The organism is Metapseudomonas otitidis (genome assembly GCF_900111835.1).
In the GTDB taxonomy this organism is placed as follows: Bacteria; Pseudomonadota; Gammaproteobacteria; order Pseudomonadales; family Pseudomonadaceae; genus Metapseudomonas; species Metapseudomonas otitidis.
Genome location: NZ_FOJP01000031.1, coordinates 1 through 42,405, shown reverse-complemented (window position 1 = coordinate 42,405; position 42,405 = coordinate 1). Strand labels below are relative to the sequence as shown.

At 66.1% G+C, this 42,405-nt stretch carries 40 protein-coding genes and 1 pseudogene; 19 read left to right on the top strand and 22 right to left on the bottom strand.

Annotated features, from left to right (window positions below):
* The 4 genes from BM198_RS28055 to BM198_RS28040 all read right to left on the bottom strand — a co-directional run.
* The coding region (locus BM198_RS28055) for a thiolase family protein (RefSeq protein ID WP_279626066.1) at positions 1–624 on the bottom strand (624 nt) is incomplete at its 3' end.
* 88 nt (positions 625–712) lie between these two features.
* Positions 713–1,588 (bottom strand): oxygenase MpaB family protein, encoded by an 876-nt coding sequence (locus BM198_RS28050; protein WP_074974092.1) that lies wholly within the window; start codon positions 1,586–1,588, stop codon positions 713–715.
* Between the two features lie 117 nt (positions 1,589–1,705).
* Positions 1,706–3,643, bottom strand: coding sequence for an acetate--CoA ligase (gene acs, locus BM198_RS28045; protein WP_074974090.1), 1,938 nt, complete (start codon positions 3,641–3,643; stop codon positions 1,706–1,708).
* A gap of 63 nt (positions 3,644–3,706) precedes the next feature.
* Positions 3,707–4,771 carry a DJ-1/PfpI family protein gene (locus tag BM198_RS28040; RefSeq protein WP_074974088.1) on the bottom strand — a complete coding sequence of 355 codons (1,065 nt, stop codon included), beginning with the start codon at positions 4,769–4,771 and terminating at the stop codon, positions 3,707–3,709.
* A gap of 108 nt (positions 4,772–4,879) precedes the next feature.
* On the opposite strand from BM198_RS28040, the gene BM198_RS28035 reads away from it, so the two are divergent.
* Positions 4,880–5,845 (top strand): GlxA family transcriptional regulator, encoded by a 966-nt coding sequence (locus BM198_RS28035; RefSeq protein ID WP_074974086.1) that lies wholly within the window; start codon positions 4,880–4,882, stop codon positions 5,843–5,845.
* A gap of 33 nt (positions 5,846–5,878) precedes the next feature.
* On the opposite strand, the gene pgi is transcribed toward BM198_RS28035, so the two are convergent.
* The 11 genes from pgi to dksA all read right to left on the bottom strand — a co-directional run bounded on the left by pgi (position 5,879) and on the right by dksA (position 18,420).
* Entirely contained in the window at positions 5,879–7,543 is a 1,665-nt protein-coding gene (gene pgi / locus BM198_RS28030; RefSeq protein WP_074974084.1) for a glucose-6-phosphate isomerase, read from the bottom strand.
* Positions 7,544–7,625: 82 nt separating this feature from the next.
* Positions 7,626–8,006: an aspartate 1-decarboxylase gene (panD, locus tag BM198_RS28025; protein ID WP_003457244.1), complete on the bottom strand. Its 381-nt coding sequence runs from the start codon at positions 8,004–8,006 to the stop codon at positions 7,626–7,628.
* A gap of 50 nt (positions 8,007–8,056) precedes the next feature.
* Positions 8,057–8,917, bottom strand: coding sequence for a pantoate--beta-alanine ligase (gene panC / locus BM198_RS28020; RefSeq protein WP_074974082.1), 861 nt, complete (start codon positions 8,915–8,917; stop codon positions 8,057–8,059).
* Positions 8,914–9,714 (bottom strand): 3-methyl-2-oxobutanoate hydroxymethyltransferase, encoded by an 801-nt coding sequence (gene panB, locus BM198_RS28015; RefSeq protein ID WP_074974080.1) that lies wholly within the window; start codon positions 9,712–9,714, stop codon positions 8,914–8,916. The genes panC and panB overlap by 4 nt, the downstream gene beginning before the upstream one ends.
* 103 nt (positions 9,715–9,817) lie before the next feature.
* The gene (gene folK, locus BM198_RS28010; RefSeq protein WP_074974078.1) at positions 9,818–10,327 is read right to left on the bottom strand and encodes a 2-amino-4-hydroxy-6-hydroxymethyldihydropteridine diphosphokinase; all 510 of its coding nucleotides are present in this window, start codon (positions 10,325–10,327) and stop codon (positions 9,818–9,820) included.
* Between the two features lies 1 nt (position 10,328).
* Positions 10,329–11,729, bottom strand: a complete 1,401-nt coding sequence (locus BM198_RS28005; protein WP_044403335.1) for a polynucleotide adenylyltransferase PcnB — start codon at positions 11,727–11,729, stop codon at positions 10,329–10,331.
* A gap of 686 nt (positions 11,730–12,415) precedes the next feature.
* Positions 12,416–13,834 (bottom strand): sigma-54-dependent transcriptional regulator, encoded by a 1,419-nt coding sequence (locus BM198_RS28000; protein ID WP_074974076.1) that lies wholly within the window; start codon positions 13,832–13,834, stop codon positions 12,416–12,418.
* A gap of 23 nt (positions 13,835–13,857) precedes the next feature.
* Entirely contained in the window at positions 13,858–16,812 is a 2,955-nt protein-coding gene (locus BM198_RS27995) for a sensor histidine kinase (protein ID WP_074974074.1), read from the bottom strand.
* Positions 16,796–16,972 carry a hypothetical protein gene (locus tag BM198_RS29965; protein WP_003095129.1) on the bottom strand — a complete coding sequence of 59 codons (177 nt, stop codon included), beginning with the start codon at positions 16,970–16,972 and terminating at the stop codon, positions 16,796–16,798. The genes BM198_RS27995 and BM198_RS29965 overlap by 17 nt, the downstream gene beginning before the upstream one ends.
* A gap of 62 nt (positions 16,973–17,034) precedes the next feature.
* On the bottom strand, positions 17,035–17,922 hold the full coding sequence (gene gluQRS, locus BM198_RS27990) for a tRNA glutamyl-Q(34) synthetase GluQRS (protein WP_074974072.1): 888 nt from the start codon (positions 17,920–17,922) through the stop codon (positions 17,035–17,037).
* A gap of 54 nt (positions 17,923–17,976) precedes the next feature.
* Positions 17,977–18,420, bottom strand: a complete 444-nt coding sequence (gene dksA / locus BM198_RS27985; protein WP_044403327.1) for an RNA polymerase-binding protein DksA — start codon at positions 18,418–18,420, stop codon at positions 17,977–17,979.
* 194 nt (positions 18,421–18,614) lie between these two features.
* Between dksA and BM198_RS27980 the strand changes: the two genes are divergently transcribed.
* Complete coding sequence (locus BM198_RS27980; protein WP_074974070.1) at positions 18,615–19,793, top strand: pyridoxal phosphate-dependent aminotransferase; 1,179 nt, start codon at positions 18,615–18,617, stop codon at positions 19,791–19,793.
* Positions 19,790–20,497 carry a DNA/RNA nuclease SfsA gene (gene sfsA, locus BM198_RS27975; RefSeq protein ID WP_044403323.1) on the top strand — a complete coding sequence of 236 codons (708 nt, stop codon included), beginning with the start codon at positions 19,790–19,792 and terminating at the stop codon, positions 20,495–20,497. The genes BM198_RS27980 and sfsA overlap by 4 nt, the downstream gene beginning before the upstream one ends.
* On the opposite strand, the gene BM198_RS27970 is transcribed toward sfsA, so the two are convergent.
* Positions 20,481–20,816, bottom strand: a complete 336-nt coding sequence (locus BM198_RS27970; RefSeq protein ID WP_074974068.1) for a Rieske (2Fe-2S) protein — start codon at positions 20,814–20,816, stop codon at positions 20,481–20,483. The genes sfsA and BM198_RS27970 overlap by 17 nt on opposite strands.
* A 264-nt stretch (positions 20,817–21,080) precedes the next feature.
* Here BM198_RS27970 and BM198_RS27965 point away from each other — a divergent pair, with 264 nt between their 5' ends.
* The 7 genes from BM198_RS27965 to deoD are packed head-to-tail and all read left to right on the top strand — an operon-like array spanning position 21,081 to position 27,358.
* Positions 21,081–22,139 (top strand): hemin-degrading factor, encoded by a 1,059-nt coding sequence (locus tag BM198_RS27965; protein ID WP_394328363.1) that lies wholly within the window; start codon positions 21,081–21,083, stop codon positions 22,137–22,139.
* Between the two features lie 60 nt (positions 22,140–22,199).
* Positions 22,200–23,096 (top strand): heme/hemin ABC transporter substrate-binding protein, encoded by an 897-nt coding sequence (locus BM198_RS27960; RefSeq protein WP_074974066.1) that lies wholly within the window; start codon positions 22,200–22,202, stop codon positions 23,094–23,096.
* On the top strand, positions 23,093–24,130 hold the full coding sequence (locus tag BM198_RS27955) for a FecCD family ABC transporter permease (protein ID WP_074974064.1): 1,038 nt from the start codon (positions 23,093–23,095) through the stop codon (positions 24,128–24,130). The genes BM198_RS27960 and BM198_RS27955 overlap by 4 nt, the downstream gene beginning before the upstream one ends.
* Complete coding sequence (locus BM198_RS27950) at positions 24,130–24,897, top strand: heme ABC transporter ATP-binding protein (RefSeq protein WP_074974062.1); 768 nt, start codon at positions 24,130–24,132, stop codon at positions 24,895–24,897. The genes BM198_RS27955 and BM198_RS27950 overlap by 1 nt, the downstream gene beginning before the upstream one ends.
* A gap of 19 nt (positions 24,898–24,916) precedes the next feature.
* Positions 24,917–25,801, top strand: a complete 885-nt coding sequence (locus tag BM198_RS27945; protein WP_074974060.1) for a ChaN family lipoprotein — start codon at positions 24,917–24,919, stop codon at positions 25,799–25,801.
* Positions 25,802–25,831: 30 nt separating this feature from the next.
* Positions 25,832–26,611 (top strand): deoxyribose-phosphate aldolase, encoded by a 780-nt coding sequence (gene deoC / locus BM198_RS27940; protein ID WP_074974058.1) that lies wholly within the window; start codon positions 25,832–25,834, stop codon positions 26,609–26,611.
* A 39-nt stretch (positions 26,612–26,650) separates the two neighbouring features.
* Positions 26,651–27,358 carry a purine-nucleoside phosphorylase gene (gene deoD, locus BM198_RS27935; protein ID WP_074974056.1) on the top strand — a complete coding sequence of 236 codons (708 nt, stop codon included), beginning with the start codon at positions 26,651–26,653 and terminating at the stop codon, positions 27,356–27,358.
* Positions 27,359–27,650: 292 nt separating this feature from the next.
* On the opposite strand, the gene BM198_RS27930 is transcribed toward deoD, so the two are convergent.
* From BM198_RS27930 to BM198_RS27915, 4 genes and pseudogenes are all read right to left on the bottom strand, one after another.
* The gene (locus BM198_RS27930) at positions 27,651–28,451 is read right to left on the bottom strand and encodes a Crp/Fnr family transcriptional regulator (RefSeq protein WP_074974054.1); all 801 of its coding nucleotides are present in this window, start codon (positions 28,449–28,451) and stop codon (positions 27,651–27,653) included.
* Positions 28,452–28,554: 103 nt separating this feature from the next.
* On the bottom strand, positions 28,555–28,827 hold the full coding sequence (locus tag BM198_RS27925) for a TfoX/Sxy family protein (protein WP_044403307.1): 273 nt from the start codon (positions 28,825–28,827) through the stop codon (positions 28,555–28,557).
* Between the two features lie 119 nt (positions 28,828–28,946).
* Positions 28,947–29,288, bottom strand: a pseudogene (locus BM198_RS27920) (pentapeptide repeat-containing protein); the annotation flags it as partial.
* 78 nt (positions 29,289–29,366) lie between these two features.
* Positions 29,367–30,926, bottom strand: a complete 1,560-nt coding sequence (locus BM198_RS27915; RefSeq protein ID WP_074974052.1) for a bifunctional aminoglycoside phosphotransferase/ATP-binding protein — start codon at positions 30,924–30,926, stop codon at positions 29,367–29,369.
* A gap of 114 nt (positions 30,927–31,040) precedes the next feature.
* Between BM198_RS27915 and mrcB the strand changes: the two genes are divergently transcribed.
* From mrcB to BM198_RS27900, 3 genes are read left to right on the top strand one after another with little or no spacing between them, the layout of a single operon-like run.
* A complete protein-coding gene (gene mrcB, locus BM198_RS27910; protein WP_107330811.1) occupies positions 31,041–33,359 on the top strand; it encodes a penicillin-binding protein 1B in 2,319 nt (772 codons plus the stop codon).
* 16 nt (positions 33,360–33,375) lie between these two features.
* Positions 33,376–34,134, top strand: coding sequence for a tetratricopeptide repeat protein (locus tag BM198_RS27905; protein ID WP_074974050.1), 759 nt, complete (start codon positions 33,376–33,378; stop codon positions 34,132–34,134).
* On the top strand, positions 34,134–34,463 hold the full coding sequence (locus tag BM198_RS27900; protein ID WP_074974048.1) for a YqcC family protein: 330 nt from the start codon (positions 34,134–34,136) through the stop codon (positions 34,461–34,463). The genes BM198_RS27905 and BM198_RS27900 overlap by 1 nt, the downstream gene beginning before the upstream one ends.
* A gap of 16 nt (positions 34,464–34,479) precedes the next feature.
* Here BM198_RS27900 and BM198_RS27895 read toward each other — a convergent pair whose 3' ends face one another.
* Entirely contained in the window at positions 34,480–34,959 is a 480-nt protein-coding gene (locus BM198_RS27895; RefSeq protein ID WP_069561594.1) for a DUF4124 domain-containing protein, read from the bottom strand.
* A 408-nt stretch (positions 34,960–35,367) separates the two neighbouring features.
* On the opposite strand from BM198_RS27895, the gene BM198_RS27890 reads away from it, so the two are divergent.
* Positions 35,368–37,092 (top strand): acetolactate synthase 3 large subunit, encoded by a 1,725-nt coding sequence (locus BM198_RS27890; protein ID WP_074974046.1) that lies wholly within the window; start codon positions 35,368–35,370, stop codon positions 37,090–37,092.
* 2 nt (positions 37,093–37,094) lie between these two features.
* On the top strand, positions 37,095–37,586 hold the full coding sequence (gene ilvN, locus BM198_RS27885) for an acetolactate synthase small subunit (protein WP_044403291.1): 492 nt from the start codon (positions 37,095–37,097) through the stop codon (positions 37,584–37,586).
* Positions 37,587–37,638: 52 nt separating this feature from the next.
* On the opposite strand, the gene ilvY is transcribed toward ilvN, so the two are convergent.
* Positions 37,639–38,520 (bottom strand): HTH-type transcriptional activator IlvY, encoded by an 882-nt coding sequence (ilvY, locus tag BM198_RS27880; protein ID WP_074974044.1) that lies wholly within the window; start codon positions 38,518–38,520, stop codon positions 37,639–37,641.
* Positions 38,521–38,644: 124 nt separating this feature from the next.
* Between ilvY and ilvC the strand changes: the two genes are divergently transcribed.
* The 4 genes from ilvC to msrQ all read left to right on the top strand — a co-directional run bounded on the left by ilvC (position 38,645) and on the right by msrQ (position 42,317).
* Positions 38,645–39,661, top strand: a complete 1,017-nt coding sequence (ilvC, locus tag BM198_RS27875) for a ketol-acid reductoisomerase (RefSeq protein ID WP_074974042.1) — start codon at positions 38,645–38,647, stop codon at positions 39,659–39,661.
* A gap of 147 nt (positions 39,662–39,808) precedes the next feature.
* Positions 39,809–40,624 carry a CDP-diacylglycerol--serine O-phosphatidyltransferase gene (gene pssA, locus BM198_RS27870; RefSeq protein ID WP_044403286.1) on the top strand — a complete coding sequence of 272 codons (816 nt, stop codon included), beginning with the start codon at positions 39,809–39,811 and terminating at the stop codon, positions 40,622–40,624.
* A 62-nt stretch (positions 40,625–40,686) separates the two neighbouring features.
* Positions 40,687–41,691 carry a protein-methionine-sulfoxide reductase catalytic subunit MsrP gene (gene msrP, locus BM198_RS27865; protein ID WP_074974040.1) on the top strand — a complete coding sequence of 335 codons (1,005 nt, stop codon included), beginning with the start codon at positions 40,687–40,689 and terminating at the stop codon, positions 41,689–41,691.
* Complete coding sequence (gene msrQ, locus BM198_RS27860; RefSeq protein WP_074974038.1) at positions 41,691–42,317, top strand: protein-methionine-sulfoxide reductase heme-binding subunit MsrQ; 627 nt, start codon at positions 41,691–41,693, stop codon at positions 42,315–42,317. Before msrP ends, msrQ begins: the two co-directional genes overlap by 1 nt.
* Positions 42,318–42,405: the final 88 nt, after the last annotated feature.

The window sequence follows — 42,405 nt, the reverse complement described above, 5'->3', positions numbered from 1 at the left end:
CTTCTTCTGCGGGATCAGGATGGGGGTGATCTCGTCCTTGAAGCGCCCACCTTCGATGGCCGCGCAGGCCTTCTGCTGGGAGGCGGCGGCGAAGGCGTCCTGGGCTTCCCGGCTGATGCCGTACTTTTCCACCAGGTTCTCGGCGGTGATGCCCATGTGGTAGTCGTTGAAGGCGTCCCACAGGCCGTCCTGGATCATGGTGTCCACCAGCTTGGCGTGGCCCATGCGCAGGCCGGTACGGGCACCGGGCATCACGTAGGGGGCGAGGCTCATATTCTCCTGGCCGCCAGCGATCACCACCTCGGCATCGCCGCAGCGAATGGCCTGGGCCGCGAGGTGCAAGGCCTTGAGTCCGGAGCCGCAGACCTTGTTCAGGGTCAGGGCCGGCACGGCGTGGGGCAGCTCGGCGAGGATGGCGGCCTGGCGGGCGGGGTTCTGGCCGGAGCCTGCGGTGAGCACCTGGCCGAGGATGACCTCGTCGACCTGGGCCCCATCGAGGCCGGTCTGGGCCAGCAACTGGCGGATCACGGCGGCGCCCAGCTCCGGCGCGGGGATGTTGGCCAGCGAGCCCTGGAAGCTGCCGACGGCGGTACGGGTGGCGGCAACGATGACGACGTCTTGCATGTTTCAAGTCCTCGAATCAGCGGAGCAGATCAGTCTGTGACCGGAAGGGTCGCAATGGTCGCACAGCGAACGTGCGCCAACCAGTCACTCAGTACGTGGGCAGCCCCATGCGCCGTCGAGCTTTGAGCGCGGCGCTGTCGCGCATGGCCCAGCGCACCATGGAGGCGGTGCGTTGCACGCCGCTGTGCACCAGCGGTCGCTGCCAGGCGGGCAGTTCCAGGCCCAGCAGCCTTTGTGCCCAGTCGGGCAGCAGGGCGATCCCGCCCTGCATCATCAGGTGGCCGACCGGCTTGGCCAGGGCGCTGGGGGCCGGGACGTTGCGCAGCAGGCGGACCACCTCGCGGGTGCGGTCGTCGCACAGCAGCTGCGGGCGCATCCGCTCCAGGTAGGCGGCGATGGCCTGGCGCGAGCGCGGCACGCCGCGGGCGCCCAGGCGTTCGGCCACCAGGGCGATCTCGTCGTAGTAGCGGTCCTGGTCGGTCGGGGAGAGGGTCGGGTCGAGGTAGGCCAGGTAGCCCTGGAGGAAGCAGCTGACTTCCGCCACGTGCACCCAGGTCAGCAGGTCGGGATCGCTGGCGGCATAGGGCCGACCATCCGGGGCGGTGCCCGTCACCTGCAGGTGGATGGTCTTCACCTTCTCTATCAGCCGCTCGGCGTCCTCGCGGCCGGCATAGGTGGTACCGGAGATGAACAGGCTGGTGCGGCGCAGGCGGCCGAGCATGTCCTCGCGGAAGTTGGAGTGGTCCCACACGCCGGCCAGCGCCAGAGGGTGCAGCATCTGCAGCAGCAGGGCACTGATGCCGCCGGTCATCATCGAGGTGAAGTCGCCGTGTACCCGCCAGACCACGGAGTCGGGGCCGAACAGGCCGGGGTCGCCCCTGGGGTTCTCCAGGTCGAGCAGGCCGAGGGAGGCGCCGGTGAGGCTGTGGATCTGGCGTTCGATGCGGGTGCGTATGAGGTTCATGGTGGGCAACGCTACAGCGTACTCGCGCTCCGCTACAAGCAGCGGCATGTCGCAGGCTTGGTGCCGGGATGAAAACGCCCGGCCGCCTTGCGACGGCCGGGCGCGGGTGGCGTGGGGTCAGTGGTTGAGGCGGGCGTCGATCAGGTTCTGCACCACTGAAGGGTCGGCCAGGGTCGAGGTGTCGCCCAGGTTCTCCAGTTCGTTGCAGGCGATCTTGCGCAGGATGCGCCGCATGATCTTGCCGGAGCGGGTCTTCGGCAGGCCGGGGGCCCACTGGATCAGTTCGGGCTTGGCGAAGCTGCCGATCTCCTTGCTGACCAGGGCGAGCAGTTCCTTCTTCAACTCCTCGCTGGGCTCCAGCCCCTTCATCGGGGTGACGAAGGCATAGATGCCCTGGCCCTTGAGGTCGTGGGGATAACCCACCACGGCGGCCTCGGCCACGGCGTCGTGCAGCACCAGTGCGCTTTCCACTTCGGCGGTGCCGATGCGGTGGCCGGAGACGTTGATCACGTCGTCGACGCGGCCGGTGATCCAGTAGTAGCCGTCCTCGTCGCGGCGGGCGCCGTCGCCGGTGAAGTAGTAGCCGGGGTAGGCGGAGAAGTAGGTCTCGATCATCCGCTTGTGGTCGCCGTAGACGGTGCGGATCTGGCTCGGCCAGCTGGCCTTGATGGCCAGGACGCCGGAGCCGGGGCCTTTGATCTCGTGGCCCTTCTCATCTAGCAGCACCGGCTGCACGCCGAAGAACGGCCGGGTGGCGGAACCGGGCTTGAGGGCGGTGGCGCCGGGCAGGGGGGTGATGAGGATGCTGCCGGTCTCGGTCTGCCACCAGGTGTCGACGATGGGGCAGCGGCGCTCGCCGACCACGTTGTAGTACCACTCCCAGGCTTCCGGGTTGATCGGCTCGCCGACGCTGCCGAGCAGGCGCAGGCTGCTGCGGTCGGTGCGGCGCACCGGCTCCTCGCCTTCGCGCATGAGGGCGCGCAGGGCGGTGGGGGCGGTGTAGAAGATGTTGACCTTGTGCTTGTCGATCACCTGCCAGAAGCGCGAGGCATCCGGGTAGCTGGGCACGCCCTCGAACACCAGGGTGGTGGCGCCGTTGGCCAGCGGGCCGTAGACGATGTAGCTGTGGCCGGTGACCCAGCCGACGTCGGCGGTGCACCAGTAGATGTCACCCTCGTGGTAGTCGAACACGTACTTGTGGGTCATCGCCGCGCCCAGCAGGTAGCCGCCGGTGGTGTGCAGTACGCCCTTGGGTTTGCCGGTGGAGCCGGAGGTGTAGAGGATGAACAGCGGGTCTTCGGCGTCCATCCATTCCGGTTCGCATGCCTCGGCGGCGCCTTGCAGGGCCTCGTGGTACCAGAGGTCGCGGCCTTCCACCCAGCCCACCTCGCCCTGGGTGCGTTGCACCACGACCACGGTGGACACGTCCGGGCACTCCTTCAGCGCCTTGTCGACGTTCTGCTTCAGCGGCACGTACTTGCCGCCGCGCACGCCTTCGTCGGCGGTGATCACGGCACGGCAGTCGGCATCGAGGATGCGGTCGCGTAGGGAGTCCGGGGAGAAGCCGCCGAACACCACCGAGTGGACGGCACCGATGCGGGCGCAGGCCAGCATGGCGTAGGCGGCCTCGGGCACCATCGGCATGTAGATGCACACCCGGTCACCCTTCTTCACGCCCCGCGCCTTGAGCACGTTGGCCAGGCGGCAGACGTTGCTGTGCAGCTTGCGGTAGGTGATGTGGGCGGATTCGGTGGGGTTGTCGCCTTCCCAGATGATCGCGATCTGCTCGGCGCGGGTGTCCAGGTGGCGGTCGATGCAGTTGTAGGCGACGTTCAGCTTGCCGCCCTTGAACCAGCGCGCTTCGCCCTTGGCGAGGTCGCTGTGGTGCAACTCGTCCCAGGGTTTGAACCAGTGGAGGAAGCGGGTGGCCTGCTCGCTCCAGAAGGCCTGGGGCTCGTCCACGGACTGGCGGTAGAGGCGCTGGTAGGTGTCGTTGTCGATATGGGCGCGTTGGCGCACGTCTTCAGGCACGGGGTGAAGGCTGATCTCGTACATGGCGAATTCCTTGTTGTTGTTTGCCGAGATGGCGACAAGGTTGCCTGCAACGCCGGGCCGCCTTCAAGGGGCGCGAAGGGGCTTGTAGGGATATTCCAGCTGGGCTGCGACCAGGTCTGCAGTGGCGCTGCCGTAGCGTGTGTCGATGGCCTGCAGGGCTTCGTCCAGTACGGCGCCGGGCAGGGCCTGGGGGGCTTGCAGCTCGACGGTGTCCTCGGCTTCGGCAGCATCGGGCAGCAGCTCCAGGCCGTGGAGACTGGTGACGGGCGTGCCGGCGCTGCCCACCACGCGGGTGCGGAAGGTCCGGGCCCAGGCATCCACCTGCAGCGCCAGGGTCGCTTCGTCCATGCCGGGGGCCAGCGTCACGGCCAGGGTCTCCTGGCGCCAGGGCAGCAGCCAGTTGCCGGCGGCGGTCAGGTAGCCCCGGGTGCCGAGGGCGAAGCCGAGGCTGTGGTGCTCGGCGGACCAGCGCTCCACACCGATCTCGCGGCCGACGGCGTAGGCCTTTTCGTCCCCGGCGATGGCCGCCACCAGGGCCAGTGAGGCGGGCAGTGCGGCGCTGACGCCGGAGGTGGTGACGAGGTTGCCGTCGGCCAGGTAGCGGCGGTCCTCCTGCCACTGGGTGCGCGGGTAGTCGGCCTGCCGTTCGTCGCGGGAGTACCAGTGCCCGGTGGCCCGGCGGCCGTCCAGCAGGCCGGCCTGGCCCAGCACCAGTACGCCATCGCAGATGCCGACGACGGTGGCGCCCCGTGCCGCCTGTTCGGCGACGAAGCGGGTGAGGCGCGGGTCGTCGCTGTGGTGCACGGCAGGGACGATGAGGTAGTCCGCCCCGTCCGGGTAGCGCTGTTCGAAGGCATCGACGGTGGCCTGGGCGCGCATCCGCAGTGCCGGCATCAGCTGCACGGGGCCCGGCTGGGTGGACAGGGTGATCACCTCGCCCACCTGGGCGCGGCTGAGTACCGAGAAGGGCACGAGAAGATCCACCAGTTCGGTCATGCCGTTCTCGGCGACCACGGCGATCACCGGCTGCGTCCGCCCGAAGCGGGGGTGGTAGGGCGGCAGGGCGTCGTCCGCCAGGGCCGGGGTGGTTAACAGCAGGCTCGCGAGGATCAGTAGCAGGGTGCGCATGGGCGTTCTCCGTCAATTGGTCACAGTCTGCGGATCGGCGGGCTGTCGTGAATGACGTCGATAGGTGAATATCTGCCAACTTTTTCTGTCTGTTCCGAGGTGTGTGGCATGGCCGGCCATCAGGTGGCGCTCGTGGTGTTTCCGGACTTCCAGCTGCTCGATGCGACCGGGCCGGCGGAGGTGTTCGCGGCGGCCAGCGAGGCACTGCCCAAGGGCGAGGGCTATGCCCTCAGGCTGCTGTCGCCCGAGGGCGGGCTGGTGCGCTCCAGCACGGGCCTGGCGCTGATGACGGAGCCCCTGCCGGCCGCCGATGAGCTGGCCGGGGCAACGCTGCTGGTGGCGGGTGGGCATGGCGTGCAGCGCGCGATGGGTGGGGGCGCGCTGGCGCGTTGGCTGGCCGCTGTGGCGCCTGCCGCCGCGCGTTGCGGTTCGGTGTGCACCGGGGCCTTCCTCTTGGCCCAGACAGGCTTGCTGGACGGGCGGCCGGTGGTGACCCACTGGCGCTATGCCGAGCTGCTGCAGCGCCTGTTCCCTCGGCTGCAGGTGCTGCAGGAGTCCCTCTTCGTGGAGGCGGGCCGCATCTACAGCTCGGCCGGCGTCACGGCGGGCATGGACCTGTGCCTGGCCCTGGTGGAGGCGGATCACGGCCGTGAGCTGTCATTGCAGGTGGCCAAGGGGCTGGTGATGTACCTGCGGCGCCCGGGGGGCCAGCGCCAGTTCAGTGCGGAGCTGCTGGCCCAGCAGGCCCGGCAGGGCAGCCTGGCGGAGCGGCTGGCGGACTGGGTGCGGGGGCACCTGCGGGAGGCGCTGGATGTGGAGACGCTGGCGGCGCAGATGGCGGTGTCGTCCCGCACGCTGCACCGGCATTGCCTGGATGAGCTGGGGATAACGCCGGCGCGGCTGGTGCTGCAGCTGCGGCTGGAAAAGGCCTGTCGGTTGCTGGAGGCGGGGGAGGGGGCGTTGAAGCGGGTGGCGCTGGAAACCGGCTTCGGCAGTGAGTACAACCTGCGCCGCGCCTTCGTCCAGGCCCTGGGGGTGACGCCCAGCGAGTACCGCGAGCGCTTTTGCCGCTGACACCCCGCCGCGCTGGGCGGCGGGGTGCTTCGATCAACCGCGGTGACGGCCGCGGAAGAAGTCGATCAGGCCCTGGGTGGAGCCGTCCTCGGCGGGGTTCTCTTCGCTGCCCACCAGGCGCGAGTAGACCGCCTTGCCCAGCTCCTTGCCCAGTTCCACGCCCCACTGGTCGAAGGCGTTGATGCCCCACAGCACGCTCTGCACGTACACCTTGTGCTCGTACATGGCGATCAGCGCGCCCAGGCGACGGGGGCTGATGCGCTCCATCACCAGGGTGTTGCTGGGGCGGTTGCCGGGGATGACCTTGTGCGGCGCCAGGCGCTGCACTTCGGCTTCGTCCAGGCCCTTGGCGCGCAGTTCGTTCTCGGCCTCCTCGCGGGATTTGCCGAGCATCATCGCCTGGCTCTGGGACAGGCAATTGGCGAACAGCCACTGGTGGTGGTCGGCCACCGGGTTGTAGCTGGACACCGGGACGATGAAGTCCGCCGGGATCAGGTGGGTGCCCTGGTGCAGCAGCTGGTGGTAGGCGTGCTGGCCGTTGCAGCCGACGCCGCCCCAGATCACCGGGCCGGTGCCGGCGGTCACCGGGGTGCCGTCCTGGCGCACGCTCTTGCCGTTGGACTCCATGTCCAGCTGCTGCAGGTGATCGGTGAAGTTGCGCAGGTAGTAGTCGTAGGGCAGGACCGCATGGCTGCGGGCGCCCCAGAAGTCGTTGTACCAGACGCCGAGCAGGCCGAGGATGACCGGGATGTTGCGTTCGAAGGGGGCGGTCTGGAAGTGCTGGTCCATGCTGTAGGCGCCGGACAGCAGCTCCTTGAAGTTGGAGATGCCGATGGACATGGCGATCGGCAGGCCGATGGCCGACCACAGCGAGTAGCGCCCGCCGACCCAGTCCCACATCGGGAAGATGTTCTCTTCGCGGATGCCGAAGGCCAGCGCGGCCTCCTTGTTGCTGGAGACGGCGATGAAGTGGCGGTACAGCTCCTGCTCGCTGCCGCCCTGGGCCAGGTACCAGGCGCGGGCGGCCTGGGCGTTCTTCAGGGTCTCGAGGGTGCCGAAGGACTTGCTGGAGACGATGAACAGGGTGGTCTCGGCGTTGAGCTTGCAGGCCAGCTCGCGGAATTCGCTGCCGTCGACGTTGGCCAGGTAGTGGCAGCGCACGCCCTTCTGGGCGAACGGCAGCAGCGCTTCGGACACCAGCTGCGGGCCGAGGAAGGAGCCACCGATGCCGATGTTCACCACGTCGGTGATGGGCTTCTCGGTGTAGCCGCGCCACAGGCCGTTGTGCACGTAGCCGACCAGCTCGGTCATCTGGTGCAGCACGCGGTGCACCTCGGGCATCACGTCCTTGCCGTCCACCCGCACCTTGTCGCCGATGGGCCGGCGCAGCGCGGTGTGCAGCACCGGGCGTCGCTCGGAGGCGTTGATCATCTCGCCGCGGAACATGGCCTGGATGGCTTCGCCCAGCTGGGCCTCCTCGGCGAGCTTCACCAGCAGGGCGAGGGTGTCGGGGCGCACCAGGTTCTTCGAGTAGTCCAGCAGCAGGCCGCAGGCGCTGAGGCTGAAGCGCTTGAAGCGCTCGGCATCATCCTGGAAGGCCTGGCGCATGCTGAACCCGGCGAGCTCCTCGCGGTGCGCGCGCAGGGCGCTCCAGCTGTCCAGGCGGGTGACGTCGAGCGGTGTCAGGTGGTGGTTCATGAGGTGCCTTTCAAACAGTGATCGAGGGTATGAACACTAAAAAGCCCGGAGTGTTCCGGGCTTGGATTCTAGCGTGTGGGCGTCAGGCCACCTGGACGGGAATCGCATTGCTGGTGTGGCTGAGCTCGTTGCCCGGGGCCATGTACAGCATGCGCGGCTTGAAGTTGGCCAGCTCGGCTTCGCTGTAGTGGGCGTAGGCGCAGATGATCACGCGGTCGCCCACCTTAGCCTTGTGCGCGGCGGCGCCGTTGACCGAGATCATCCGCGAGCCGTTCTCGCCACGGATGGCGTAGGTGGTGAAGCGCTCGCCGTTGTCGACGTTGTAGATCTGGATCTGTTCGTACTCGCGGATGCCGGCGAGGTCGAGCCACTCGCCGTCGATGGCGCAGGAGCCTTCGTAGTCGAGGACGGCATGGGTGACTTCGGCACGGTGCAGCTTGGCCTTGAGCATGATGGCGTGCATGGCGTTTTCCTTGTTTATCCGGTGGGCCCTCGGGCGGGGCCCTGCACGGGTCAGGCGTTGTCGTCGAGGTTGAAGGCGAGGTTGTCGATCAGCCGGGTGTTACCGAGGTAGGCCGCGGCGAGGAGCACCAGGTGACGGTCGCAAGGCTGGGCGGTGCGCAGGGTATGCGATTCGCGCAGCTCCAGGTAGTCGGGACGCAGGCCGGCGCCGGCGAGGGCGCTACGGCCTTCCTCCAGCAGGGCGGCATGGTCGCTGCGACCGGCGCGGACGCCCTCGGCCAGCTGGCGCAGGGTGGCGTAGAGGGTCGGGGCGATGGCGCGCTGGGCGGCGTCCAGGTAGCCGTTGCGGGAGGACAGCGCGAGGCCGTCCTCGGCGCGGACGGTGGGCTCGCCGATGATCTGGATGGGCATGTTCAGGTCGCGCACCAGCTTGCGGATCACCGCCAGCTGCTGGAAGTCCTTCTCGCCGAACACGGCCAGGTCCGGCTGGACCATGTTGAACAGCTTGCTGACCACGGTGGCGACGCCTTCGAAGTGGCCCGGGCGGCTGGCGCCACACAGGCCCTCGGAAACGAGGGGGACGTTGACGCGGGTCTGGCCGTCCATGCCGTCGGGGTACATCTCTTCCACGTCGGGGTGGAACAGCAGGTGGCAACCGGCGGCCACCAGCTTCTCCTGGTCGGCGGCGAGGGTGCGCGGGTATTTGGCGAGGTCTTCGCTGGGGCCGAACTGCAGCGGGTTGACGAAGATGCTGGCGATCACGAAGTCTGCGCGCTGGCTGGCCTTCTCCACCAGGGCGACATGGCCCGAGTGCAGGTTGCCCATGGTGGGCACGAAGCCGATGCGCTTGCCTTCGCTGCGGGCACGGGCGACGGCCGCGCGCAGTTCACGGACGGTCTTGACGGTGATCATGCGGTGAATCCGTGCTCGGCGGCGGGGAAGGTGACGTCCTTGACGGCGCGTACATAGGCGGCGAGGGCGCCCTGGATGCTGGTCTGGCCTTCCATGAAGTTCTTCACGAACTTGGGCGTGCGGCCGGTGAGGGACAGGCCGAGCATGTCGTGCAGGACCAGCACCTGGCCGTCGGTGGCGCTGCCGGCGCCGATGCCGATGACCGGGATCTTCACCGACTGGGTGATTTCAGCGGCCAGTTCGCTGGGCACGCACTCCAGCAGCAGCATGGCGGCGCCGGCCTGTTCCAGGGCCATGGCGTCGGCACGCAGCTGGCGCGCCTGGGCTTCCTGGCGGCCCTGCACCTTGTAGCCACCGAGGATGTTCACCGCCTGGGGGGTGAGGCCGAGGTGGGCGCAGACCGGGATGCCGCGTTCGGCCAGCAGGCGGATGGGCTCGGCGAGCCAGGCGGCGCCTTCGAGCTTGACCATGTGCGCACCGGCCTGCATCAGCGCGGCGCAGTTGGCGAAGGTCTGCTCCAGGGTGGCGTAGGCCATGAACGGCAGGTCGGTGATGATCAGCGAACCCTGGTTGCCACGCTTCACGGCGGCGGTGTGGTAGGCCATGTCGGCGACGCTGACGGGCAGGGTGCTGTCATGGCCCTGCAGGACCATGCCGAGGGAATCGCCCACCAGCAGGACGTCGGCGCCCGCCTGGCTGGCGGCCTGGGCGAAGGTCGCGTCGTAGGCCGTGAGCATGGCGATTTTCTCGCCTTTCTGCTTCAGCTCTTGAAGGGTGGTCAGGGTCACATCAGGCATGAAAACGTCCTCATCGGTACCGATTCTGCACCGGTACGGGGCAACGGGACGCTTATAGTCCCGATGGGGGGGCATGGTGTCAATTGCAGGTGTTACCGAGCTGTTACGGCGTTACCGCCGGCGCGGAAAGGCCCTCGATACGCTCCAGCCCGGTGTAGGGGCAGGCGTCCAGCAGGGCCTGGAGCGGCCGGCCGTCGGGCAGTTGCAGGTCGGGTGCGATCTCGGCCAGGGGATACAGCACGAAGGCGCGGGCGTGCATGTGGTAGTGGGGGACCTGCAGGCGCGGCTCGTCGATCTGCCGCTGGCCGAACAGCAGGATGTCCAGGTCGAGGGTGCGCGGGCCCCAGCGCTCGTCCTTGCGCACGCGCCCCTGGGACAGTTCGATGGCCTGCAGGGCGTCGAGCAGCTCCAGGGGGGCGAGGTCGGTGTCCAGCGCGGCAACGGCATTGCTGTAGCGGGGCTGGTCCGGTGGGCCGAGGGGGTCGCTGCTGTAGAGGGACGACACGGCGCTGAGCTGCGTGCCGGGGAGGGCGGCCAGGGCCGCCAGGGCATTGCGCAGTTGGCTGGCTGGGTCCGACAGGTTGCTGCCCAGGCCGATGTAGACGCGCTCCATCTTATTCGCCAGCCGGGGCGCTGCCTTCGCTGCGGGGGCCGCGTTTGCGACGGCCGCCGCCACGGCGACGCTTGCGCGGTGCGGCACCGCCTTCGTCGCGGCTGCTGAGGTCGCGGATCATGGCGCGGCGTTCGCTGTCGCTGGCGTCCTGGTAATCGGTCCACCAGTCGCCCAGGCCGCCGGTTTCCTCGCCCGCGCTTTCACGCAGCAGGAGGAAGTCATAGCCGGCGCGGAAGCGGGGGTTCTCCAGCAGCAGGTCGGCACGCTTGCCGCTGCGGCGGGGCAGGCGTTCCTGCATGTCCCAGATTTCGCGGATCGGGATGGTGAAACGCTTGGGAATGGCGGTGCGCTGGCACTGTTCGAGGATCAGACCGTGGGCGGCTTCCTGGATCGCCGGGATCGGCGGCATGCCCTTTTCCTGCAGCAGGGCGGCACGGACGGGCAGGGCCGGCCAGAGCAGGGCGGCGAAGAGGAAGGCCGGGGTGACCGGCTTGCCGAGACGGATGCGCTCGTCGGTGTTGGCCAGGGCCTGGCGGATCAGGGCGCCAGCGTACTCGGGGTCGCGCTCCAGGGAGGCGGCGGCCGCCGGGAACAGCGGGGCGAAGAGGTCGTACTCCAGCAGCAGTTCGAAGGTGCGCTCGGCCTTGCCGCCGAGGAACAGCTTGAGGACTTCGTCGAACAGGCGTGCGGAGGGGATGTCCCGCAGCATGGGGGCCAGGCGACGGATCGGTGCGGCGCTGTGCTTCTCGATCTCGAAGCCCAGCTTGGCGGCGAAGCGTACGGCTCGCAGCATGCGCACCGGGTCTTCCAGGTAGCGCTGTTCGGGGTCGCCGATCAGGCGGATCAGGCGGTTGCGGATGTCGTGCACGCCGTGGGCGTAGTCGAGCACGCGCTCGGTGACCGGATCGTAATAGAGGGCATTGATGGTGAAGTCGCGGCGCTGCGCGTCCTCTTCCTGGTTGCCGTAGACGTTGTCACGCAGGATGCGGCCGCTTTCGTTGCGCGAGGACTGGTTGCTGTCTTCGTCATCACCCTGGGGGTGGTTGGCGCGGAAGGTCGCGGTCTCGATGATTTCCCGGCCGAAATGCACATGGACCAGCTTGAAGCGGCGGCCGATTACCCGGGCATTGCGGAACTCGGCACGCACCTGCTCGGGGGTCGCGTTGGTGGCGACGTCGAAGTCTTTCGGGTCCAGGCCCAGCATGAGGTCACGGACGCAGCCGCCGACCAGGTAGGCCTGGTAGCCCGCCTTCTGCAGGCGTTCCACGACGTTCACCGCGTTACGGCTGATGTCCGCGCGGTCCAGCGCGTGCTGGCGGTTGCTCAGGACTTCAGGTGTGCTGCGGGGATGCTGGGTGCGGCGCAGGGGAGAGCGAAAGGACTGGATCAGCTTCTTCAGCATGGGAGGCACTGTGTGTGGGATGGGCGGCCGGAACGAATGAGAGACCGCACGATGGGCGCGGATTCTAGCACTGGGCGGGGGGATGGTGAAGGAAGCGGCGGGAGTGTGTCAAAGCTACTGGGGGAGCCGAAGCTCCCCCCCAAACTGGTGCGTGCTTTGTTTTTATTATTGAGCCGGGCTTGCTGTTCTTGTTGTTTGACCCGTACCAGCAGATTCGTGATCTCTGGATATGCCCTCGAATCGAGGGTCAAGAGCAAACGGATTGCTTTGGATGCTGATGGTGCCGTGATCATTCGATCCAACCAGTTCGGGTGCTGCCTGAGTAAGCAGTTTTATTGTTCTCGGTCTGGTCGTGGGGCGAGCCCCAATGGCAACTCCTCTCCAAAAGAATCAGTTAGCTGCGCCTCCGCGGTTTTGTTCTTGTTGTGCTGGAGTCGGTGCGTATTGTTCTTGTTGTGGGGTTACTACGGTTTTTATTGTTGTTGTGCCAGAGATAAAGCAGTTGCCGTGCCAACTTTTGCAAATCCTTTAAAATCAATGACTTGTGTAAAGCGGGGCATGGCGATGAGGTACAAAAAAGCCGGGTTTCCGTTACCGACTCACCCGGCTTTTGTTACGAGAGGTTTTTGCGGTAACAGCCCGGGGAACTCCTAACCGTTCCCACGGTCACGCGCAACCTCGGGCAGTCAGGAGGTGGCAGCCCCCGATTTGCGCCGGGGGATGCCCAGGCGCTGGCGGCGTTCCCACAGGCATTTGCGGCTGATGCCCAGCTTGCGGGCCAGCTCGGTCTCGGTCATGTGGTCCTGATGCTCGAGGACGAAATGCTGGAAGTAGTCCTCGAGGGACAGGTCTTCCGTGGGTTCGTGGGTGCTGGCGGCCGTGGCCTGGGTGGGGCCGTCGAGGAAGTCGTCGTCCTCCAGGTCGGCCAGCTCGATGTCGATGCCCAGCAGGTCTGCCGAGATATCCGGGCTCTCGCAGAGAATCACCGCACGCTCGATGGCGTTCTCCAGTTCACGCACGTTACCGGGCCAGGAGTAGTGGCGGATGGCTTGTTCCGCATCGTGGGCGAAGCGCAGTTCTTCGCGCCCCATGCGGGTGCACTGGCGCGCCAGGAAGGCGCGGGCGATCTCGATCACGTCGTTACCGCGTTCGCGCAGGGCGGGCAGCTTCAGGGAGATGACGTGGAGGCGGTAATAGAGGTCTTCGCGGAACTGGCCGGTCTTGGCCAGGGTCTTGAGGTCGCGGTGGGTGGCGGCAATCAGGCGCACATCCACCTTCTGCGACTGGACCGAGCCGACACGGCGGATCTCGCCTTCCTGCAACACCCGCAGCAGGCGCGCCTGGGCTTCCAGGGGCAGCTCGCCGATTTCGTCGAGGAACAGCGTGCCGCCGTCGGCCGCTTCCACCAGGCCGGCGCGGCCGGCGGTGGCGCCGGTGAAGGCGCCCTTCTCGTGACCGAAGAGTTCGGACTCGATCAGGGTTTCGGGAATGGCTGCGCAGTTCACCGAGATCATCGGTGCCTTGGCGCGGCGGGAGAGGTTGTGCAGGGCACGGGCCACCAGTTCCTTGCCGGTCCCGGATTCGCCCTGGATGAGCACCGTGGAGTCGGTGGGGGCGACCTTGCGGATCTTGCTGTAGAGCTCCTGCATGGCGGAGCAGGAGCCGATGATGCCGATCTCGCCATCGGCCTGGGGTGCGCTGCTCTTCTCCTGGGTGCGGGTCGGGGCACGTTCGGCAGGGGCCGCCTTGTTCTCCTGGCGGTCCTTGATGATGCGGGCGACGGCCTGGAGCATCTCGTCGTGGTCGAAGGGCTTGGCGATGTAGTCCACCGCGCCCATCTTCATCGAGTCCACCGCCGAGCGCAGGCTGGCGTAGCTGGTCATGATCAGCACCGGGGTGCCCTGGGCCAGCTTGATCAGTTCGGTACCGGGGGCGCCGGGCAGGCGCAGGTCGCTGACGATGAGGTCGAAACCGGGGATGCTGTAGCGCTCCTGGGCCTCCTGGACAGACCCGGCTTCACTGACCTGGTACTGGTTGCGCTCGAGCAGGCGGCGCAAGGCGGAACGGATGATGGTTTCGTCTTCGACGATCAGGATATGTGGCATTCGGTTCAGCTCTCTCGACAGTCTCAGATGGCAGCGCTGGGCGCTTCGGCGAAGCGTGGCAGTGTCACCCTGAAACGGGTGCCGCGCTGCTGCTCGGGGTCGGCCGGGCTTTCTATGGTGATGTGGCCATAATGCTCTTCCACGATTGAATAGACCAGCGCAAGGCCCAGCCCGGTCCCCTTGCCGGGGTCCTTGGTGGTGAAGAAGGGCTCGAACAGCCGGTCCATGATCGCCTTGGGAATCCCGCTGCCTTCGTCCTCCACGATCAGCTCCACGGCATGGTCGGAGATGGCGCTGCGCACGCGGATCGCACTGCCCTCGGGCGAGGCGTCGCGGGCGTTGGACAGCAGGTTGATCAGCACCTGGGCCAGGCGCTGGGGGTCACCCTCGACGATGTGGTGCGGGTCGCAGAGGTTGAAGAACTGCACATCGATGCTGCGCCTGTTCAGTGACAGCAGGCCGATGGCCTCCTGGGCGACGTCCGCCAGGCACACCGGTTCCGTGGCCTGCTGGCGGGCGCCGGCGTGGGCGAAGCTCATGAGCGACTGCACGATGCGCGACACCCGTTTGGTTTGCTCGAGGATCTGCCCGCTGATCTCGGTCAGCTCGGCGTCGCCCTCGCGCTCTTCCCGTAGGTTCTGCGCCAGGCAGGCGATGCCGGTGATGGGGTTGCCGATCTCGTGGGCGACCCCGGCGGCCAGGCGGCCGATGGACGCCAGCCGCTCGGAGTGCACCAGCTTGTCTTCCAGCAGCAGCGTGTCGGTCACGTCTTCCACCAGCACCACCAGGCCACTGTTACCGGGGGCCAGCGGCTCGTCGATGGCGGCCTTGTGCAGGTTCAGCGAACGCACCTGGCCTTCCAGCGGCAGGCGCTGCTTGTGCAGGTGCTCGTCGGGCTGGCTGATGAAGCTTTCCAGCAGGCCCCGCCAGGGATCGCTGATGGCGGAGAGCCGCGAGCCGACCACGCGCTGCGCGGGAATCTCGGTCAGTTCCTCCATGGCGCGGTTCCACATGAGGATCTCCTGGTCCTTGGCCAGCGAACACACCCCCATCGGCAGCTCCTGCAGCGTGCGGCGGTGGTAGCGGCGCAAGGCATCGAGCTCGGCGGCCAGGCCGGTGAGCCGGGAGTGGTAGTCCTCCAGGCGGCTCTCGATGAAGTGGATGTCCTCGGTGACGTAGCCCTCGCTGCCGGATTTGTACGGCAGGAAGGTCTCCACGATGTCCTGTGCCACGCTCGGCCCCATCAGCCCGGAGAGGTTGGCTTCGATGCGGTCGCGCAGGCGGCGCAGGGCGTAGGGGCGGCGTTCGTCGAACGGCAGGTGGAGGTCTCGCAGGGCCTGCTCCACCTCCTTCTGCGCGGTCTTCGCACCCAGCGGCTTGGCCAGTTGCTCGGAAAACTCCTGGGGTGAGGCTGCCACCAGTTCGCGGCGTTGCGGCCGGCGCACGTTGTCCACGGCGCAGGCCTCGGCGGCACCACGTTCCTCGGGACTGGCCTCGGTGAACAGCGAGACCAGGGTGAACACCAGCACGTTGGCCGCCAGCGAGGCGATGGCCGCGATGTGCCAGCTGGTGTCGTCGAGCACGTAGATGGCGTTGAACAGCGGCACGTAGATGCCCTGCAGGTTGCCCAGCAGGGGCAGCAGCATGGAGAACATCCACACGCCGATGCCCGCCATCAAGCCGGCGATGAAGCCCCGGCGGTTTGCCGTCGGCCAGTACAGCACCGAGAGCGCGCCGGGCAGGAACTGCAGGGTGGCGACGAAGGCGACGATGCCCAGGTTCGACAGGTCCTGCTCGGCGCCGAGCAATAGATAGAAGCCGTAGCCGGCCATGATGATGGCGACGATCAGCGCCCGGCGGGTCCACTTCAGCCAGCGGTAGATGTTGCCTTCCGACGGCGGTTGGTAGAGCGGCAGCACCAGGTGGTTCAGTGCCATGCCGGAGAGCGCCAGGGTCAGCACGATGATCAGGCCGCTGGCAGCAGAGAGCCCGCCGATGTAGGCCAGCAAGGCGAGGGCATCGCTGTTCACTGCAATGCCCAGGCCCAGGGTGAAGTATTCCGGGTTGGTGGTGGCGCCGAGCTTGAGGCCGGCCCACAGGATCAGCGGCACCGCCAGGCTCATCAGCAGCAGGAACAGTGGCAGCCCCCAGCTGGCGCTGACCATGGCGCGGGGGTTGAGGTTCTCCGTGAAGGTCATGTGGTACATGTGCGGCATGACGATGGCCGAGGCAAAGAACACCAGCAGCAGCGTGCGCCACGGGCCTTCCTGCAGCGGTGTGTGCAGCGTCGAGAGCGCCGCCTGGTTCTGCAACAGCCACAGCTCCAGTTCGTGAGGTCCGCCGAACACGCCGTAGAGCGCATAGAGGCCGATGCCGCCGAGGGCGGTCAGCTTCACCAGCGACTCGAAGGCGATGGCGAACACCAGCCCCTCGTGCTTCTCCCGCGTGGCGATGTGGCGCGCGCCGAAGAGGATGGTGAACAGCGTGATCAGCGCGCAGAAGCCCAGGGCGACCCTGTCGTGCACCGGCTCGCGGGTGAGGATGCCGATGGAGTCGGCCACCGCCTGGATCTGCAGGGCCAGCAGGGGCAGTACGCCGATCAGCATGAACAGGGTGGTCAGTGCCCCGGCCCAGGTGCTGCGGAAGCGGAAGGCGAACAGGTCGGCCAGGGACGAGAGCTGGTAGGTGCGGGTGATCCGCAGGATCGGGTAAAGCAGCACCGGTGCCAGCAGGAAGGCCCCGGAGATGCCCAGGTAGCTGGCCAGGAAGCCGTAGCCGTACTGGTAGGCCAGCCCCACCGTGCCGTAGAAGGCCCAGGCGCTGGCGTACACGCCGAGGGACAGGGTGTAGGTGAGCGGGTGGCGGACGATGCGACGCGGAACGAAACCGCGATCGCTCAACCAGGCGACTCCGAACAGGGCAAAGAGGTAGGCCGCGCTGATGAGGATCAGCTGGCTCAGGCTAAAGCTCGTCAGCATCGCGTTGACTCTGCAGGATGAAGGTCACCACGATCAGGATCAGCCAGAGCAGGTAGGGGCGATACCAGGCCCCGTTGGGGTCGATCCACCAGTCCATGATGGCCGGGGAAAACAGGTAGATCCCCACCACCAGGAGCAGTACCAGTCGGTAGATATACATGCCGCATCTCACATCGAGGGTGCGGCGATGGTAGCGAATGCCCCGTGCCGGTGCGAGTGCGCTCAGCGCAGCTGGGCTTCGGCCAGGGTGCGGGTGCGGGGGATGCGCGTGGCGTCCCAGTGGGCGATGCCCCAGTCCAGGGCTTCGCGGGGCGTGCCGCTGGCGAGGTCTTCCGGTGGCTGCTGGCCGAGGGCGCGCAGGGCGCGGGCCAGCAGTGGCGCGGCACGGTCGGCCGGCAGGGGCGGCGAGCGGTAGGACTTGCCGAGCTTGTGGCCGTCCGGCTGGATGATCAGCGGCACGTGCAGGCAGCGTGGCTGCGACAGGCCCAGCAGCTCCTGCAGGTACAGCTGGCGTGGCGTTGAGTCCAGCAGGTCGGCGCCGCGCACCACGTCGGTGATGCCTTGCCAGGCATCGTCCAGCACCACGGCCAACTGGTAGGCATAGAGCCCGTCGCGACGGCGGATGACGAAGTCCCCCACCTCGCGGCCCAGGTGCTGCTGGTACAGGCCCTGAACCCGGTCGGTGAAGCGGTAGACCAGCTCCGGCACGCGCAGGCGGATGGCCGCATCGACCTGAGGGTGGCAGGCGTTGCGGCAGAAACCGGGGTAGATGCCGTGATGGCCTTCGAGCTGCTTGCGCGAGCAGGTGCAGGCGTAGGCCAGCCCCTGGGCGAAGAGCCGGTCGATCACCTGGGCGTAGGCGTCATGGCGGTCGCTCTGGCGCACCAGCTCACCGTCCCATTCGAAACCGTAGGCCTCCAGTGTGGAGAGAATTGCCGCCTGGGCACCCGGCATCTCGCGGGGCGGGTCCAGGTCTTCCATGCGCAGCAGCCAGCGACCGCCGACAGCGCGGGCATCGAGGTAGGAGGCGAGGGCGGCAACCAGGGAGCCGAAGTGCAGGTAGCCGCTGGGGGTTGGAGCGAAGCGGCCGACGTAGGAAGACGGAGGCATGCGGGCGTGAGCCTGTTGAAACGAAACGGGGCGCCGTAGCGCCCCGTTCTGGGATCAGGAACCGAGTTGCTTTTCCTTGATTTCCGCCAGTGTCTTGCAATCGATGCAGAGGGTGGCGGTGGGGCGCGCTTCGAGGCGGCGGATGCCGATCTCGACGCCGCAGGAATCGCACCAGCCGTACTCGTTGTCTTCGATCAGCTGGAGGGTCTCGTCGATCTTCTTGATCAGCTTGCGCTCGCGGTCACGGGCACGCAGTTCCAGGCTGAATTCTTCTTCCTGGCTGGCGCGGTCGGCCGGATCGGGGAAGTTGGCCGCTTCGTCCTGCATGTGGTGGACGGTGCGGTCGACCTCTTCCATCAACTCGACCTTCCACCTGTTGAGGATGTTGGTGAAGTGAGCGCGCATGCGGTCGCTCATGTACTCCTCACCCTTGGTTTCCTGATAGGGCTCGAAACCACGGATCAGTTGGCTGCTCGTTTGCTTAGCTTTGGTGGGCATGAATGGCCGCCTCTCACTTTCTCTAATCCATTTCGCAGGAAGCTGGTCCGTCGCCGACACTGCCGGCCCTGCGGCTGCAAGCGGGCGAACTTACCAGAACGATTCAGGCCACGCCACTCCCAGTTATCGCGGTTGCTGCGGGCGTCCCGAAGCATTGGTTAGAATCCGCGCTTTGTGTCGATGAGGGAAGGCCGATGGCCCAGTCATACAGTGCACGCAGCCGTGCCATAGAACCCTTCCACGTCATGGCGCTGCTGGCCCGCGCCAACGAGTTGCAGGCCGAAGGGCACGACGTGATCCACCTGGAGATCGGCGAGCCGGACTTCACCACCGCCACTCCCATCGTCGAGGCCGGGCAGGCCGCGCTGGCCGCCGGGCATACCCGCTACACCGCGGCCCGTGGCCTGCCGGAGCTGCGCCGCGCCATCGCCGGCTTCTACGGCCAGCGCTACGGGCTGGACATCGACCCCGAGCGCATCCTCATAACCCCTGGCGGCTCGGGCGCGCTGCTGCTGGCCTCGAGCCTGCTGGTCGACCCGGGCCGGCACTGGCTGCTGGCCGACCCCGGCTACCCCTGCAACCGGCACTTCCTGCGCCTGGTGGAGGGTGCGGCCCAGCTGGTGCCGGTGGGCCCCGAGACCCGTTACCAACTGACCCCGCACCTGGTGGAGCGCCACTGGGATGCCCAGAGCGTCGGCGCCCTGGTGGCCTCGCCGGCCAACCCCACCGGCACCCTGCTGCACCGGGACGAGCTGGCGGCACTGTCCGACAGCTTGCGGGGATTGGGCGGACACCTCGTGGTGGACGAGATCTACCACGGCCTCACCTATGGCGTGGACGCCACCAGCGTGCTGGAGGTGGATGACGACGCCTTCGTGCTCAACAGCTTCTCCAAGTACTTCGGCATGACCGGTTGGCGCCTGGGCTGGCTGGTCGCCCCGCGGGAGGCGGTGCCCGAGCTGGAAAAGCTGGCGCAGAACCTCTACATCAGCGCGCCCTCGATGGCCCAGCACGCCGCGCTGGCCTGCTTCCGCGAGGACACCCTGGCGATCCTGGAGGCGCGTCGCGCCGAGTTCGCCCGCCGCCGCGACTACCTGCTGCCCGCCCTGCGCGAGCTGGGCTTCGGGATCGCCGTCGAGCCGGAAGGTGCCTTCTATTTATATGCAGACGTTTCAGCCTTCACCCAGGACGCCTATGCGTTCTGCCAGCACTTCATCGAGACCGAGCGCGTCGCCTTCACCCCCGGCCTGGATTTCGGCCGGCACCTGGCCGGCCAGCACGTGCGCTTCGCCTACACCCAGAGCCTGCCGCGCCTGGAAGAGGCGGTCGCGCGCATCGCCCGTGGCCTGCAGAGCTGGGCGGCGCGAGCGTGAGGTTCGATCCGCCGCTTGAAGAGGGCCGGTTGCTGCGGCGCTACAAGCGCTTCCTGGCCGACATCGAGACCGCTCAGGGGGAGCAGTTGACGATCCACTGCCCGAACACCGGTTCGATGCTCAACTGCATGAGCGAAGGCTGTCGGGTGTGGTTCAGCCGTTCCAACGATCCCCGGCGCAAGTTGCCCGGTACCTGGGAGCTGGTGGAGACGCCCCAGGGCCGCCTGGCCTGCATCAACACCGCGCGGGCCAACCCGCTGGTGGAGGAGGCCTTGCTGGCGGGGCGGATCCCCGAACTGGCGGGGTTCACTGCGCTGAAGCGGGAAGTCGCTTATGGCGTGGAGAACAGCCGTGCCGACTTCCGTCTCGACTACCCCACGGGTGCGCTCTACGTCGAGGTGAAGAGCGTCACCCTCGGCTTCGAGGGCACGCCCGTCGCGGCCTTCCCCGATGCAGTCACCACCCGGGGTGCCAAGCACCTGCGGGAGCTGGCGCACTTGGCGCGGGAGGGGACCCGTGCCGTGCAGCTGTATTGCGTGAACCTCTCCGGCATCGACGCCGTGCGGCCGGCACGGGAGATCGACCCGCACTACGCCCAGGCCCTGGCTGATGCCCACGAGGCCGGGGTGGAGGTGCTGGCCTACGGTGCGGAGCTGAGCCCCGAAGGCATGGTGTTGACCCGCCGCCTCAGCCTGCAGCTGTAGGCGCAGCCTCCAGCCAGATGCCCTGTCCGTCCTCCCGGCAGGGCAGGGCGCGCAACGCCTGACCCACGCAGGGGCCGGTAACGCATTCACCGGTCTCGATCAGGAACAGCGCACCGTGGGTGGCGCACTGGATCAGGCTGCCGCTGGCATCGAGGAACTGGTCCGGCTGCCATTCCAGCGGGATGCCCCGATGCGGGCAGCGATTCTCATAGGCGTAGACCTGCCCGTCCCGGCGGACCAGCAGCAGCTTCCTGTCGTCCACCGTCATCCCGCGGCTCTGGCCTTCCGCCAGGGCGCCGGGTTCGCATAGCCATTTCATCAAGGGCACCTCCATCACGGGGAGGCATTATCCCGCACCGCCGGAAGTCGCCAAGAGGGGAGCGCGTCCTTGCGCTTGAAAGGAGAGGGACACGGATTCTTTACCGTCGGCAGCCTGCTCGTTCGTCATGTCACTGCAGAAGGCGTCGAAGTCCGGTCGGGGCGCACCTTACGTCCCTTGACTTGCAAATGCAAATAATTATCAATTTGCGCGCAGTGCCTATCCTTCGCCGCCCGGTTGATCCGTGATTAGAGGAGCCCTTCGATGATGCCGTCCGTTGCCCCCACGCGTTCTCCCCTCTACCAGGCCTGGCAGGCGCTGCGCGGGGAGCAGCCCCACCAGCGCGCCCGCGATGCCGCTCGCCAGCTGGGCGTCAGCGAAGCCGAACTGGTCGCCGCGCGCCTGGGTGTCGACGCGGTGCGCCTGCGCCCGGATTGGCCGGTGCTGCTGCCGGCCCTGGAAGCCTTGGGTCCGGTGATGGCGCTGACCCGCAATGAGCATTGCGTCCACGAGCGCCATGGCCCGTACCGCGAGGTGACGATCAGCGGCAATGGCCAGATGGGGCTGGTGGTGTCACCCGACATCGACCTGCGGCTGTTCCTGGCGGGCTGGGCCAGTGTGTTCGCCATCGCCGAGGACACTCCGCGCGGCACCCAGCGCAGCCTGCAGGTGTTCGACAGGCAGGGCATGGCGGTGCACAAGGTCTTCCTGACCGAGCGCAGCGATGTTTCTGCCTGGGTGCCGCTGGTGGAGCGCTTCCGTGCCGAGGCGCAGTGCGCCGAGCTGGACCTGCAGCCGCTGCCGGAGGCTGAGCCGCCCCGGCCCGATGCGGCCATCGACGTCGCCAGCCTGCAGGCGGGCTGGGCCAACCTGAAGGACACCCACCACTTCTTCGCCCTGCTCAAGCAGCACGCCGCCGCGCGCACCCAGGCCCTGCGCCTGGCGGGCGCCGAATGGGCCGAACCGCTGGCCCCGGCCGAGTTGCCGCGCCTGCTGGAGCGGGTCGCCGAGCAGGCGGTACCGGTGATGGTGTTCGTCGGTAACCGTCACTGCATCCAGATCCACACCGGCCCGGTGCAGAGCCTGTGCTGGATGGACAGCTGGTTCAACGTCCTCGACGCGGATTTCAACCTGCACCTGCAAACCACCGGTGTCACCGAGCTGTGGCGGGTGCGCAAGCCCAGCAGCGACGGTGTGATCACCAGTTGGGAGGCCTTCGACGCCGAGGGCGAGCTGGTGCTGCAACTTTTCGGCGCCCGCAAGCCTGGCCAGCCCGAGCGCCCGGACTGGCGCGCCCTCGCCGAGTCGGTGCCGGCGCGCTGACCCGGTCCTCTTTCATGACGCCCCGGGTCTGGGGCCTGCACTGCTACACAAGGAGTCGATATGCCCGCCCCGAGACACCTCGCCGGCCTTTGTGCCGGCCTGCTTTTCTGTTCCCTGGCGTCTGCCGATGCCCTGCCCCAGCGCTGGGTGAGCGCGGGAGGGGCGGTCAGCGAATGGGTGGTGGCACTGGGGGGCGAACCGCGGCTGGTCGGCGTCGACACCACCAGCCAGCACCCGGAGAGCCTCAAGCGCCTGCCCAGCGTCGGCTACCAGCGGCAGCTGGCGGCGGAAGGGCTGCTGTCCCTGCGCCCCGAGCTGCTGGTGGGCACCGAGGAAATGGGACCGCCGCCGGTGCTGGCGCAGGTGAAGGCTGCCGGGGTGCAGGTGGAGCAGCTGTCATCGCAGCCGGACCTGGCGGCTCTGGCCCACACCCTCGAACGCCTGGGCGCGTTGCTCGGCGACCCTGCACGGGCTGAGCAAGCCCGGATCGACTATGTGGCGCGGCTGGACAGCCTGGCGGCCCATGTCCGCGAGGCCCAGGGCAAGCAGGCTGCGCCGCGCGTGCTGCTGCTGGTGGGGCATGCCGGCAGCAACCCGCTGGCAGCCGGGAAGGGTACCTCGGGCGCCTGGATGATCGAGCGCGCCGGTGGCCTCAATGTGGCCGATCACTCCGGCTACAAGGCCCTGTCCAACGAGGCCCTGGCGGCCCTCGACCCGGAGGTGGTCGTCGTGGCCGACCGGGCACTGGTGGGCGAGGCCGCGCGGGAGGCGCTGCTGCGCCAGAACCCCACCCTGGCGCTCACCCAGGCCGGGCACGCGGGTCGCTTCCTGGTGCTGGACCCGACCTTGCTGGTGGGCGGACTGGGCCCCCGGCTGCCGGATGCGCTGGCGGCGTTGTCCGCCGGCTTTTATCCTCAGGCCCCCGCCCCGGATGCTGAGCACCGAGCTACCCCATGAAGCCCGTGTTGTCGCCACGCCTGCTGTTCATCGGCCTGTCCCTGCTGCTGCTGGTGGCGCTGTGGCTGTCCCTCGCCCTGGGGCCGGTGAGCCTGCCGCTGGATGCGACCCTGCGGGCGCTGCTGCGCCTGGTGGGCGTGCCGCTGGACGGTGACGGGCTGGAGCAGGCCGAACTGATCCTGGCGCAGATCCGCCTGCCGCGAACCCTGCTGGGGCTGGCGGTGGGGGCCGTCCTGGCGGTGTCCGGGGTGGCGATGCAGGGGCTGTTCCGCAACCCCCTGGCCGACCCGGGCCTGGTGGGTGTTTCCAGTGGCGCGGGGCTGGGCGCGGCCGTGGCCATCGTCGGTGGCGCGGCGCTGGGCGGGCTGCCGGAGGCTCTGGCGCCGTACCTGCTGTCCATCAGTGCGTTCGCCGGTGGTTTCCTCATCACCGCCCTGGTCTATCGCCTCGGTCGGCGCGACGGGCAGACCAGCGTGGTGACCATGCTGCTGGCCGGCATCGCCCTCAACGCCCTGGCCTTCGCCACCATCGGCCTGTTCACCTACCTGGCCGACGACGCCACCCTGCGCACGCTCACGTTCTGGAACCTGGGCAGCCTGAACGGCGCCAGCTACGCACGCTTGTGGCCGCTGTTGGTGGTGGTGCTGGCGGTGATCGCCTGGCTGCCGCGCCGGGCCAGCGCATTGAATGCCTTGCTGCTGGGCGAGTCGGAGGCGCGGCACCTGGGGTTCGATGTGGAGCGCCTCAAGGGCGAGCTGGTGTTCTGCACCGCGCTGGGTGTCGGTGCGGCCGTGGCCGCCTCGGGTCTGATCGGCTTCATCGGGCTGGTCGTGCCGCACCTGGTGCGCCTGCTGGCCGGGCCGGACCATCGTGTGCTGCTGCCGGCTTCGGCCCTGGCGGGGGCCAGCCTGATCCTGTTCTCCGACCTGGCTGCGCGACTGGTGCTGTCGCCGGCGGAGCTGCCCATCGGCATCGTAACGGCCCTGGTGGGGGCGCCGTTCTTCCTCTATTTGCTGCTGCGAGGGCGCGCGTGATGCTACGTGCCGAAGGGCTGTCGATCCGGCGAGGCCACACGGTGGTGCTGGAGGGGGTGGAGCTGGCCGTCCGGCCGGGCGAGGTGCTGGGTGTGCTTGGCCCCAACGGGGCAGGCAAGAGCACCCTGCTTGGCGCGTTGTGCGGCGAACTGGCGCCGGCGAGCGGGCAGGTGCTGCTGGCGGGCCGCCCGCTGGCGGGCTGGAACGGCCCCGAGCGGGCTCGTCAGCTGGCGGTATTGCCGCAGAGTTCCAGCCTGGGCTTTGCCTTCTCCGTCGAGGACGTGGTGGCCATGGGGCGCTTGCCCCACGCCACCGGCCGCGCGCGGGATGCGGAAATCGTCGGTGAGACCCTGCACGCGGTGGATGCCGCTCACCTGGCGGGGCGCAGCTACCTGGCCCTGTCCGGTGGCGAGCGCCAGCGCGTGCACCTGGCCCGAGTGCTGGCGCAGCTCTGGCCGGGCGGGGAGGGGCAGGTGCTGTTGCTGGACGAGCCGACCTCGGCGCTCGACCCCCTGCACCAGCACACCACCCTGCAGGCGGCCCGGGCATTCGCCCGGCAAGGCGTGGCGGTGCTGGTGATCCTGCATGACCTCAACCTGGCGGCGCGCTACTGTGATCGCCTGTTGCTGCTGGCCGAAGGGCGTCCCCAGGCGCTGGGAACCCCGGAGGAGGTGCTTCGGGCCGACACGCTGGAGGCGGTGTTCGGGCTGGAGGTGCTGGTGCAGCGTCACCCGGAGCGCGGGCATCCCCTGATCGTCGCGCGCTGAGCATGCTTGCGAGGTCGACATGAGGCTCATTCTGGTCTGCGGTTTTCTCCTGCTGGCGGCCTGCCAGTCGCTCCCTCCCGTGCCGGCCTGGCAGAGCCCGGAGGGGCGGCAGCACCCGGACCTGGGCGTCATCCTCGACCTGCGTGACGGGCGCCGCCTCTCCCCGGACGAACTGGTGGACGCGCTGGCGCCGGTGCCCCGGGTGCTGGTGGGTGAGCAGCACGACAACCCGGACCACCACGCCCTGGAACTGTGGCTGCTGCAGGCGCTGGAGCAGCGTCGGTCCCAGGGCAGCCTGCTGATGGAGATGCTCACGCCGTCGCAGCAGGCCAGGGTCGATGCCGTTCGCGGTCAGTCGGTGGCGGACCTGTCCAAGGCCCTGGACTGGGAGGGCGGATGGGACTGGTCGCTCTACGGGCCGCTGGTGCGCCATGGGGTGGCCCAGCCCTATCCACTGCTGGCGGCCAATCTGGATCGTGATGAGATCCTCGCCATCTACCGGCAGCCGCCGCGCCTCGAGGGCGCTGCTGCGACGGCGCCGGCCGTGCAGGCCAAGCTGACGGAGCAGGTGCGCCAGTCCCATTGCGGGTTGCTGCCGGAGGGCCAGTTCCCGCCCATGGTGGCGGTGCAGCAGCAGCGGGACCGGCGCATGGCCGAGCGCCTGCTGGCCGCCCCGGCGCCGGCGCTGCTGGTGGCCGGCAGCTACCATGCCCGGCGCGATCTTGGGGCGCCGCTGCACCTGGCGGACCTCGGGCTGGAGCCTGACCAGGCGCGGGTGGTGATCCTCGCCGAGGCCGGCAAGGCCGTTGATGCCGCCGAGGCGGATTTCGTCTGGTACACCGCTGCCGTCACCCCGGTGGACCACTGTGCCGAGATGCGCAAGCAGATGCACACGCGCCCTTAAATCCACCCTGTTGGCGATTCCGGAGCCCGTATGGCTGAACTGAACGATCCTGAGCTGGCCACCCTGGCGGTCCGCCTGCTCGACCTGACCTCCCTCAACGACACGGATGACGAGGCGACCATCGCGGCTCTTTGCGCCCGTGCGCTGACGCCCGTTGGGGCGGTGGCTGCCGTCTGCATCTACCCGCGCTTCATCGGCTTCGCCCGGCGGCGCCTCGATGCGCTGGGTGCCGAAGCCGTGCGCGTGGCCACTGTGGCCAACTTTCCCCAGGGTGGCGTCGATGTACGGCGAGCGCTGGAGGAAACCCGAGCGGCCGTGGCCGATGGGGCGGACGAGGTGGACCTGGTCTATCCCTATGCCACATTGCTGGCGGGCGATGCCCAGCCGGGGCGCGATTTGGTGGCGGCGTGTCGGGAGGCCTGCGGGGATCGGGCGTTGCTCAAGGTGATTCTCGAGACCGGGGCGCTGGCGCAGCCGGAGCTGATCCGCCAGGCCAGCCGCGATGCGATCGCGGCGGGTGCCCAGTTCATCAAGACCAGCACCGGCAAGGTGCCGGTCAATGCCACGCCGGAGGCGGCATCGCTGATGCTCGGGGTCATTGCCGAGCACGGCGGTATGGTGGGCTTCAAGGCGGCCGGCGGCTTGCGGACCCTGGCGGATGCGCGCTGCTACATCGAGCTGGCACGGGCGACGCTCGGCGCGCAGTGGGTAACGCCCGGGCATTTGCGGCTCGGTGCCTCGGGCCTGCTGGCCGAGTTGCTGAAGACCCTGGGTGAAGCGGGCGAAGCCGGAACAGGCGCTGGCTACTGATTCATCCCCACCTTCCCAACGTTTCCGAGCGAGGCTGTCATGACCACACCCCACATCAACGCCCGGCCGGGTGACTTTGCCGAGACCGTGCTCATGCCCGGTGACCCGCTGCGGGCCCGGGCCATCGCCGAAACCTTTCTGGAGGACGTGCGAGAGGTGAACGCGGTGCGCAACATGCTCGGCTATACCGGCCGCTACCGAGGGCAGCGTGTTTCGGTGATGGGGTCGGGCATGGGCATCCCCTCCATCTCGCTCTACGCCCATGAGCTGTTCAGCCAGTTCGGCGTGCAGCGCATCATCCGAGTGGGCAGTTGCGGGGCCTTGCAGCCGGACGTCCACCTGCACGACCTGGTGATTGCTCAGGGCGCGTCCACCGATTCCGGCGTCAACCGCAAACGCTTCGGCGGCTTCGACTTCGCCGCGCTGGCGGATTACCGCTTGCTGGCGCGTGCCGTGAATCGGGCCGATGAAATGGGGATGACGGTGCACGTGGGCAATGTGTTTTCCGCCGACCTGTTCTACGAGCCGGCGGCCGACTGGATGGTGCCCATGAGCCGGATGGGCATCCTTGCCGTGGAGATGGAGGCGGCGGGCTTGTATGGCGTGGCCGCGGAACTGGGGCGTGAGGCCTTGGCCGTGCTGACAGTGAGCGACCAGCTGCTGACGGGGGAGCGCCTCGGGGCTCAAGCGCGCCAGGAAGGGCTCCACGACATGGTCCGGCTGGTGCTTGAAAGCGTGATCGTCTGAGGGCGGTAAACCCAGGTGGTGCGAGGCTTTCAGCGGTATTCTGCAGGTAAAAAAAGACCCGGCAAACTGCCGGGTCAATAACCGTGATTAGCCTGATGAGGAGATAATCTGAAGAGTCCGACTGCTTGGTCTCTCAGCTTACCGGCTGATCTCGCGATCAGTTGTGGTAATAATAACAATTCTCATTTCGTGGTCAAGCGCAGGATGTAAAAAAATTCGTCAGAACAGGATGAACGGTCATCAGCCATGAAAAAGCCCGGCATGTGCCGGGCTTTTTGTAGGGCTCTGTGGATCAGCCTTCCGGGTTCGCCTGGCGCTGCTGGGTGATTTCCTTGTTCAGCAGGTCGATGCGCCGGGCCATGCTCTCGATGAGGCTGTGAGCGATGCGTGGGTTGCTTTGCATTAGGCTGAGGAACTGGTCCTTGGGGATCACCATCACGGTGCAGGGCTCGCTGGCGATGACGGTGGCGCTGCGCTTCTCGCGGGTGAACACCGCCATGGCGCCGAAGATCTCGTCCTTCTGCACGTCGCCGACCTTCTGGCCGTCGACGAAGGCTTCGGCATGGCCTTCGATGATGATGAAGACGTGGTCGGCTTCGTCGCCCTGGTGGATCAGCTCCTCGCCGGCGGCGAAGTGCTGGAAACCGGTGGAGGGACGGATCTCCGGCTGCTTCAGTCGGGCCAGTGCATCCGAAAGCAGGGCGGTGTGACCGATCAGGTACTGGATGAACTGTTCCTGGCGCTGCTCATCGGCATAGATGTGCTTGAACACGGCGCTGCGGGAATAGGGGATGAGGCTGACGGGCTCGTCGCTGCGGTAGCGGCAGCTGGGCAGTTCGATGCCTTGGCGCAGGCCCACCAGATCGCCTTCCTGGAGGTAGAACAGCGGACGTTCGTCGACCAGGGCGTGCAGCAGGCCATTCTCGATGATGAACAGCTGATTGCCGGGCAGCTCCCGGTTCAGGTCCTCGACCGACTCGAAGGAGAGCGGGGGGCCGGAAGGTTCAAGCCCGTCGAGCAGCTGGCTGGGAATGCTTTGCAGTCGGTTGATCAGCTGGTCGGCGTAAGCAGGTTGCTCCCCGAGTAGGTACATGTCGGTAAATTCCTTGGACTGACTGGACTTGGACGCACGAACGTCCCTGAAACAATAGGGCGCATCGGTACGAACGTAAATCACCGAACGCCGGTGTTGTGAGCTAGCTCCTGTTGTTTTGCGGGAAAGACTCGAGCTCTCCGTTGAGCTGGGCCTTGTGGCCCGGGGGTAGCTCGTTCCAGTGCACGTCCAGCAGGGCCCCTTCAATGGCGTAGAGAAGCACTTTGGAGGCGCGGAAGCCACGGGCCTTCACCGCTCGATAGGCGCCCACGGCACCCAGGCGGCGAAGGTCGGACGCGTTGTGGATGCCTACCGCGTGCAGCCACTGCGCCGAGGTCTTGCCCAGGTTCTTCAGGTTCTGCAATTCATCGTTCATCGAGCCTCCTTGCAATGGGTGCGCGAGAGGACAGGTTTCCCGGTGTCGCGCCCAAGAGTGTAGCGGGCGGTCAGGCGTACGTGGCCGCATGACATCACCCGCTCGACGGTTGGCCAGCGGTGGGTGTTGTAGCGCAGGCGGGTGCCGAAATTCACCGACATGAGCAGCTCGTCCGCCGCCAGTTCGGTGGGGAAGTAGGCGCCCGAGATCTGTGCGTGGGCGATGCTGGCGCCCTGCAGCTGGGATTCGCGGAAGTCGATGCCGCGCAGGTCGGCACCCCGGAAGTAGGCGTCGGTGAAGTCGACACCACGGGCATCCAGGCCGCGCAGGTCGACGCCGCGGAAGTCACCGCCGCGCAGGTCGACGGTGCCGTCGGCTGGTTTCTGGGCGTTGAAGCCCGCGATGTCGTCGTTGCGGAGGAGGAGGTAGAGAGGCGAGTCGAGCTGATGGGGAAGTGTCATGGCGGGGCTCGTCCGTTGAGGGTTCCCCGGGAGTATAGAAGGTGCGGCAGGAATTCCCTGCCGCACCTTGGGAGGGGCTCAGAGCCCCGGCAGGAACTGGCGGATACGCTCGACGAGGGTGTCCAGGCTCTTGGCCTGGTGGGTGTCGACGCGGGTGCTGTGGGCTTGCTCTTCGCTGTCGAGGGCCTCGCGGCTGGCGTGCTGCGCCTGTACCACCTCCAGGGTGGCGTCGGACGGGTCGGTGCCCTGCTGGCGACGCTGCTCCAGCCAGCCGCCAATGACCGCGTCCGGGGCCTGGCAGTCGAGGATCAGGAACGCGGTGCCGGCCTTCTCGGCCACGGCGCGAGCGCCCTGGCGCTGGGCGCGCTTGAGGTAGGCGGCGTCGAGCACCACCGGGAAGCCGGCGCTCAGTACCTGCTCGGCCAGCTCGTGCAGGCGCTGGTAGGTGGCCTCTGTGGATTCGGGGCTGTAGATGCCGCTGTTCAGTTCGCCGTCTTTCCCCGGCTGCTCGCCGAACAGGCGCTTGCGCTCCACGTCCGAACGCAGGCGGATGGCGCCCAGGGCTTCCACCAGACGCAGGGCGACGTGGCTCTTGCCGACCGCAGAGACGCCGTGGGTGATGGCGAGGAAGCGCAGCGGGATGGCGCTGTAGCTTTCTGCCAGGTTGGCGTAGTTGCGGTACTGGCGCAGGGTGGCGGCGCGCTGCACGGCATCGGTCTGGTGGGCGAGGCTGAACAGGGCGACCTTGGCGCGCACCAGGGCGCGGTAGGCCTTGTAGAAGTTGAGCAGGGCCAGGCCGCGGTAGTCGCCCGTTTCCTCAAGGTAGCGGCTGACCAGGCGGCGGGAGAGCGACTTGAGGCCACGGTCTTCGAGGTCCATCGCCAGGAAGCCGATGTCGGCGTAGACGTCGGTGAAGCGGAAGGGCTCGTTGAACTCGATGCAGTCGAACAGCACCACTTCGCCATTGATGAGGGTGGCATTGCCCAGATGGATATCGCCGTGGCACTCACGGATGAAGCCGTCGCGCTTGCGCTCGGCCAGCAGCGGCTTGAGGCGCTCGAAGCTGCTCTGCGCCCAGGCTTCCAGGGCGTCGAGTTGCTGCAGGTCGGCCTTGGTCTCGAGCATCGGGCGGATCTGGTCGAAGTTCTGCTGCACCGGCTGCATCACGGCTTCGGGCGTGCCCAGCGGGTGCTTTTCGTCCACGCGGGGGGCTTCGAGGTGGAACCGGGCGATCTGCGCGGCCAGGGCATCGACGTGGGCCGGGCTCAGTTCACCGCGGGACTGGATCTCGCTCAGCAGGTTGCTTTGCGGGAACTGCGCCATGCGGATGGCGTACTCGATCACCGGGCCTTCGCCTCCCAGGCGGGGAGCCGATTCGCTGCCGGTGATGGCCACTACATCCAGGTAAAGGTCATGGGTCAGGCGCTGGTTGAGGCGGACTTCCTCGGTGCAGAAGTGCTGGCGGTCTTCCAGGCGGGTGAAGTCGAGGAAGCCGAAGTTAACCGGCTTCTTGATCTTGTAGACGTAGGGACCGGTGAGCAGCACCCAGGAGATATGGGTTTCGATGACGCTGAAGGCTTCCACCGGATGGGGGTAGAGGCTCGGGTCCTGAAGGGCTTGGATCAATTGTTGGCTCACGGTCGTTCCTTGTTCTGGCACGTGCAGAGGCGGGCATTATGGGTGCTGTGCGCCACTCTGCAAACCGTCAGGGGCGCCTTCTGGCGCTGGGCAAAGTGCGTATAATGCGCCGCCATGACTCGTTCCCGATCCCCCCGCTCCCGTAAGAAACCCCGTTCCAGTGGCTTGCGCAGGCTCTTCGGCTGGGCTTTCAAGCTCAGCCTGGTGGGCCTGGTCGTCCTGGCGGGCTTCGCCGTCTATCTGGATGCCATCGTCCAGGAAAAATTCTCCGGCAAGCGCTGGACCGTGCCGGCGAAGGTCTATGCACGGCCCCTTGAGTTGTTCGTTGGGCTGAAGCTGGCCAAGGACGACTTCCTCAAGGAGCTCGACGCCCTCGGCTACCGTCGGGAGAGCGCTTCCAACGGGCCGGGTTCGGCCTCGGTGGCCGGCTCGACGGTGGAGTTGAACACCCGTGGCTTCCAGTTCTACGAAGGGGCTGAGCCTGCGAGGCTGATCAAGGTGCGCTTCTCAGGTGACTACGTGGCAGGGCTCAGCCAGGGCAGCGGTGCCAACCTGGCGGTCGCGCGCTTGGAGCCGCTGCTGATCGGTGGCCTCTACCCCGCCCACCACGAAGACCGCATTCTCATCAAGCTGGACCAGGCGCCGCCCTACCTGGTGGATACGCTGGTCGCGGTGGAGGACCGAGAGTTCTTCAACCACTGGGGCGTCTCGCTGAAGTCCATCGCGCGGGCCATCTGGGTCAACGCCACCGCCGGCCAATTGCGTCAGGGCGGCAGCACCCTGACCCAGCAGTTGGTGAAGAACTTCTACCTGACCAACGAGCGCAGCATCACCCGCAAGGCCACCGAGGCGATGATGGCCGTGTTGCTGGAGATGCATTACGACAAGCGCGAGATCCTCGAGGCTTATCTGAACGAGGTGTTCCTCGGTCAGGACGGCCAGCGCGCGGTGCACGGTTTCGGTCTCGCCAGCCAGTATTTCTTCAGCCAGCCGCTTTCCGAACTCAAGCTGCACCAGGTGGCGTTGCTGGTGGGGATGGTCAAGGGGCCGTCCCAGTTCAACCCGCGGCGCAACCCCGAGCGCGCGCTCGAGCGCCGGAACCTGGTGCTTGACCTGCTCGCCGAGCAGGGCGTGGTCACGGCCGAGGAGGCTGCAGCGGCGAAGGCCAAGCCCTTGGGCGTGACGCCGCGCGGCAGCATGGCCGACAGCTCCTATCCGGCGTTCCTCGATCTGGTCAAGCGCCAGCTGCGGGAAGACTACCGAGACGAGGACCTGACCGAGGAAGGGCTGCGCATCTTCACCAGCTTCGACCCCATCCTCCAGTCCAAGGCCGAGACGGCCCTGGAAGAGACGCTCAAGCGCCTGGCAGGCCGCAAGGGTGTGGATGAGGTGGAGTCCGCGATGGTGGTGAGCAATCCGGAGACCGGCGAAATCCAGGCCCTGATCGGCAGCCGCCAGCCCCGCTTCGCCGGCTTCAACCGGGCCATCGATGCGGTGCGTCCGGTCGGCTCGCTGATCAAGCCCGCTGTCTACCTGACGGCGTTGGAGCGGCCCAGCCAGTACACCCTGACCAGTTGGGTGCAGGATGAGCCCTTCTCGGTGAAGGGGCAGGACGGCCAGGTCTGGACGCCGCAGAACTACGATCGGCAGGCCCACGGAACGATCTTCCTCTACCAGGGGCTGGCCAACTCCTACAACCTCTCCACGGCCAAGCTCGGCCTGGACATCGGTGTGCCGAATGTCCTGAAGACCCTGGAGCGCCTGGGCGTGTCCCGCGAGTGGCCGGCGTATCCGTCCATGCTGCTGGGCGCTGGTGCACTCAGCCCGATGGAAGTGGCGACGATGTACCAGACCCTGGCCAGCGGCGGTTTCAATACCCCGCTGCGGGGCATTCGCAGTGTGCTGACGGCGGAGGGTGAACCGCTCAAGCGCTATCCCTTCCAGATTCAGCAACGTTTCGATCCGGGTGCCATCTACCTGGTGCAGAACGCCATGCAGCGTGTGATGCGCGAAGGTACGGGGCGCTCCGTCTACAGCCAGTTGCCGGCGTCCCTGACCCTGGCGGGCAAGACCGGCACCACCAACGATTCGCGTGACAGTTGGTTCGCCGGTTTCAGCCAGGACCTGCTGGCGGTGGTCTGGCTCGGCCGCGACGACAACGGCAAGACGCCGCTGACCGGTGCCACGGGTGCGCTGCAGGTGTGGACCAGCTTCATGCGCAAGGCCGATCCGTTGCCGCTCGACATGCCCATGCCGGAGAACGTCGTCCAGGCATGGATCGATCCGCGTACCGGCCAGGGCTCCGATTCGAGCTGCCCGGGTGCGGTGCAGATGCCTTATATTCGCGGCAGTGAGCCCGCCCCTGGCCAGGCCTGTGGAGCGGGTGCGCCGGTGGACTCGGTGATGGACTGGGTCCGCGGCTGGATGCAATGAACCAAGAGGACCTGATGTGAACAAAGGCTGGATTCCTGCGGTTACCGTCGCACTCATGCTCGGTGGTTGCGCCACCCCTCAGCGCAATGCCATTCCTGTCGTCGACTCCGGTGGCCCGATGTCCGAGCAGGAAGAGGGCGCCGGCGGCGGCTACCGTGCGCCCGTGCAGGCTGCCCAGCCTCGCTATGAGCCACAGGATGCGGGCGTCGTGGTGATGGTCCCGGGGGCTGCTTCCGGCTCGTCCGCACAGGCCATGCCGGCACCGAGTGCGCCCATCAGTGGTTCGGTGACCTCTGGCCCGATCACTCCGGGACCGCTCGTCACCGGCCCTGCAGCAGGCGTTTCGGCACCTGCCGCCAGCCCTAACTACGGCAGCACCTATTCCGCCCCGAGCGCGCCGTCCATGCCGAGCGGCATCCCCTCCAGTGGTGGCCTGGCTGCCGACGAGCAGCTGGATGGCCCGGTGCTGGCCTTGCTGACCACTGCCCAGCAGCAGCAGGGTGGCGGTGATCTCAACGGTGCTGCGTCCAGTCTCGAACGTGCACAGCGCATTGCCCCTCGTGAGCCTCAGGTGCTCTACCGCCTGGCGGAGGTCCGCCTCGCCCAGGGCGATGCTGCCCAGGCCGAGCAACTGGCCCGGCGTGGTCTGAGCCTGTCCAACGGGCGTCCCTCCCTCCAGGCGGGCCTTTGGGAGCTGGTGGCCAAGTCCCGCGAGCGTCAGGGTGATCCGGCAGGTGCTGCCCAGGCACGTCAACGCGCTCGGGTCAGCTCCTGATGGATGAGCGCCTGGCCGAGGTGGCTGATCAGCTGCTACTGATCGAGCGTGAGCTCCGCCTGCTCGGCTGGTGGGCAGACCAGCCGCCCAGTGCCGAGGCGCTGGCGAGCCAGGCGCCGTTCTGTGTCGACACGATGACGTTTGAAGAGTGGTTGCAGTGGATCTTCCTGCCGAGGATGAAGGTGATCCTCGAGGCCGGTGCCGAGTTGCCTCGGGTATCCGGCATCCTGCCCATGGCCGAGATGGCCTATCAGGAACGTGCAGGGAACGTGCGGGGGCTTCTCGAAGCGCTCGGCGCTTTCGATCGGTTGATCGGCAGCGCCGGCTGAGCAGGTCGGGCGTGCGTTACTGGCAGTTCTCGGCGATGGCCTTCTGGGTTTCCTTGAGTCGGGACTGACGTTCTTCTTCGGTCAGGCGGCGAACCTCTCCCTTGTCTTCCACGCGCAGGCGCGGGTTGTTCTGCATCTGTGCCAGGTTGGTGCGCAGCTGGGTGCAGTATTCCTTGCGCTCGGCTTCCTGCTTGGCGACGTCCTTCTTCACTTTCTCGTCGATGGCCTTTTGCTCGTCCTCACTGGCGGGCTTGGCCTGGGCGGGCGCCTTGGCTGGCTCTTCGGCTTTGTTCAGAACGGGATAGGGGTTCTCGAAGCTCGCCTTCGGCTCCTTGGGCTCGGCCTTGCCGGTGGAGACCTGGGTCGAATCCTGGCCCTGCGGCGGTTGTGCGCCGAAATGCGTGACACCCTGGGCATCGACCCACTTGTAGACCTGGCCGGCCATGGCCGAGGTGCTGAGGGCGAGAACCAGGCCTGCGAAAATCATGCGATGCATGGGGGTTCCTTAATAAGAAGGGGAGTCCGGCGGTAACTATAACCAAAGTCCCGTAGCTGTGATCCAGCGTGTGTCACAGCATTTCGCGCGATATTCCGTTAGGGATGACTTGACTTGCGGGGCCCTAATCCGAAGAATCCAGGGTTCGCTGTTCCAGTGGGCCGGCCGCAAGTCGGAAGCTGTAGCAGTCGATGAGGTGCACACCCGCGCCGACCCGCATCACCCTGCAACGCGTTACCTCGCGCTGGGTGGGAAAGCCCCGCAACAACTCTCAGGGGCCGCCCCAATGCTTGTTCTGCCAGTGGCTGACGTAGTCGGCGACCACCAGTCGCTCATGCCCTGTAGACGAGCAATCCTTTCAGGCTGTCCGGTCGCGGGCAGTATTCTGGCGTTCTAGAGGTGATAAACGTGGAGCTCTTATCTGGCGCTGAAATGGTCGTCCGCTCCCTGCGTGACGAAGGCGTTAAGTACATTTACGGGTACCCGGGCGGTGCCCTCCTGCATATCTACGATGCCCTGTTCAAGGAAAGCGACGTGACCCACATCCTGGTCCGTCACGAGCAGGCTGCTACCCATATGGCTGACGGCTACGCCCGTGCCACCGGCAAGGCCGGTGTGGTGCTGGTGACCTCCGGCCCCGGTGCCACCAACGCCGTTACCGGCATCGCCACCGCGTACATGGACTCCATTCCGATGGTGATCCTGTCCGGCCAGGTGCCGAGCAACATGGTGGGTACCGACGCGTTCCAGGAGACCGACATGGTCGGTATCTCCCGCCCGATCGTGAAGCACAGCTTCATCATCAAGCACCCGTCCGAAATCCCCGAGGTGATCAAGAAGGCGTTCTACATCGCCCAGTCGGGTCGTCCGGGGCCGGTCGTGGTCGACATTCCCAAGGACATGGGCGACCCGACCCAGAAGTTCGAGTACAGCTACCCGAAGAAGGTGAAGCTGCGCTCCTACAGCCCGGCCGTTCGGGGGCACTCGGGGCAGATCCGCAAGGCTGCCGAGCTGCTGCTGGCTGCCAAGCGCCCGATCCTCTATTCGGGTGGCGGCGTCATCATGGGTGGCGCATCCGAGCCGCTGACCGAGCTGGCCAAGATGCTCAACCTGCCGGTGACCAACACCCTGATGGGACTGGGCGCGTTCCCGGGCATGGATCGTCAGTTCGTCGGCATGCTCGGCATGCACGGCAGCTACACCGCGAACCTGGCGATGCACCATGCAGACGTCATCCTGGCCGTGGGTGCCCGCTTCGATGATCGCGTGATCAACGGTGCGAGCAAGTTTTGCCCGAACGCCAAGATCATTCACATCGACATCGATCCGGCGTCCATCTCCAAGACCATCAAGGCCGACATCCCGATCGTGGGGCCGGTCGACAGCGTGCTGACCGAGATGGTCGCGATCCTCAAGGAAATCGGCGAGACGCCGAACCGCGAGACCGTTGTCAGTTGGTGGAAACAGATCGACGAGTGGCGTGGTGATCGTGGCCTGTTCCCCTATGACAAGGGCGACGGCAGCATCATCAAGCCGCAGACCGTCATCGAGACGCTGTGCGAAGTCACCAAGGGCGATGCTTACGTTGCATCCGACGTGGGCCAGCACCAGATGTTCGCGGCCCAGTACTACCGCTTCAACAAGCCCAACCGCTGGATCAACTCCGGTGGCCTCGGCACCATGGGCTTCGGCTTCCCCGCTGCGATGGGCGTGAAGCTGAACTTCCCGGATGCCGACGTGGCGTGCGTGACCGGTGAGGGCAGCATCCAGATGAACATCCAGGAGCTGTCGACCTGCCTGCAGTACGACCTGCCGGTGAAGATCGTCAACCTCAACAACGGTGCGCTGGGCATGGTCCGCCAATGGCAGGACATGCAGTACAACAGCCGCTATTCCCATTCCTACATGGAATCGCTGCCTGACTTCGTCAAGCTGGTCGAGGCCTACGGCCACGTGGGCATGCGTATCACCGATCTCAAGGACCTGAAACCGAAGATGGAAGAGGCGTTCGCCCTCAAGAACCGCCTGGTGTTCCTCGATATCCAGGTGGATCCGAGCGAGCACGTCTATCCGATGCAGATCCGGGATGGCGCCATGCGCGATATGTGGCTGAGCAAGACGGAGCGGACCTGACCATGCGACACATCATTTCCCTGTTGCTTGAGAACGAACCCGGAGCCCTGTCTCGCGTCGTCGGCCTGTTCTCCCAGCGCAACTACAACATCGAAAGCCTGACCGTAGCGCCGACCGAAGACCCGACCCTGTCTCGTCTGACCCTGACGACCGTGGGCCAGGACGACGTGATCGAGCAGATCACCAAGAACCTCAACAAGCTGATCGAGGTGGTGAAGTTGGTCGACCTGTCGGAGAGCGCGCACATCGAGCGCGAGCTGATGTTGGTTAAGGTGAAGGCCACTGGCGCCCAGCGTGCCGAGGTCAAGCGCACCACCGATATCTTCCGTGGGCAGATCGTCGACGTGACCAGCAGCGTCTACACGATCCAGCTCGCCGGTACCAGCGACAAGCTCGATAGCTTCATCCAGGCGATCGGCACCAGTTCGATCCTCGAAACCGTGCGCAGTGGCGTGACCGGCATTGCTCGTGGCGACAAGGTGCTGAGCATCTGATTGCTGTTGAATGGAAAACCCCGCCTTGTGCGGGGTTTTTTATTGCCTGGATTTATTGGCGGCGATTCCAAAAGGCGGCGATAAGCGGATCCTTCAGGCGCTTTTCCAGGGCGAAGAGGCCGATGTCGTAGGCGGCCAAGGGCGGTTGGATATCGTAGAGGCGTATGCGTCCGGCCAAAGGGCTGTTGTCGAGGACGATCTGCGGGACCACGCCAATCCCGAACCCAAGGCTCACCATGCTGACGATGGCTTCGTTGCCGCTGACCTGGGCATAGATGTTGGGCTTGATGCCATGACTTTTCAGCCAGCGGTCGGTACGGGTCCGGGCGAGGCCCTCTTCCGAGAGAATCATCGGTACGTCCTTCCAGCTTTGCGCCGTAGGCTGATGCAGTTGTTCCTCAGTCAGCAGCTGGGGTGATTGCGGGCCGATGAAGCGCAACTCGGAGCGGGTGATCGACTGGAAGTCGATACCGGATGGCAGGTTGTCGGGTCGGGCGCCGATGGCGAGGTCTTCCAGCCCCTGTTGCACCCGTTCGACGGCCTTTGCCGGGTCGCCGGTGTGCAGTTTCATCTCGATGCGCGGGTAGTCCTGGCGGAAGCTGCTGAGGATGTCGTAGAGGAAGCTGTAGCTCGCCGTCACCGAGCAATACAACGACAGCTCGCCGTGCAGGTCCTGCTGGTCCTGCATGAGACGTTGGCGGATAGCATGCCAGCCGCTCATGACCTCGCTGGCGTACTCGCGGAACTGCTGGCCCTCGCGAGTCAGCTGCACCGAACGGCTGTCGCGCACGAACAGGGGGGCGCCCAGTTCATCTTCGAGCTGCTTGATGCTGCGGCTGAGTGCAGAGGGGCTGACATGCTGCTCCCGGCTGGTCTTGCCGAAGTGCAGGTTGTCTGCCAGGGAGAGAAAGAGCCTGAGAGCGTGGCTGTCCATGTGGTATTTCATTTATCGGCACGTTACGTTGCGAATATATCATTTTACGCAACGAGACGGATCGCTTAATGTGCCCTTGTCGCGGTGTGCGCACCCCATCCCTTTCGTTATAAGAGCCAGAAACATGAAAGTTTTTTACGACAAAGATTGCGATCTCTCCATCATCCAGGGCAAGAAAGTCGCCATCATCGGTTACGGCTCCCAGGGCCATGCCCAGGCCTGCAACCTGAAAGACTCCGGCGTCGATGTCACCATCGGCCTGCGCAAGGGGTCCGCCACCGTCGCCAAGGCCGAAGCCCATGGCCTCAAAGTCACCGACGTTGCCAGCGCTGTTGCTGCGGCCGACCTGGTGATGATCCTGACCCCGGACGAATTCCAGGGCCAGCTGTACAAGAACGAGATCGAGCCGAACATCAAGAAAGGCGCCACCCTGGCCTTCTCCCACGGCTTCGCCATCCACTATAACCAAGTCGTACCGCGTACCGACCTTGACGTGATCATGATCGCGCCGAAAGCTCCGGGTCACACCGTGCGCTCCGAATTCGTGAAGGGCGGCGGTATCCCTGACCTGATCGCCATCTACCAGGACGCTTCCGGCAATGCCAAGAACGTTGCCCTGTCCTACGCCTGTGGCGTGGGCGGCGGCCGCACCGGCATCATCGAAACCACCTTCAAGGACGAAACCGAAACCGACCTGTTTGGTGAGCAGGCCGTTCTGTGCGGTGGCTGCGTCGAGCTGGTCAAGGCCGGCTTCGAAACCCTCGTCGAGGCAGGTTATGCCCCCGAGATGGCCTATTTCGAGTGCCTGCACGAGCTGAAGCTGATCGTTGACCTCATGTACGAAGGCGGTATCGCCAACATGAACTACTCGATCTCCAACAATGCCGAATACGGTGAGTACGTGACCGGTCCGGAGGTCATCAACGCCGAATCCCGTGCGGCTATGCGCAACGCTCTGAAGCGCATCCAGAACGGCGAATACGCGAAGATGTTCATCCAGGAAGGCGCTTCCAACTACGCCTCCATGACGGCCTACCGCCGTAACAACGCTGCTCACCCCATCGAGCAGGTTGGCGAGCGTCTGCGCGCAATGATGCCGTGGATCGCCTCCAACAAGATCGTCGACAAGGCCAAGAACTGAGTTCTGGTCTATGCATGAAGAAACGCGGCCTTGGCCGCGTTTTTTCATTGGGGCGCCCGCATCTGGTATAAAGCGACATCGCTGGGCCCGGTAGTTTCTGCCTTCGGCCCGGCTAAATTCATCTGCATATCTGCAAGGATGTTGTTCATGAGTGACCGTCCCGAAGAGCCCGGCAAGGCTCCAGAACCTGAAAGCCTCCTGCCCATCGACGAGCATGTCGAGGAAGGGCACGACGACCAGGGGCGCAAGGTTCGCCATCGCGGTATCTACCTGCTTCCCAACCTGTTCACCACGGCCAACCTGTTCGCCGGCTTCTACGCCATAATCAATGCCATGAGCGGTAATTTCTCCGTTGCAGCGGCGACCATTTTCGTGGCGATGGTCCTCGATAGCCTGGATGGGCGAGTGGCACGCCTGACCAACACGCAAAGTGCTTTCGGTGCCGAGTACGACTCGCTGTCGGACATGGTGGCCTTCGGCGTGGCTCCGGCATTGCTGGCGTTCGAGTGGGCCTTGAGTGGCCTCAACAGCGTCGGACTTACCGTTGCCTTCATATATGTCGCCGGGGCTGCGCTCCGCCTGGCCCGTTTCAATACCCAGATCGGCAAGACCGACAAGCGCTACTTCATCGGCCTCGCCAGTCCGGCGGCGGCGGGGGTCGTGGCCGGCACGGTGTGGGCGTTCAGTGACTTCGGTATCAAGGGCTCCAACATGTCCTTCATCGTTGCCATGCTGGTGGCGGCCGCGGGCATGCTGATGGTCAGCAATATCAAGTACTACAGCTTCAAGGACCTGGATCTGAAAGGGCGCGTACCTTTCGTGGCGATCCTCGTGGTGGTGTTGGCTTTTGCCGTGGTCTTCAGTGATCCGCCGCGTATCCTGCTGTTGATATTCCTGGCCTACGCTGCTTCCGGTCCGGTGCAATACTTGCTCCAGATGCGCCGCCGCCAACACGTCGAGTGATGTAATTTTCCCGCGGCTCCGCAGTCTACTGGCCAAACCGAAGCCGTACTGCGGAGTCCCCGATGCTTATCAAGGTTTCACCTTCCTCTATCGCTCGCGAAAGCGAGGTCACTCCTGAATCCGTCTATCTGTCCCGTCGCACCTTCATGGCAGGTGTGGGGGCTGCCGCTGCACTTGCTGGCTTGCCTGCGCGCGCAGATGGGCCAGGCGACTATCCCGATGTAGAGCCTGCGCCGACTCCTGCCTGGTTAGAGGAGAAGTTGTCGGCTGCCCGTTGGCGGGCAAGCGTGCCGGGCAATGAGCCTATTACCCCGTTCGCCGACGCGACCCACTACAACAACTTCTACGAATTCGGCACCAACAAAGGTGATCCTGCCCGCTATGCAGGCGCGCTTGCTGTCGAGCCATGGACGGTCAAGGTGGATGGCGAAGTCGGAAAACCGGGCAGCTTCGGCTTGGAGGATCTGGTCAACCCCCACCAGTTGGAGGAGCGCATCTACCGGCTCCGCTGTGTAGAAGGGTGGTCCATGGTCATTCCCTGGCTTGGCTTTCCGTTGGCGGAGTTGTTGAAACGGGTCGAACCCACCTCCAAGGCGCGCTTCGTCCGTTTCGAGACGCGAGTAGAGCCCGAGCAAATGGCGGGTGTGCGTTCGGGGTTGTCCCTTATCGACTGGCCATACGTTGAAGGCTTGCGCATCGACGAGGCGATGCATCCGCTTACCTTGATGGCTGTTGGTATGTATGGGCGAGTGCTGCCCAACCAGAACGGGGCGCCGTTGCGTCTGGTGGTGCCTTGGAAGTATGGCTTCAAGAGCATCAAGTCCATCGTCCGCATCAGTCTGACGGAGGAGCAGCCTTCGACGACTTGGCAGCTGATCGCGCCGAACGAGTACGGCTTCTATTCGAATGTGAACCCGGATGTGGACCATCCCCGCTGGAGCCAGGCGCATGAGCGGCGCCTGCCGAGTGGCCTGTTCAATCCCAATGTGATTCCGACACGGCTTTTCAATGGCTATGAGGAGGTCGCTGGCCTCTACGCCGGGCTCGATCTGCGGAAGAACTACTGATGCGTTATTGGCAATGGAGGTTCGTTGTCTTCCTCGGAGCTCTGGTGCCTCCGGTGTTATGGCTATATCAGGCGTGGATCTTCGCCCTGGGTCCTGATCCGGGAAAGGCGCTCGTCGACAGGTTGGGCTTGGGTGTTCTCTGGCTATTGCTGATTACCCTCAGCATGACCCCTCTGCAGAAGATGACCGGGTGGGGGGGATGGATTGCAGTCAGACGCCAGCTTGGTTTGTGGTCCTTCTTCTATCTATGCCTACACATAACGGCTTATGCCGTCTTTCTTCTGGGGCTCGATCTGCAGCAGTTGGCGAGCGATCTGGGGAAGCGCCCTTATATCTTCGTGGGGGCAGTAGCCTTTACAGGGCTTCTGATTCTGTCGCTGACGTCCAACCGCTACAGCATCCGGCGGCTTGGGAGGCGCTGGAAGCTGATTCACCGGAGCGTCTATGGAATCCTGGGGCTTGGCCTGCTCCATATGCTCTGGGTCGTGAGGGCTGACATGACCGAATGGGCAGCGTATGCGGTGGTGGGGGCTGTGCTTATGGGGTTGCGGCTACCTGGTGTTGCGAAGCTTCTGCCAAGGATCTTCCGGGGCGCGCTGAGAGTTGATGGAAATATTTCAAAATAGGTGTTGACGCCGTGGCTGAGGTCTCTATAATGCGCACCACTCCCACGGCGGACAACGAAAACTCCTTGAAAATCAATGAGTTAAGTGT

What these genes read in the sequence shown, in the direction of transcription:
- BM198_RS27995 (WP_074974074.1), bottom strand. Translation starts at nt 16,812, where the DNA reads ATGCTGACGAGCTTTAGCCTGAGCCAGCTGATCCTCATCAGCGCGGCC.
- panD (WP_003457244.1), bottom strand. Translation starts at nt 8,006, where the DNA reads ATGCACGCCATCATGCTCAAGGCCAAGCTGCACCGTGCCGAAGTCACC.
- deoC (WP_074974058.1), top strand. Translation starts at nt 25,832, where the DNA reads ATGGCTGAACTGAACGATCCTGAGCTGGCCACCCTGGCGGTCCGCCTG.
- BM198_RS28000 (WP_074974076.1), bottom strand. Translation starts at nt 13,834, where the DNA reads ATGCCACATATCCTGATCGTCGAAGACGAAACCATCATCCGTTCCGCC.
- BM198_RS28005 (WP_044403335.1), bottom strand. Translation starts at nt 11,729, where the DNA reads ATGCTGAAGAAGCTGATCCAGTCCTTTCGCTCTCCCCTGCGCCGCACC.
- acs (WP_074974090.1), bottom strand. Translation starts at nt 3,643, where the DNA reads ATGTACGAGATCAGCCTTCACCCCGTGCCTGAAGACGTGCGCCAACGC.
- pssA (WP_044403286.1), top strand. Translation starts at nt 39,809, where the DNA reads ATGAGTGACCGTCCCGAAGAGCCCGGCAAGGCTCCAGAACCTGAAAGC.
- BM198_RS28040 (WP_074974088.1), bottom strand. Translation starts at nt 4,771, where the DNA reads ATGCGCACCCTGCTACTGATCCTCGCGAGCCTGCTGTTAACCACCCCG.
- msrQ (WP_074974038.1), top strand. Translation starts at nt 41,691, where the DNA reads ATGCGTTATTGGCAATGGAGGTTCGTTGTCTTCCTCGGAGCTCTGGTG.
- msrP (WP_074974040.1), top strand. Translation starts at nt 40,687, where the DNA reads ATGCTTATCAAGGTTTCACCTTCCTCTATCGCTCGCGAAAGCGAGGTC.
- BM198_RS27930 (WP_074974054.1), bottom strand. Translation starts at nt 28,451, where the DNA reads ATGTACCTACTCGGGGAGCAACCTGCTTACGCCGACCAGCTGATCAAC.
- ilvC (WP_074974042.1), top strand. Translation starts at nt 38,645, where the DNA reads ATGAAAGTTTTTTACGACAAAGATTGCGATCTCTCCATCATCCAGGGC.
- BM198_RS27900 (WP_074974048.1), top strand. Translation starts at nt 34,134, where the DNA reads ATGGATGAGCGCCTGGCCGAGGTGGCTGATCAGCTGCTACTGATCGAG.
- BM198_RS27960 (WP_074974066.1), top strand. Translation starts at nt 22,200, where the DNA reads ATGCCCGCCCCGAGACACCTCGCCGGCCTTTGTGCCGGCCTGCTTTTC.
- deoD (WP_074974056.1), top strand. Translation starts at nt 26,651, where the DNA reads ATGACCACACCCCACATCAACGCCCGGCCGGGTGACTTTGCCGAGACC.
- BM198_RS29965 (WP_003095129.1), bottom strand. Translation starts at nt 16,972, where the DNA reads ATGTATATCTACCGACTGGTACTGCTCCTGGTGGTGGGGATCTACCTG.
- ilvN (WP_044403291.1), top strand. Translation starts at nt 37,095, where the DNA reads ATGCGACACATCATTTCCCTGTTGCTTGAGAACGAACCCGGAGCCCTG.
- BM198_RS27980 (WP_074974070.1), top strand. Translation starts at nt 18,615, where the DNA reads ATGGCCCAGTCATACAGTGCACGCAGCCGTGCCATAGAACCCTTCCAC.
- BM198_RS27945 (WP_074974060.1), top strand. Translation starts at nt 24,917, where the DNA reads ATGAGGCTCATTCTGGTCTGCGGTTTTCTCCTGCTGGCGGCCTGCCAG.
- BM198_RS27965 (WP_394328363.1), top strand. Translation starts at nt 21,081, where the DNA reads ATGATGCCGTCCGTTGCCCCCACGCGTTCTCCCCTCTACCAGGCCTGG.
- BM198_RS27895 (WP_069561594.1), bottom strand. Translation starts at nt 34,959, where the DNA reads ATGCATCGCATGATTTTCGCAGGCCTGGTTCTCGCCCTCAGCACCTCG.
- BM198_RS27970 (WP_074974068.1), bottom strand. Translation starts at nt 20,816, where the DNA reads ATGAAATGGCTATGCGAACCCGGCGCCCTGGCGGAAGGCCAGAGCCGC.
- ilvY (WP_074974044.1), bottom strand. Translation starts at nt 38,520, where the DNA reads ATGGACAGCCACGCTCTCAGGCTCTTTCTCTCCCTGGCAGACAACCTG.
- dksA (WP_044403327.1), bottom strand. Translation starts at nt 18,420, where the DNA reads ATGCCCACCAAAGCTAAGCAAACGAGCAGCCAACTGATCCGTGGTTTC.
- mrcB (WP_107330811.1), top strand. Translation starts at nt 31,041, where the DNA reads ATGACTCGTTCCCGATCCCCCCGCTCCCGTAAGAAACCCCGTTCCAGT.
- BM198_RS28035 (WP_074974086.1), top strand. Translation starts at nt 4,880, where the DNA reads ATGGCCGGCCATCAGGTGGCGCTCGTGGTGTTTCCGGACTTCCAGCTG.
- folK (WP_074974078.1), bottom strand. Translation starts at nt 10,327, where the DNA reads ATGGAGCGCGTCTACATCGGCCTGGGCAGCAACCTGTCGGACCCAGCC.
- panC (WP_074974082.1), bottom strand. Translation starts at nt 8,917, where the DNA reads ATGATCACCGTCAAGACCGTCCGTGAACTGCGCGCGGCCGTCGCCCGT.
- BM198_RS27950 (WP_074974062.1), top strand. Translation starts at nt 24,130, where the DNA reads ATGCTACGTGCCGAAGGGCTGTCGATCCGGCGAGGCCACACGGTGGTG.
- panB (WP_074974080.1), bottom strand. Translation starts at nt 9,714, where the DNA reads ATGCCTGATGTGACCCTGACCACCCTTCAAGAGCTGAAGCAGAAAGGC.
- gluQRS (WP_074974072.1), bottom strand. Translation starts at nt 17,922, where the DNA reads ATGCCTCCGTCTTCCTACGTCGGCCGCTTCGCTCCAACCCCCAGCGGC.
- pgi (WP_074974084.1), bottom strand. Translation starts at nt 7,543, where the DNA reads ATGAACCACCACCTGACACCGCTCGACGTCACCCGCCTGGACAGCTGG.
- BM198_RS28050 (WP_074974092.1), bottom strand. Translation starts at nt 1,588, where the DNA reads ATGAACCTCATACGCACCCGCATCGAACGCCAGATCCACAGCCTCACC.
- BM198_RS27955 (WP_074974064.1), top strand. Translation starts at nt 23,093, where the DNA reads ATGAAGCCCGTGTTGTCGCCACGCCTGCTGTTCATCGGCCTGTCCCTG.
- BM198_RS27925 (WP_044403307.1), bottom strand. Translation starts at nt 28,827, where the DNA reads ATGAACGATGAATTGCAGAACCTGAAGAACCTGGGCAAGACCTCGGCG.